Annotated in this window: 32 protein-coding genes and 2 pseudogenes; 19 read left to right on the forward strand and 15 right to left on the reverse strand. The window is 72.6% G+C overall.

Features of this window, described 5'->3' with window-relative positions; translation table 11 throughout:
- Positions 1–50: 50 nt before the first annotated feature.
- Positions 51–1,172, reverse strand: a complete 1,122-nt coding sequence (locus AC559T_RS28085; RefSeq protein ID WP_498870625.1) for a sensor histidine kinase — start codon at positions 1,170–1,172, stop codon at positions 51–53.
- Complete coding sequence (locus AC559T_RS28090; protein WP_498870626.1) at positions 1,169–1,831, reverse strand: response regulator transcription factor; 663 nt, start codon at positions 1,829–1,831, stop codon at positions 1,169–1,171. Before AC559T_RS28090 ends, AC559T_RS28085 begins: the two co-directional genes overlap by 4 nt.
- Before the next feature lie 88 nt (positions 1,832–1,919).
- On the opposite strand from AC559T_RS28090, the gene AC559T_RS28095 reads away from it, so the two are divergent.
- From AC559T_RS28095 to AC559T_RS28110, 4 genes are read left to right on the forward strand one after another with little or no spacing between them, the layout of a single operon-like run.
- Complete coding sequence (locus tag AC559T_RS28095; RefSeq protein ID WP_498870627.1) at positions 1,920–2,669, forward strand: ABC transporter ATP-binding protein; 750 nt, start codon at positions 1,920–1,922, stop codon at positions 2,667–2,669.
- Entirely contained in the window at positions 2,666–3,571 is a 906-nt protein-coding gene (locus AC559T_RS28100; protein WP_498870628.1) for a DUF1349 domain-containing protein, read from the forward strand. Before AC559T_RS28095 ends, AC559T_RS28100 begins: the two co-directional genes overlap by 4 nt.
- Positions 3,505–4,293 carry a hypothetical protein gene (locus tag AC559T_RS28105; RefSeq protein ID WP_498870629.1) on the forward strand — a complete coding sequence of 263 codons (789 nt, stop codon included), beginning with the start codon at positions 3,505–3,507 and terminating at the stop codon, positions 4,291–4,293. Before AC559T_RS28100 ends, AC559T_RS28105 begins: the two co-directional genes overlap by 67 nt.
- Positions 4,290–5,021: an ABC transporter permease gene (locus AC559T_RS28110; RefSeq protein ID WP_498870630.1), complete on the forward strand. Its 732-nt coding sequence runs from the start codon at positions 4,290–4,292 to the stop codon at positions 5,019–5,021. Before AC559T_RS28105 ends, AC559T_RS28110 begins: the two co-directional genes overlap by 4 nt.
- Positions 5,022–5,103: 82 nt before the next feature.
- Here the strand turns inward: AC559T_RS28110 and AC559T_RS28115 are convergent, their stop codons facing one another.
- From AC559T_RS28115 to AC559T_RS28130, 4 genes and pseudogenes are all read right to left on the reverse strand, one after another.
- Positions 5,104–5,778: a potassium channel family protein gene (locus tag AC559T_RS28115; protein ID WP_498870631.1), complete on the reverse strand. Its 675-nt coding sequence runs from the start codon at positions 5,776–5,778 to the stop codon at positions 5,104–5,106.
- Positions 5,771–7,066 (reverse strand): TrkH family potassium uptake protein, encoded by a 1,296-nt coding sequence (locus AC559T_RS28120; RefSeq protein ID WP_498870632.1) that lies wholly within the window; start codon positions 7,064–7,066, stop codon positions 5,771–5,773. Before AC559T_RS28120 ends, AC559T_RS28115 begins: the two co-directional genes overlap by 8 nt.
- A 134-nt stretch (positions 7,067–7,200) precedes the next feature.
- A pseudogene (locus AC559T_RS28125) lies at positions 7,201–8,189 on the reverse strand (aldo/keto reductase).
- Positions 8,190–8,279: 90 nt separating this feature from the next.
- Positions 8,280–9,428 carry a TerD family protein gene (locus tag AC559T_RS28130; RefSeq protein WP_498870633.1) on the reverse strand — a complete coding sequence of 383 codons (1,149 nt, stop codon included), beginning with the start codon at positions 9,426–9,428 and terminating at the stop codon, positions 8,280–8,282.
- A 272-nt stretch (positions 9,429–9,700) separates the two neighbouring features.
- On the opposite strand from AC559T_RS28130, the gene AC559T_RS28135 reads away from it, so the two are divergent.
- Both AC559T_RS28135 and AC559T_RS28140 read left to right on the forward strand, forming a co-directional pair.
- A complete protein-coding gene (locus AC559T_RS28135) occupies positions 9,701–11,299 on the forward strand; it encodes an MFS transporter (protein WP_498870634.1) in 1,599 nt (532 codons plus the stop codon).
- A gap of 383 nt (positions 11,300–11,682) precedes the next feature.
- Positions 11,683–14,628 (forward strand): toll/interleukin-1 receptor domain-containing protein, encoded by a 2,946-nt coding sequence (locus AC559T_RS28140; protein ID WP_498870635.1) that lies wholly within the window; start codon positions 11,683–11,685, stop codon positions 14,626–14,628.
- A 3-nt stretch (positions 14,629–14,631) separates the two neighbouring features.
- Here the strand turns inward: AC559T_RS28140 and AC559T_RS28145 are convergent, their stop codons facing one another.
- Positions 14,632–15,042 carry a winged helix-turn-helix transcriptional regulator gene (locus tag AC559T_RS28145; protein ID WP_498870636.1) on the reverse strand — a complete coding sequence of 137 codons (411 nt, stop codon included), beginning with the start codon at positions 15,040–15,042 and terminating at the stop codon, positions 14,632–14,634.
- Positions 15,043–15,324: 282 nt separating this feature from the next.
- On the opposite strand from AC559T_RS28145, the gene AC559T_RS28150 reads away from it, so the two are divergent.
- Both AC559T_RS28150 and AC559T_RS28155 read left to right on the forward strand, forming a co-directional pair.
- A complete protein-coding gene (locus tag AC559T_RS28150) occupies positions 15,325–16,419 on the forward strand; it encodes an LLM class flavin-dependent oxidoreductase (RefSeq protein ID WP_020462300.1) in 1,095 nt (364 codons plus the stop codon).
- Between the two features lie 600 nt (positions 16,420–17,019).
- A complete protein-coding gene (locus AC559T_RS28155) occupies positions 17,020–17,718 on the forward strand; it encodes an alpha/beta hydrolase (RefSeq protein ID WP_071065286.1) in 699 nt (232 codons plus the stop codon).
- Positions 17,719–17,738: 20 nt separating this feature from the next.
- Here the strand turns inward: AC559T_RS28155 and AC559T_RS28160 are convergent, their stop codons facing one another.
- The 3 genes from AC559T_RS28160 to AC559T_RS28170 are packed head-to-tail and all read right to left on the reverse strand — an operon-like array spanning position 17,739 to position 23,222.
- A complete protein-coding gene (locus AC559T_RS28160; protein WP_112107679.1) occupies positions 17,739–19,109 on the reverse strand; it encodes an FtsX-like permease family protein in 1,371 nt (456 codons plus the stop codon).
- A gap of 2 nt (positions 19,110–19,111) precedes the next feature.
- Positions 19,112–19,966, reverse strand: coding sequence for an ABC transporter ATP-binding protein (locus AC559T_RS28165; RefSeq protein WP_498870637.1), 855 nt, complete (start codon positions 19,964–19,966; stop codon positions 19,112–19,114).
- A gap of 55 nt (positions 19,967–20,021) precedes the next feature.
- Entirely contained in the window at positions 20,022–23,222 is a 3,201-nt protein-coding gene (locus AC559T_RS28170) for an AfsR/SARP family transcriptional regulator (protein WP_498870638.1), read from the reverse strand.
- Between the two features lie 294 nt (positions 23,223–23,516).
- Here AC559T_RS28170 and AC559T_RS28175 point away from each other — a divergent pair, with 294 nt between their 5' ends.
- From AC559T_RS28175 to AC559T_RS28190, 4 genes are all read left to right on the forward strand, one after another.
- A complete protein-coding gene (locus AC559T_RS28175) occupies positions 23,517–24,029 on the forward strand; it encodes a flavin reductase family protein (RefSeq protein WP_112105212.1) in 513 nt (170 codons plus the stop codon).
- Complete coding sequence (locus AC559T_RS28180) at positions 24,016–24,927, forward strand: MBL fold metallo-hydrolase (protein WP_498870639.1); 912 nt, start codon at positions 24,016–24,018, stop codon at positions 24,925–24,927. Before AC559T_RS28175 ends, AC559T_RS28180 begins: the two co-directional genes overlap by 14 nt.
- 63 nt (positions 24,928–24,990) lie before the next feature.
- Positions 24,991–25,194, forward strand: coding sequence for a hypothetical protein (locus AC559T_RS28185; protein ID WP_498870640.1), 204 nt, complete (start codon positions 24,991–24,993; stop codon positions 25,192–25,194).
- A 164-nt stretch (positions 25,195–25,358) separates the two neighbouring features.
- Positions 25,359–26,945: an MFS transporter gene (locus tag AC559T_RS28190; protein ID WP_112105213.1), complete on the forward strand. Its 1,587-nt coding sequence runs from the start codon at positions 25,359–25,361 to the stop codon at positions 26,943–26,945.
- Here AC559T_RS28190 and AC559T_RS28195 read toward each other — a convergent pair.
- A pseudogene (locus AC559T_RS28195) lies at positions 26,919–27,671 on the reverse strand (ABC transporter permease); the annotation flags it as partial. The gene AC559T_RS28190 and the pseudogene AC559T_RS28195 sit on opposite strands and share 27 nt — an antisense overlap.
- Positions 27,672–27,824: 153 nt before the next feature.
- Here AC559T_RS28195 and AC559T_RS28200 point away from each other — a divergent pair.
- Positions 27,825–28,868: a 3-oxoacyl-[acyl-carrier-protein] synthase III C-terminal domain-containing protein gene (locus AC559T_RS28200; RefSeq protein ID WP_498870641.1), complete on the forward strand. Its 1,044-nt coding sequence runs from the start codon at positions 27,825–27,827 to the stop codon at positions 28,866–28,868.
- A 72-nt stretch (positions 28,869–28,940) separates the two neighbouring features.
- Here AC559T_RS28200 and AC559T_RS28205 read toward each other — a convergent pair whose 3' ends face one another.
- Entirely contained in the window at positions 28,941–30,518 is a 1,578-nt protein-coding gene (locus AC559T_RS28205) for an ABC transporter substrate-binding protein (RefSeq protein ID WP_498870642.1), read from the reverse strand.
- Positions 30,519–31,113: 595 nt separating this feature from the next.
- Here AC559T_RS28205 and AC559T_RS28210 point away from each other — a divergent pair.
- The 4 genes from AC559T_RS28210 to AC559T_RS28225 all read left to right on the forward strand — a co-directional run bounded on the left by AC559T_RS28210 (position 31,114) and on the right by AC559T_RS28225 (position 36,915).
- Entirely contained in the window at positions 31,114–32,379 is a 1,266-nt protein-coding gene (locus tag AC559T_RS28210; RefSeq protein WP_498870643.1) for a hypothetical protein, read from the forward strand.
- 71 nt (positions 32,380–32,450) lie between these two features.
- A complete protein-coding gene (hypF, locus tag AC559T_RS28215; protein ID WP_498870644.1) occupies positions 32,451–34,838 on the forward strand; it encodes a carbamoyltransferase HypF in 2,388 nt (795 codons plus the stop codon).
- Between the two features lie 414 nt (positions 34,839–35,252).
- Entirely contained in the window at positions 35,253–36,464 is a 1,212-nt protein-coding gene (locus tag AC559T_RS28220) for a metal-dependent hydrolase family protein (protein ID WP_112105219.1), read from the forward strand.
- A 19-nt stretch (positions 36,465–36,483) separates the two neighbouring features.
- Positions 36,484–36,915 carry a nuclear transport factor 2 family protein gene (locus AC559T_RS28225; protein ID WP_071063508.1) on the forward strand — a complete coding sequence of 144 codons (432 nt, stop codon included), beginning with the start codon at positions 36,484–36,486 and terminating at the stop codon, positions 36,913–36,915.
- Between the two features lie 142 nt (positions 36,916–37,057).
- Here the strand turns inward: AC559T_RS28225 and AC559T_RS28230 are convergent, their stop codons facing one another.
- Together AC559T_RS28230 and AC559T_RS28235 are read right to left on the reverse strand one after the other, a co-directional pair.
- Complete coding sequence (locus tag AC559T_RS28230) at positions 37,058–37,849, reverse strand: VOC family protein (protein WP_112105220.1); 792 nt, start codon at positions 37,847–37,849, stop codon at positions 37,058–37,060.
- 195 nt (positions 37,850–38,044) lie between these two features.
- Entirely contained in the window at positions 38,045–38,560 is a 516-nt protein-coding gene (locus tag AC559T_RS28235) for a hypothetical protein (protein ID WP_498870645.1), read from the reverse strand.
- Between the two features lie 281 nt (positions 38,561–38,841).
- Here AC559T_RS28235 and AC559T_RS28240 point away from each other — a divergent pair, with 281 nt between their 5' ends.
- Positions 38,842–39,687 carry a class I SAM-dependent methyltransferase gene (locus AC559T_RS28240; protein WP_498870646.1) on the forward strand — a complete coding sequence of 282 codons (846 nt, stop codon included), beginning with the start codon at positions 38,842–38,844 and terminating at the stop codon, positions 39,685–39,687.
- A gap of 34 nt (positions 39,688–39,721) precedes the next feature.
- Here AC559T_RS28240 and AC559T_RS28245 read toward each other — a convergent pair whose 3' ends face one another.
- Positions 39,722–40,231, reverse strand: a complete 510-nt coding sequence (locus tag AC559T_RS28245) for a GNAT family N-acetyltransferase (RefSeq protein ID WP_498870647.1) — start codon at positions 40,229–40,231, stop codon at positions 39,722–39,724.
- A 144-nt stretch (positions 40,232–40,375) separates the two neighbouring features.
- On the opposite strand from AC559T_RS28245, the gene AC559T_RS28250 reads away from it, so the two are divergent.
- Positions 40,376–40,750 (forward strand): tyrosine-type recombinase/integrase, encoded by a 375-nt coding sequence (locus AC559T_RS28250; RefSeq protein ID WP_498870648.1) that lies wholly within the window; start codon positions 40,376–40,378, stop codon positions 40,748–40,750.
- Positions 40,751–40,998: the final 248 nt, after the last annotated feature.

Here is a 40,998-nt window from a genome sequence, read left to right on the forward strand (position 1 = left end):
CGTCGACGACGACCCGGTCGACGACGACAGCGTGGATCTTTAGGCCTGGCTCAGGGGATCCTGACTCCAGGGAAGAGGACCTCGATGTCCAGGCCGCCCTCGGGCCGGGCGCGCGCGGTCAGGGTGGCGCCGTGCGCGCCCGCGACGGCGCGGACGATCGCCAGCCCGAGGCCGTGCCCGGCGGCCCCCCGCCGGACCCGCTGGCCGCCGAGCTGCCGGAACGGCTGGAAGAGCCGCTCGACCTGGTCCGGTGGGACGACCGGTCCGGTGTTGCGGACCGTGAGGTGTGCTCCGTGCCTGGTGGCCGCCGTCACGATCTCGACTCGTCCGCCGGGGACGTTGTGCCGCAGCGCGTTGTCGACCAGGTTCGCCACCAGGCTCTCGACCAGCCGTGGGTCGCCGGCCGTCGGCGCCGCGCCGAACGTGCTGATCACCTCGACGCCCTCGACGCCCTCGTCCCGTCCGGTGCCGTCGACGCCTCCGGTCCGCCGGGTCAGCAGGACGCCGCGGGCGACGACCGTCAGATCGAACGGTTCTCGGTGTTCCACCCCCTGCTCGCCGCCGGCCAGCGTGAGCAGCGCCTCGATGAGGCTCTCCTGTGCTTCGCCGAGAGCGAGGACGTCCTGGCAGGCGGCCCGCAGCGAGTCGACCGTCGCGTCCGGGTCGGCGAGGGCCACCTGCAGCACCGTCCGCGTGGCGGTCAGGGGCGTCCGCAGCTCGTGGGAGGCGTTGGCGACGAAGTGCCGCTGCGACGCGAACGCCGCCTCCAGCCGCTCGAACAGGTCGTCCAGCGTGCCCGCCAGCTCGGTGAACTCGCCGGGCCGCCGGTGGGGCCCGAGCCGGCGGTGCAGGTTGGTGGCGGAGATGTCCCGTGCTGTCGCGGTCATGGTGCGCAGCGGGCGCAGGAAGCGGCCCGCCACCAGCCAGCCGAGGATGATCGAAATCACCACCATGGCGGCGAGGGCGACCGCGGAGACGGTGAGGAGACGGGACGTGTCCGGGCCGGGCGGGGCGCTCGTCCCGAGGCCGGGCGGGACTCCCACGGGGACGGACTGGCGGGTCTGCAGGATCGGCACGGAGAGCAGCAGGACGCCCGACACGAGGAACGGGCCCGCGTAGAGCAGGGTGAGCTGCGTGCGCAGCGTCCACCGGAGCGTCCACCGGAGCGTCACGACTCACCGATCCGGTAGCCGCCCTCGCGGACCGTGTGGATCACCGGGGGATCACCGAGCTTGGCCCGCAGGCGGCGGATCGTCGTCTTCACGGCGGTCGTGAACGGGTCGGCGGTCTCGTCCCACACCCGTTCCAGGAGCTCCTCCGCGGAGAGCAGCCGTCCGGCCGAGGAGAGCAGGCACTGCAGGACCGCGAACTCCTTCGGGCTCAGATCCAGGCGGCGCCCGGCGCGGGACGCGACCCGGCGGGTCGGGTCGAGGGTCAGGTCACCGCTCTCGAGGATCAGCGGCAGCGCCACGGCGGGACGGCGGCCCAGCGCCCGGACCCGGGCCACCAGCTCGGCGAAGTCGAACGGCTTCGGCAGGTAGTCGTCGGCGCCCAGACCGAGTCCGTCGACGCGCTGCCTGACGGTGCTCGTGGCGGTCAGCATCAGTACCCGGCTCGCCGAGTGCGCGGCGGCGATCCGCCGGCACACCTCGTCGCCGTGCACGCCGGGCAGGTCCCGGTCGAGGACCACCACGTCGTACCGCGCCACCGCCAGGTGATCGAGAGCGTCGGCGCCGTCGAGGACCACGTCGACCGCCATGCCCTCACGGCGCAGCCCGGTGCCCAGGGTCCGGGCCAGGATCTCGAAGTCTTCGACCACCAGAACACGCACGCCCCTCACGGTGCCATGCCCCGGGTGTCAGCCCGGTGTCGTCCACCGGCACCGGGATGACACCGGCGCACGCGTAGAACCCGGACCCATGATTACTGTGCACGGGCTGCGCAAACGGTTCCGCGGAACCGTCGCCCTCGACGGGATGACCTTCGCCGTCCGGCCGGGGCAGGTCACCGGGTTCGTCGGCCCGAACGGCGCGGGCAAGTCCACCACCATGCGCGTCATCCTCGGCCTCGACAGGGCCGACGCCGGTGACGCCCTCATCGACGGCCATCCCTACCGCGGCCTGCGCGACCCGCTGCGCCACGTCGGCTCCCTGCTCGACGCCGCGGCGCTGCAGCCCGGCCGGACCGCCCGCAGCCATCTCCTCTGGCTCGCCCACTCGCAGGGCCTCACCGCCCGGCGCGTCGACGAGGTTCTCGATCAGGCCGGCCTGCGGGCGGTCGCCCGGCGCCGGGCCGGCGGCTTCTCGCTCGGCATGCGGCAGCGGCTCGGGATCGCCGCCGCGCTGCTCGGCGACCCACCGGCGCTCCTGCTCGACGAGCCGTTCAACGGCATGGACCCGGAGGGCATCGTGTGGATGCGCCGGCTCCTGCGCACGCTCGCCGCCGAGGGCCGCGCGGTCCTGGTGTCGAGCCATCTGATGAGCGAACTGCAGGAAACCGCCGACCACGTGGTGGTGGTCGGGCGCGGAAAGGTCATCGCCGACGCGCCGGTGGCTCACCTGCTGGCCACCGCGCCGGGGGCGCGGCGGGCGACGCTGGAGGACGTCTATCTGGCGCTCACCCGCGACGAGGTCGAGTTCCGCGCCGTGGACCCGGCGCGGGCCCGATGAACGCCTTCGGCCAGGTGCTGCGCGCCGAGTTCACGAAGTTCCGCACCGTCCACGGCTGGGTCGTGGCGGCCGTCACGGCCGCGGGCGCGACGATCCTGTTGGGCCTGCTGCCAGGCATGCAGGGCTCGTGCGGCCGGAACGGGCCCGGGTCCGAGTGTGCGCCGACGCTCGGGCCCGGCGGGGAGGTGGTCGTCGACAGTTTCGCCTTCGCGCACCGCCCGCTCACCGGGGACGGCAGCATCACCGTCCGCGTCACCTCGCTCACCAGCCGCCTGCTGGACCCGGGCCCGGACGGGCCGACACCGGACGACGGGTCTCCCCACGAGGCGTCTGCACGCGAGGCGGCCACGCCAGGGGCGTCTCCGCACGGGTCGCGCCCGGCCGTCGTGCCGTGGTCCAAGGCCGGGCTCATCCTCAAGGCGGGCACGGCGCAGGGCTCGTCCTACGCCGCGGTCCTGGTCACCGGCGGCCACGGCGTTCGGATGCAGTACGACTACACCCACGACCGTGCCGGGACGCCCGGCACCGTCAGCACCGTCTCCCCGCGCTGGCTGCGGCTCACCCGTACCGGCGACACCGTGACCGGAGCCGAGTCGCCGGACGGCACCACCTGGACCACGGTCGGCTCCGTGCGGCTGGCCGGCCTGCCGCCGACGGTCGAGGCGGGGCTGTTCACGACGTCCCCGCAGCACGCGGAGCGGGTCGGCGGATCGCTCGGCGCCGGCACCACGGGCGGCCCGACCGAGGCGACCGGGACCTTCGACCACCTCCTCGTGCGGGACGAGGCGCGCCCGGCCAGGTGGCGCGGCCGGCATGGGAGGGCGAGAACGTCGGCATGCCGGGGCCTGCGCCGCAGGTTCCCGGCGGCGATCTCGAACGCGCCGGCGGCGTGTTCACGGTGACCGGCTCCGGCGACATCGCCCCGGCCGTCGCCGGCGCGGCCGGTATCGGCGTGTCCCTCGCCCGGGCCCTCGTCGGAACCTTCGTGATGTTGCTCGTCGTGACCGTCGTCAGCACCGGGTTCATCACCGCGGAGTACCGCTGCGGCCTCATCCGGACCACCCTGACCGCCAGCCCCCGCCGCGGCCGGCTGCTCGCCGCGAAGGCCGTCGTGGTCGGCGCCGTCGCGTTCGTGACCGGCCTGGTCGCCGCCGCCGTCGCCGTCGTCCTCGGCCAGCGCGTGCTGCGCGGCAACGGCGTCTACGTCCACCCCGCGACGACGCCGACCGAGCTGCGCGTGATCGTCGGGACCGCCGCGCTGCTCGCCGTCGCCGCGGTTCTGGCGCTCGGGCTGGGGACGTTGCTGCGGCGCGGTGTCACCGCGGTGGCGACCGCCGTCGCCGTGATCGTCCTGCCGTATCTGCTGGCCATGACCGTCCTGCCGTATCTGCTGGCCATGACCGTCCTGCCGGACGGGGCCGCGCGGTGGCTGCTGCGGGTGAGCCCGGCGGCGGCGTTCGCGCTGCAGCAGACGGCGACGCAGTATCCGCAGGTCGCCAACCTCTACACGCCGGCGAACGGGTACTTCCCCCTCGCCCCGTGGGCCGGCTTCGGGGTGCTCGCCGGGTGGACCGCCCTCGCCCTGGGCACGGCCGCCGTCCTCCTCCGGCGGAGGAGCGCGTGAGATCGGCCCTGCACGCCGAGTGGACCAAGCTGCGGACCTCGCCCGGCACGCTCGGGCTGGCGCTCGCCGTGATCGTGAGCACGGTCGGGTCGAGCGCCGCGGTGGCCGCGGCGACCGGGTGCGCGCCGGGAGGTTGTGGGCAGGACCTGACGAGACTGAGCCTCACCGGGGTCCAGGTCGGTCAGGCCGTCGTCGCCGTCCTCGCGGTCCTGGTGATCGGCGACGAGTACAGCACCGGGATGGTCCGGGTCACGCTCACCGCGCTGCCCCGACGGACGACTGTCCTGGCCGCCAAGGCCGTCGTCGTCGCCGGGGTCGTCGCGGTGACGGCCGTGCCCGCCGTCCTCGGGTCCCTGACCGTCGGGTGGTTCATCCTTCCCGGGCACGAGGTCGTCCCCCGGGCGGCCGTCGGTTCCGTGCTGTACCTCGTCCTCATCGGCCTGCTGGGCCTGGGAACGGTCACCGCCGCGCGGAACCCGGCGGCCGCGTCCGGGATCGTCCTGGGACTGCTGTACGTGTTCCCGATCATCGCCCAGGTGGTCACCGACCCGGGCTGGCGGCGGCACCTGCAGCAGGCCGGGCCGATGAGCGCCGGGCTCGCCGTCCAGGCCACCGGCGACGTCGACGCCGTGCCGATCGGACCGTGGCAGGGACTCGGCGTGCTCACGCTGTGGGCGCTGGCCGCGCTCCTCACCGGCGGCCTGCTCCTCGCCCGGCACGACGCCTGACACCGCGACACCTGACCACCGCGACGCCTGACCACCGCGATGCCTCACCACAGCGATGCCTCACCACAGCGGGCGAGCGGTCTCAGGATCCGCCGATCTCGGCGGCGAAGCTCTCGACCCGGTCCGTCCTTCCGGCGATCACCACGAGATCGCCCACGTCGAGGACCGTTCCGGCCTCGGCGTGGGTGAACTCGCCGCCGGGCTTCTTCACGCCGACGATGGTGATCCCGTATTTGGTGCGCAGCGCGGTCCGCTCCAGTGCCCGCCCGCAGATCACCCGCGGAGCACGCAGCTTCGCTATCGCGTAGTTGTCGTCGAGCTCCAGGAAGTCGATGAGCCGGCCGGTGAGCAGGTGGGCCACCCGCTCACCGGCGTCCCGCTCGGGATAGACGACATGGGTGACGCCGATGCGCTCCAGGATGCGGCCGTGCTCGCGGGTGATCGCCTTCGACCACACCTCGGCGACGGACAGGTCGAGGAGCACACCGGTGGCCAGCACGCTGGCCTCGATCCCGGTGCCGATTGCGACGACCGCCTGCCGGAACTCGTGCGCGCCGAGCTGGCGCATCACCTCCTCGCTGGTGGCGTCCGCCTCGACCACGTGGGTGAGCTTCCCGGACCAGCGCTGGACCAGATCGTGGTTGGTGTCGACGGCCACCACGTGATGTCCCAGCTCCTGCAGGGTCTCCGCCAGCGTGCTGCCGAAGCGACCGAGACCGATGACGAGGACGGCGTCCTCGCGATGTCTGCTAGCCAACGATGGGCCTTTCCTCCGGGAGCCGGTACAGCCGCCGCCGTTCGCGCAACGCCAGCGCCGACGCGACGGCGATCGGCCCGGTCCGGCCGATGAACATCAGCATGATGAGCACGCACTGCCCGAACGCGGGCAGCTCGTCGGTGATCCCCGTTGACAGGCCGACGGTGCCGAAGGCGGACGTGACCTCGAACAGGACCTGGTCGAGGGGATGGTCGCTGACCGAGAGCAGGCACAGCGTGCCGACGACCAGCAGCGCGACGCCGAGCAGCGCGACCGCGAGCGCCTGGCGCAGCGCGGCCGGGGAGATCTGGCGATTGAACGCGTCCACCGTCTCGTCGCCGCGGGCCTCGGCCAGGATGGCGTAGAAGAGGATCATGAAGGTTGTGATCTTGATCCCGCCGGCGGTGCTCGCGCTGCCACCCCCGATGAACATCAGCACGTCGGTCACGACGAGCGTGCTCGCGTCCACGTCCGCGTAGTCGATCGAGCTGAAGCCCGCGGTACGCGCGTTGATGCTGGCGAAGGACGCCGCGAGCAGCTTGTCGCCGACACCGTGCGCCCCCAGCGTCGCGGCGTTGCGCCACTCCGTCGCCGCGATGGCGATCAGGCCGCCGACCGCCAGAATCCCGTAGCCCAGCAGCGTGACCCGGGTGTGCAGGGACCAGTACCGGGGAGTCCGCAGCTCGTGGCGCAGTTCGAACAGCACCGGGAAACCCAGCCCGCCCAGGATCACGCCACCGGTCACCGCCAGGATGACGACCGGGTCGGCCACGAAGCCCGTGAGGTTGTCGCTGTAGAGCGAGTGCCCCGCGTTGTTGAACGCGGTGATCGAGTGGAACACGCTCTCGTAGGCGGCGCGGGCCGGTGACCTGTCATAGGTCAGCCACAGCCGCAGGAACAGCACCGCGGCGATCACAGCCTCGACGGTGACGGTCACCAGGGCCACCGCGCGCACCACCCGACGCACGTCGCCGAGACCGAACGACTGGGTCTCGGCGGCGGCCAGCAACCGGATCCGCACACCCAGCCGGCGCGAGACCAGCAGTCCCAGCAGCGACGCCGAGGTCATGAACCCGAGACCGCCCAGCTGGACCGCTCCCACGATCACGACTTCGCCGAAGGTGGTCCAGTGGGCGCCGGTGTCGACGACGGCGAGCGCCCCGCTCGCGGCTCCGGTCGCGGTGAACACGGCGACCAGCGGCGACGTCGTCCGGCCGGACTCGGTCGCGACCGGTGCGAGCAGGAGCAGTGCCGTCGCGGCCACCGTGACCACGAAGCCCAGCACCACGAGCCGGACCGGGTGGGCCAGCAACGCCGCCCAGGGGCCGCGAGGCCGCAGCCGACGGGCCAGCCGACCGCCTTCCGGGCGGAGGATGCTCGCGATCCCGACCTGACCGGGTTCCCTGCGGGCGCCGGCGGACCTCAGCGGCGCCCCTGCGGTACCTGGATCCCGGCGACCGGCCGCGGCCGGTACGGGGCCTCCAGGCGGGCGGCCTCGTCGTCGGTGAGAGTCAGCTCCAGCGAGGCCAGCGCGTCCTCGAGATGCTCGGGCTTCGTGGCGCCGACGATCGGCGCGGTGACGACCGGGTTGCGCGACACCCAGGCCAGCGCCACCTGGGCCCGGCTCACCCCGCGCTCATCGGCGATGCGGGCGACCTCCTCGACGATCAGCCGGTCGTCGTCCTGGTAGAAGGCGCGGGCGAACGGGTCGGACTCGGCCCGGGTCGTGGTGGCGTCCCAGTCGCGGGTGAGCCGGCCGCGGGCCAGCGGGCTCCAGGGGATCACGCCGATGCCCTGGTCCGCGCACAGCGGCAGCATCTCCCGCTCCTCCTCCCGGTAGAGCAGATTGTAATGATCTTGCATGACCGCGAAGCGGGTCCAGCCGGCCGCTCGGCGGTGAACAGCGCCTTGGCGAACTGCCAGGCGAACATCGACGAGGCACCGAGGTAGCGGGCCTTCCCGGCCTTCACGACGTCGTGCAGCGCCTGCAGGGTCTCCTCGATCGGCGTCGTGGCGTCCCAGCGGTGGATTTGGAAGAGGTCCACGTAGTCGGTCCCGAGCCGGCGCAGGCTCTCGTCGATCTCGTGCATGATCACTTTTCGGGAGAGGCCGGCCCCGTTCGGGCCGGACCGCATCCGGGAGTGGACCTTGGTGGCCAGCACGATCTCGTCCCGGCGGGCGAAGTCCTTCAGCGCCCGGCCGGTGATCTCCTCGCTGCGGCCCAGCGAGTAGACGTTCGCGGTGTCGAAGAAGTTGACCCCCGCCTCGATCGCGCGCCGGAAGAACGGCCGCGACGCGTCCTCGTCCAGAGACCACGGCCAGTTCCCCTTCCCCGGCGTCCCGTAGCTCATGCAGCCCAGACAGACCCGGGAGACCTCCAGACCGGTCGACCCCAGCTTGACGTACTCCACGAGATCGGACTCCTCTCCACCACCGCCGCCGTCGGTCACGATCGGCTCGCTTGGCGGGTGCCCCGCAGGTCGCTCGCGTTCGGCACCTGCTCAGTCTGTGGCGTCGACACCGTAGGAACGGGCGAGCGCGACCAGACCGTGGTCGTGGCCCTGCCCCACCGCGCGGAACCGCCAGGCGTCGTTCCGTCGGTACAGCTCGGCCAGAATAAGCGTCTTCTCCGTCGTCGCCGCGTCCAGGGTGGCATGCAGCCAGGACCGTCCGTCGGGAGTCCGGGCCGCCACGCCGAGCGGTCCGACCTCCCCGAAGGTCCGGCCGTCACCGAGGGCGGCGCCGACGACGACCCGGTGCACCGACCTCGGCAGCGCGGCGAGATCGACGACGATGGCCTGCTCGGACGGGCCGTCGACGCTGAGTACGACCGCGCCGTCGTCCGACTGGGGCTGGTTGTAGAACACGAAGTCCTCGTCCCCGCCGACCTGCTCGTCCGTACCCACCAGGAACGCAACCAGGTCGACGGCGACAGTGCTCTCCCAGGCCCACGTCGCGGCGACGGCCCAGCGGTCACCACCAGCCGAAACCGGCAGATCCGTGACGGCACCCCCGGACGAGTGGAAATCCTCCGATGGCACCGCGTCGAGGGCCGCCACCGCGGCAGTGGACCGCGGCGTCGAGGCACTCGGCGGGTCGAGGCGGCGGAGGAACGTCTCAGCGGTGATCACCGGGAGTCCGAGCGCACGGATCCGGGCCATCCGCCGGTCGTCCTCGCCGCCGGGCAGGCACACCACCTCCGTCACCGTCAGGTTCACCGCGGCGAGACCGCCCGCCTGGACGACACGCTCACGTATCGCGGCGGCGTCCGCATGCGGCCCGCCCAGCACCAGCACCCGCCGTACCGCGAACGGCCGCACCGCGGCACCGTCACCGATCACCGCCGGAGCGGCGGGTACCGGCGCCTCGGCGGCTACAGGGCTCGGCTCCGCCGAAGCGGACGGCACCTGCGAAACAGCTGGGACAGGCGGCGCGGACGGCGTATCCGAGCCCACCGTGTCTCGGGCCAGCCCCGGCGCGATGCTCGCCAGCAGGCCGAGGAGCCGCGGCAACACTTCGGCGAGCATCCGGGCATCGACCAGCGCGTCATGCTGACGCTCGAAGGGAATCGACCACAGTCCGGCGACCGTGGCCAGCCGAAAGTCCGGGATCGGAAGGTCGAGCCGCCGGGACAGTACGCACGAACACATGCGCCGGTGTCCACCAGCACCATGTGCCGGGGATCACTTTGCCTCCCATCAACCCAGGAGCAGGGCCTTGACCTGCACTGATACAGAGAATGGCTTGATCCAGAACCGGGCCGGACGGGTGTCGCCGCACTACCGGACGGCCGGAGCCGGGAATGCCCGGGCGCCGGGCGGCCTTCGCTGTGTCCGATAACGTGCTCGCGGTATCCGATCACGCGTTCGAACGGTCCGCGGCTGCGCAGATGCGGTCCGGCGGGCGTCATGGAAGGAGCCGGATGACGAAGCCCCCGGTCACAGAGGCGGAGCTGGCCAGGGTCGACGGCGCGGGTGCCGACGTCCCGGCGGCGGGGGAACCACCGGCGGCGGGCGGTCCGGCAACCAGCGCAGCGCCGAGCACCACGCCGGCCACAGCCGGACCGGTGCTGACCGGGCCCGCGGGCGAGGCAGCCGCCGATCCGCGGCGGTGGCGGGCGCTGCCCGTGATCCTGATCGCCAGTTTCATGAGCCTCTTCGACGTCTTCGTCGTCAACGTCGCGACGCCGAGCATCGGGTCGGACCTGAACGCGTCCAACGCCGGGCTCGAGCTGGTCGTCGGCGGGTACTCGTTCACCTACGCCGCCGCCCTGGTCACCGGCGGGCGGCTGGGTGACCGCTTCGGCCGCCGCCGGATCTACCTGCTCGGGATGGCGGTCTTCACCGCGGCGTCGGCGCTGTGCGGGCTGGCGCCCAACGAGGCGGTGCTGATCGGCGGCCGGCTGCTGCAGGGCGCGGGTGCCGCCGCCATGGTGCCCCAGGTGCTCGCGCTGATCAGCGTGACGTTCCCGCCGGCCGAGCGGCCGCGGGCGTTCGCGTTCTTCGGGGTCACGATCGGGCTCGGCGGGGTCTGCGGGCAGGTGCTCGGTGGGGTGCTGCTCGACCTGGACATCTTCGGTCTCGGCTGGCGGCCGATCTTCCTGGTCAACGTGCCGATCGGCCTGGCCGCGCTCGTCGGGGCGCGGCGGCTGGTCCGCGAGTCGCGCTCGGCCCGCGCCGAGCGGCTCGACCCGGTCGGGCTGGGCACGCTGACGCTCGGCATCGGCCTGGTCCTCGTCCCGCTCACGCTCGGCCGCGACGAGGGGTGGCCGCTGTGGACGTGGCTCGCGCTCGCCGGCGGGGTGCTGGTGCTGGGCGGGTTCACCGCCTGGGAGGCCCGACTGGCGCGCTCCGGCGGGCATCCGATCATCCCGCCGGCCGTGGTGCGCTCCCGGCCGGTCGTCGGCGGGATGGTCATGAGCGCGGGATACTTCTTTTTCTTCGGCAGCTTCCTGCTCGCCCTGACGATCTTCCTTCAGGTGGGGCAGCACCGCTCCCCGCTGAACGCCGGGCTGATGTTCGCACCGCTCGGCGTGACCTTCGCGTTCTCCTCGCTGGCGGCACGGCGGCTGGTCGCCGTGTACGGGCCGCGGGTCCTGGTCGTCGGAACTCTCATCAGCGGCCTCTCGCTGTGCGGGGTCGCGTTGGTGGTGTCGGCCGAGGGCATCGGCCTGACCGCCTACGAACTCACTCCGCTGCTGATGCTCGTCGGCGTCGGCAACGGCCTGGTGATCCCGGCCCTGGCCGCGAGTGTCATGGCCGCCGCTCCGCCCGACATCAGCGGGACGGTGAGCGGCGTGCTCACCACCACCCAGCAGTTCGCCTCGGCGCTGGGGGTCTCCGGCGTGGGGGCGCTGTTCTTCGCGCAGACCGCGCGCAACGGCGCGGACGCCGGGCTCCTCGCGGCCATCGCCTGCGGCCTCGTCTCGGTCAGCGTGGCCTTCCTGGGATCCCTGGTGCTGCTGCGCCCACCCACGGCAGGCACGGCTGCCGTGGCGCCCGCGACAGCGGCCACGGACTGACGCGCAGAATGCCGTGCGCTGCGGAACATCGCGCTCTCGTGGCACCTGCGCCCCGCACGTGATGCGGTAAGGCACCTCCGCAATGTACTGATTCCACTATTGCCGGCACCGACGCCGGTTCCCCCATTCACCCATGCAGAACCGCTGCCTCTTTCCCCGCGCTGAAAGCGCCGCGCGAAGCTCGTTGACGGTCCGGCTAACATGTCGCTCGACGGTGGCGAGCGGGGGTTCCAGTGACGGTCGACAACGAGGATGCGCCGGATCCACCGACGCGCGGGGGTCCGCCAGCCGGAACGACGCCCCCCGACCTGGACGAATCGAACAGGACGCCAGGATCCGATGGTCGTCTTCGCTACGATGCCTTCCTTTCCTATAGTCATGCGTTGGACGGTAGGCTCGCTCCCGCGGTCCAGCTCGGCTTACACCGCCTCGCGAGACGGTGGTACCGGGCACGCGCGCTTCGGGTGTTCCGGGACAAGACCAGCCTCGCGGCAAGCCCCGATCTCTGGGGGGAGATCGAGCGAGCGCTGGAGCAGAGCCGCTACCTGATTCTGCTCGCCTCGCCGACGGCGGCGGCATCACCATGGGTGCGGCGGGAAACGGAGTGGTGGCAGTCCCACCGGAGCTCCGACACGCTGCTGATAGCGCTCACAGACGGCACCCTGATCTGGGGCGATGGTGCGGCCGGTTTCAGCGGTACCGCGGACGACGCTCTCCCACCCGGCCTTCGTGCCTGGTTCGACCGGGAGCCCCTCTGGGTCGATCTGACCTGGGCCCGCGAGCAGAACCTCTCCGTTCGGCACAGCCGGTTCCGGCAGGAGATCGCCACCCTGGCGGCCCCGATTCATGGCATCAGCCGTGACGATCTGGAGAGCGAGGACATACGACAGCATCGCCGACTACTGCTGTCGGCATATTCTGCGGTCACCGTCCTGGTCGTCCTTCTGGCCGCCGTGATCGCTTTCGGGGTACGGACCCAGACTGCCCAGCGCCAGGCCGAGGCCTCCCAGCGGACGGCGATCTCTCGTAGCCTCATGGCGGCGGCCGACGCCGCGCGCGGGGCTGACCCGCAGACCGCCCTACGCCTCGGAATCGCCGCCCATTCCATCGGCGGCTCCGTCGAGACCTCGGCCAGCCTGGTGGAGACCCTGACTACCAGTCACTATCTCGGCACGCTCCCCAGCTCGGCCGGTGACATCCAGCAGGTGATCCACTCGCCCGACGGGCGGTTCCTGGCGACCCTCACCGAGGACAGGGCAGATGACGTGAACGAGGGCGCAACCGTGGTTCTGTGGGATGCGGGCGACCCCGCGTCCCGGCACCCGGTGGGCAGAACCTCGATTACGGGCAGTCAGGCCGCGGTCTGCGGTGCCTTCGCCTCCGACGGCAGTTTCCTGGTGGTCTCGACTGAGCGCTCGATGGCGATCCTGGACCTGGCCGACCCGGCCGCGCCCAGGCCGGTCGGTATGACGTTCCAGGAGCCCCTGAGCGACCTCGGCCCGATCCATTCCGTGGCGATCTCCCCGGTCGCCCCGGTGCTGGCGACGCTGCACCAGTCCGCGGACGGGAATGTCCTACGCCTCTGGGACCTCGAGCACCCGGATCGCCCGATTCGTCTCGCCGAGGTGGCGGGAACGGTCGGTGGCTCTGGCTCGCTCGCCTTTTCCCCCGACGGCCGTGTGCTCGCCGCCGGCGATGGTGACTACTCCCCGGGAAACGGGGATCTGACTCTGTGGAACGTCACAGACCCCGCCTCACCCGCGCCGTTCGGCCCGACCATCACCGACTTTGACGGTGCCGTGCAGGCGGTCGCCTACTCCCCCACCGGTCAACACCTCGCGCTCGGGATCGGAAGTGGCGGAAACACCTTCAGCTATGGCTCCACGCTACTGCTCGATGTGGGTGACCCAGCCGCTCCCCGGGTGACGCAGATGACCGTAGACGCCGGAACGGGGGCCGTCTACGCGGTGGCGTTCTCACCCGACGGCCGCGTCCTCGCAAGCGGCGGAGCCGACTTCACTGTTGCGACCTGGGACCTCAGCGGTGACAGTCCATCCGGTTCACCGAGGCAGCTCACCAGGCCGCTCTCGGGTCATACCGCGGTCATCGAGACGTTGAGTTTCCGCCCGGTCGACCGGGTTGACCCGGTCGACCCCGCAGCGGAAGGACCGGATGCCGGCTTTGTTCTTGCTTCCGGCAGTTTTGACCGGACCGTGATGATGTGGAACGTGCCAGACGTCCTTCGGCCGCGGCCCACCGAACATTCCTCCACCGGCGCCGACATCTCCTATCTCGCCGGAGACAGGAAGAGCGGCCTCGTCGCCGTGGGGAGCTCCGCTACCGACCGGGTGACGTTCTGGGACGTCGCAGGCGCCGACGGACCGCGGGCCGTCGGCGCGCCGCTGACAGACCTCCCCGGCGTCAGCCTGGCCGCCTTCTCCCCGGACGGCTCGCTGTTCGCGGTGGCGACCGACGAGCAGATCGTGTTGTGGGACATGACGACCCCGCAACGCCCCCGGCGTCTGCCGACATCTCTCGCCCCTGCGCGGTCGCGGGTCATGTCCCTGGCTTTCACCTCCGACAACTCCATGCTGATCGCCGGGGGCAGCGACGGGGATGTCACCTCGTGGTCGATCGCACGGCTGGCCGAGGAGGGCTCGTCCACCGGCGGACCACGGCTGCCCAAGATGTCGCACACGGGCCTCGGCAGTGGCGGGGTCACCGTCGCCCCGAACGGAAAGCTGCTCGCGACAGCGGCGGGTGGCACCGCCGAGTCCCTGGTGCTGTGGGATATCTCGAGCGGCCCCCCTCGGCGGCTCGGCGAGGCCACGACACCTTTCGTCGGATCCATCATGACAACGGCCTTCTCCCCGGACAGCCGGATCCTGGTGGGGGGAACTCTCGACGGCCATGCGGTGGTCTGGGACGTGGCGGAACCAGCGACCCCCAGCAGGATCGGGGACCCGCTCACGCTGGGCATCGCGGACCGCGTCGACTCGGTCGCCTTCGACGGGGACGGCAGAACCCTCGTGGTCGGCGCGTTCGGCGGGCGGGTGGGGCTCTGGGACCTCACCGACCAGTCCAGGCCACGCCCACTGGGTGAGCTGGTGTCGGGCGCGCTGGCCCCCCTGACGTTCTCGACCGGCGGGCAGCTCGTGTCCGCCACCGACTCCGGCTCACTCACCCGGTGGGATCTGAGCCCACTCGAAGAGGCTCGCGACGATCCACTGCGGTTCGCCTGTGCTCGCGGCGGTACGGGCGGGCTGTCCCCACGCGCGTGGGCCTTCTACGCCCCGGGAATCCCCTACCGTGATCCCTGCGACGACTGACGCTCAGGAGCTGCGGGCGTCGTAGCGCCGGCGGGCCTCGTCGATGCCGTCGGCGTTGCGCACAGCCCAGTCGAGCAGCGAGGCGACAGTGTCGAGCAGGGTTCGCCCCAGGCCGGTGAGCTCGTAGTCGACGCGCGGGGGCACCTGCGGGTGCACCGTGCGGGTGACGAGCCCGTCCCGCTCGAGGACGTGCAGCGTGCTGGTGAGCATGCGCTGGTTGATACCGGGCAGCGCCCGCTTCAGCTCACTGAACCGGCGCGGGCCGGCGCTGAGCTGGGTGACGACCGCGACCGACCACTTGTCACCCACCCGGTCCATGTTCGTCCGAACACGGCAGTCGGCCTCGTCCTGGGGCTCCCAGGCGGCGACGAGCGAACCGCGCTCCGCCGGCTGCATCGGCACGTTGTGGGTCACCGCGACCTCCGGTCGGTGGTTGACGGCGGCTCTCTCTTGCGCAAATACTACTTTCCGTGTCGATGAAGTTGAGATTGATCCGACGTCTCGTCGTCGACCTCGCGCGCAGCGGCAGCATGCGCTGTTCCTGAGACGCTCCTCGGCCACGCCGGCCGCCAGGACGTCCGACCGCTCCCGCGCCGCCTCGTCACGATCCGGTCGCTCGAGATCCGGTCCCGTCCCACCTGGTGGCCTTGACGTGGCGAATGCCGACGCCACGTCCCCTCCGCCGGGAGCCCACGCATGTCCCTGACCTTCCACTGGTTCCTGCCCACCTCCGGCGACGCGCGCGACGTGGTCGGCGGCGGGCACGGCGCACCAGCCACGGCGAGCACCCGCGGCCGGCCGCCGACACTTGAGTACCTCGGCCAGATCGCCCGCTCGGCCGAGCAGCTCGGCTTCGCCGGCGCCCTGACGCCCACCGGTTCGTGGTGCGAGGACGCCTGGCTGACCACGGCGATGCTGGTCGAGGCGACGAAGCGGCTGAAGTTCCTGGTCGCCGTACGGCCGGGGCTGGTCTCGCCGACGCTGGCCGCACAGATGGCGTCCACGTTCCAACGGCTCTCCGGCGGGCGGCTGCTGCTCAACGTCGTCACCGGCGGCGAGGCGGACGAACAGCGCGGCTACGGCGACTTCCTCGACAAGGACGACCGGTACGCCCGCTGCGACGAGTACCTGTCGGTGCTCTCCGATCTGTGGCGGGGACGGACCGTGGACGTCGACGGCCGCTTCGTGCGGCTGAGCGGGGCGCGGCTGTCGCGGCTCCCCGACCCGCCACCGGAGATCTACTTCGGGGGCTCGTCGCCGGCCGCGGTCGAGGTGGCCGCGCGCCACGCCGACGTCTACCTGACGTGGGGCGAACCGCCGGACGCCGTCGCCGCCAAGTTCGCCGAGGTCCGGTCCAGGGCCGAGGCGGCCGGGCGGGCGCCGCGCTTCGGGCTGCGCGCCCACGTCATCACCCGGGACACCGCCGAGGACGCCTGGGCGGCGGCGCACCGCCTGATCGCCGGCCTGGACGCCCGGACGGTCGCGGCGGTGCAGGAGCAGCTGGCGCGCAGCGAGTCCGAGGGCCAGCGCCGGATGCTCGCGCTGCACAACGGGTCGACCGCGAAGCTGGAGATCTTCCCGAACCTGTGGGCGGGGATCGGGCTGGTCCGCGGCGGCGCCGGGACCGCCTTCGTCGGCAGCCACCACGAGGTGGCGGACCTCATCGAGACCTACCACCAGGTCGGCGTCACCGAGTTCGTGCTCTCCGGGTATCCCCACCTGGAGGAGGCGTACTGGTTCGGGGAGGGTGTGCTCCCGATCCTGCGTGCCCGGGGCCGATGGTCCCCGTGACCTCGACCCCCGTCCTGGACGGAACCGGAAATACCACCGCCCGGCCCCGCGGTACTTTCGTCAGGCAGACCCGGCCGGGCGGATTTCGTAATGGTGTTGACATCCGCGCCGTGACGGCACAGAGTTGGACCATGCTCCGGCCGGGTTCAACGACACCTCGGTTTCCACGGGCGACACCTCGGTTTCCACGGGCGACACAGCAGTCTCTAAGAGCGACCCGGCGGCTCCTGCAGACGACACGCCTCGTAATCCGCGGCCACATCGATTTCCTGCGGGTGGCGTCGGCCGCCTGTACGCGGTCACCCGCCAGCTGACCTCACCGAGGGCGAGCCGAGCCAGGCCACCAGGACGGATTCGTCCGCCCGCTCGGCCCCACGATTCCGGTGTCGGCTCTTCCAGCGACGGCAGGCGTACCTTCAGCGACGTCCACTCCGGCGCTCTTCCGATTTTTTCGGTAACAGCCGTGTTCTCTCTCATCCTGCGTGGCATGTTTTCTTTGGGCTGCCCACCGGGCGGTCTTTCTTACCGCCACTCCCATCCTCGCCTGGGCCGTCTCGCGCGTTCCAACCGCACCGGCCCCCATTTTCCCTGGAGCAGATCATGCATTCTCCGACGGACACCCGGAACCCGATCCGGTCCGGCCGCCAGGTGCGCGGTTTCGTCGGCCGCGCCGCGACCCGGTTCTGGCCCGCCGCCGACGCGGGCCGGCCGCCGCGGGCCTCGATCGTGATGATCCCCGGCCGCGGCGAGAGCGTGGACAGCTACGAACGGACCGCCGTGCGGCTGGCGATCGACGGCTACGACGTGACCTACCTGTCCACCCAGGAGCACGGCGCCGTCGCGCTGGCGGAGGCGCGGGTGCCCGGCGTGCCGTTCATCCTGCTCGGTTCGGACACCGGGGCCCTGCGCTCGCTGTCGCTGGCGGGCTCACCGGCGCTGCGACCCGACGCCCTGATCCTGCTGGGACTTCCCCTGGTGCACCAGCCATTCGCCGGCGAGCTGCCGACCGAGCTCCCACCGCGCGTGCTGCCCGACCTGCCGGTACTGCTGATCCACGGCGAGCAGGACGAGACAAGCCCGCTCCACCTCACCAAGATGATCACGCGGACGGTGAGCACGGCTCGACTGACGACCGTGCCGGGTGGGCACCAGATCATGACCGGGCCCGGAGTGCGCCTGGTAGCGGCGCTCACGGTGCTGTTTGTCGAGACCCTGCGCCAGATCGAGGGCGTGGGAGGCGGGCGGGCCCGCCTCGCGCGCGTCCCACGCCAGCCCGAGCCCGCCGCGAACCGGCTGTGACGATGTCGGTTCCCTCCAGTTCAGGCCGCCACCGCCACCGCCTCGACGGCGGGCGCCCGCAGGGCCCGGCGTGCCGAGCCGAGCAGGGCGGCCAGCGTCGCCGCCACGGCCACCGCCGCGGTACCGAGCCAGATACCCACCTCCGGGTCGGGCAGCCAGCTGTCGGTCTTGGCGTAGCTGAACGGCAGCACGGTGGGCAGCGCGGCGACGGTGCCGATCACCAGCCCGGCGACGGTCAGCACCGCGCCCTCCAGGATGACCATGCCCAGCACCTGGCGGCGGGTCGCCCCGGCGAGGCGCTGCTGGCCGAACTCCCGGCGCCGGTCGGTGGTCGCGGCGACCAGCGTGTTGATCAGCATGATGCAGGCGAACAGCACGATCATCCCGGTGACCACGAAGTTCAGCGTCTCGATGGCATCGTCCTCGGCGTTGGTCACCACACCGGCGGCCGCGTTGGCCTCGTTCTGGATGACCTGCATCCACAGCGTGCCCACCGATATGCCGACGAACAGGATCACCGGGGTCAGCGCGGCCGCCAACTGGGCGGTGCGCTGCCGCAGGTTGAGCACCGCCAGGTAGCCGCTGACGCCGCCGAACCGCTGCACGGGACGGGCCAGCACCGCGGTCGCCCAGCGCACCAGCACCGGCGCGAAGAACGCCATCCCGATGCCGAACAGGATGTCCGCCGAGCCGGCGAACTGCATCGAGTCGAAGCCCTCGGGGCCGGCCGCCGCGGCCATCACGCTCAACTGCAGACCACCGAGAAGGAACAGCACGCCGGTGATGATCCGGCCCCTGCCCATCCGCCCGCCGCCCGCACTCGCGTCGGCCGCGCTGCTCAGCGCCTCCACCACCCGCATCTTCGCGACGCGCCGCGCCGTCAGCACCGCCGCGCCCGCGGCCCCCAGCACGCTGACGCCGAGGCCGGTGCCCAGTGCCACCGGCCCGTAGGCGAAGGCCACATCGTCGGCCACCTGGTCGGTGGACTTCAGCAGCGCCAGCAGCCCGCGCCCGGCCAGCGCCCCTATCGGGACGGCCACCAGTGCCCCGGCCAGCGCCAGGAGTACGGCCTCGCCCAGGATCATCCGCCGCAGCTGGGCGGGGGTGGCGCCGACGCTCTTGAGCAGCGCCATCTCCGTGGCCCGCTGCCGCACGCCGAGGGTGAGCGTGGAGGTGACCGCGAAGGCCACCAGGGCCAGGCCCCAACCGCCCACCACCGTCGACATGGTGACCAGTGTCTCCTGATCGGTGTCCGACACTCCTTCGGCGGCGCCGGTGTCGGACAGCGAGCCGAAGGCCATCACCAGCACAGCACCGAGGAACACCGCCAGGAAGCTTGCGGTGAAGGCGCTCATCCGTCGCCGTAGCGACCGCACAGCCAGGGTGAACATGATCAGATCCCTCCGTTGCCGGCGCCGGTGCCGGCGGCTGCGTAGGCGCCGCTCGTGCCCCTGTTCCGCCCCTGCCGCGCCACCTCGTCACCCAGGTGCGTCAGCCGCTCCGCCACCGCCTGCGCGGTCGGGCTGGACATCTGCCCGGCGAGCCGCCCGTCGGCCAGGAACACCACCGCGTCCGCGTGGGAGGCCGCCACCGGGTCGTGCGTCACCATCACCACGGTCCGCCCGAAGGCGCGCACCGACTCCTGGAGCAGACCCAGCACCTCCCGGGCGCTGTGACTGTCCAGCGCGCCGGTCGGCTCGTCGGCGAAGACCACGCTCGGCTCCGAGACCAGCGCTCGGGCGATGGCGACCCGCTGCTGCTGCCCCCCGGAGAGCTGACTGGGCAGATGGTCGAGCCGCTGCCCCAGGCCGACCCGCTCCAGGACGGCGCGCGACCGCGCCGTGTCGATCCGCCGCCCGGCCAGCTTCAGCGGCAGGGTGGTGTTCTGCATGACCGTGAGCGTCGGCAGCAGGTTGAACTGCTGGAAGACGAAGCCGATCCGCTGCCGGCGGAACTTCGTCAGCGCCGTCTCGCTCTTGCCGCCCAGCTCGATGCCGTCCACGAACACCGTGCCGGCCTCCGGTTCGTCCAGACCGGCCGCGCAGTGCAGCAGGGTGCTCTTGCCCGACCCGGACGGGCCCATCACCGCGGTGAACGTGCCGCGCGGCAGCGCCAGCGAGACCCCGTCCAGCGCGGTCACCCGGGCGCTGTCATCGCCGTAGACCTTACGCACCCCCACCAGCCGCAGGGCCTCGGTGCTCTCCTGGGTCGTGCTCCGTGTGCTCCGTGTGCTCCGTGTGCTCGTCATGTCGGCACCATCGGCGCCGGCGCCTACCGTCGGCTGACCGCCCGCTGACCGCCACCTACCGCCGCCGGGCGGCTCCCGTCCCCAGCTCGGCCAGCGCCGCCTCCACTGTCATCGACGCGCCCCGCCGCCGGGCCTGATCGAACCGCTGGGCACCGATCAGGTTCCGCACCCGGGCCGCCGTCCGCGCCGCCTCCGGCTCCCTCGCTGCCTCCCCGCCGCGCACCGCCTGCCCCAACCCCAGCAGCAACGCGGCCCGTTCACCGTCGCCCGTCAGCAGCACCGCCCCCGCCAGGCCCTCCACCGCGCAGGCCGCCTCGCCACGATCGCTGCCGCGCAGCGCCACGTCCAGCGCCTCCCGGTGCCGGGCCAGCGCGCCCTCCACGTCGCCCTCCGCCTCGGCCACCCGGCCCAGGCCCACCAGCGCCCGCACCCGGGTCACCTCGCCGAACACGAGCTCCGCGGCCGCGTCGCGCAGGGCCAGTTCGTACAGCCGTCGTGCCGCCGCGAGGTCGCCGTCCAGCCGGGCGACCTCACCCAGCCCGCAGCGGGCCGAGCCCAGCTCGTCGGGCAGGCCGTCTCGTCGGGCCGCCGACTCGGCCCAGGTGAAGTCGGCGCGCGCCGCCTCGAGATCCCCGGCACGCAGCAGCCCGTAGCCCCGGCTGCACCGCATGTTCACCGCCGCGGCCACAGCGCCCAGCTCTCCGGCCGCCGCGATGCCCTCCGCCCACAGCTCCAACGACCGCGCGTGGTGCCCCCGCCGTGACGCCAGTGTCGCCGCGGCGTCCAGGGTCTCCGCCGCCCCCAGCCGGTCCCCGATGGCGCGGAAGCCGCGCAGCGCCGCGTCGAACTCCCGCTCCACCCCGTCCTCCGCATCCCCCGCGAACAGGCCCAGATAGCCCCTCCCCATCCGGACCAGCGCCTGCGACCAGGGGTCGGTGCCGACATGCACCTCCGGGCGCTCCCGGCTGGCGTCGGTCGGCCCGGCCGCCGTCGCCCACAGGAAGCTGAGATACGGATACCGCGGCGGCGCGATCCGGCCCGACATGATCGACTCGGCTCGCCGCCACCACTCACGCTGCCCAGGGCGGTCCCGGCCATCGGCCCTCGCGTTCAGCACGCACAGTACGTACTCGTCGTCCAGCCCTTCCGGTATTTCCCGGCCGACCGTACGCAACAGCTCCGCCGCCAGCGGCGCGGCCTCCCCGCGCAGCCCGCGCAGGAACCAGTACCCGCTCAGCACGGCGACGAGCCGCAGTGCCCGCTCCGGCGCCGTGGGAATGGAACGGCGCAGCGCCGCCAGCAGATTGCGGTGCTCCGCGTCCAGCCGCCGCAGCCACTCCAGCTGCTCGGACCGCCGCAGATGCGGCTCCGCCTCGCCCGCCAGCCGCAGAAACCACTCCGCGTGCGCCGCCTGCAGCCGCGCCTCCTCCCCGGACTCCGCGAGCCGCTCGGCGCAGAACTCCCGGACGGTCTCCAGCATCCGGTACCGGCCGGCCGCGTCCACCTCCGCCAGCGACTTGTCCACCAGCCCGACGGCCGCTTCGACCGGGTCGTCCAGCTCGTCGCAGGCGCAGACCTCCTCCACCGCCCCCAGTGGCGCGCCCCCCACGAAAACCGTCAGCCGACGAGCCAGCGCCTGCTCCTTGTTGTCCATCAGGTCCCAGCTCCACTCCACCACCGCACGCAGCGTGCGGTGTCGCGGAGCCGCCGTCCGCTCCCCACGCCCCAGCAGCCGGAACCGGTCGCCGAGGCGGGCCTCCACCTCGGCGAGCGGCAGCGAGCGCAACCGCGCCGCAGCCAGTTCGAGGGCCAGCGGCAGCCCGTCCAGCGTGGCGCAGATCCGCAGCACCGGACCCACCTCCGCGTCCCCCAGCGCGAAACCGGGCCGTACCGCCGTCGCCCGGTCCACGAACAGCCGCACCGCCGCGAAACCGAGCGCCCGCTCGGAGGTGACTCCGTCCGCCTCACCGCCCGCCGGAACCTCCAGCGGAGCCAGTGGCCACAGCGACTCCCCCGTGATCCTCAGCGCCTCCCGGCTGGTGGCCAGCACCCGCACCCGCGGACACGCCCCGAGCAGCCGCCGCACCAGTTCGGCCGTCTCCGCCACCACGTGCTCGCAGTTGTCCAGCACCAGCAGCGCTTCGCGCTCGGCGAGCGCGGCGACCAGCCGGCCGACCGGGTCCGGCCGCATCCCCCCGCCACCCTTCAACGGCCCCGCGTCATGCAGCCCCAGCGCTCCGACCACCGCCTCGGCGACGCCGCCTCCCGACCCGTCGGCACTCACCACCGCCAGGTCGACGAACCGGGCCTCGACGCCGGTCCGCTCCACCGTCCTTTCCGCCGTCCGTCCGGCCACCTCCAGCGCCAGCCGGGTCTTGCCCACCCCACCAGGGCCCACCAAGGTCACCAACCGCCCGGCGGCCAGCAGCCCCCCGACCCGGGCCAGTTCCTCCTCCCGGCCCACGAAGCTGCTCACCCGCGCGGGCAGCCCGGGCCCGACCTCCCCCCGCCCCTGGCCGGGCCGCACCTCCCCCCGCAGCACCGCCAGATGAACCTCCGCCAGCTCCGCGGAGGGATCGGCCCCCAGTTCCTCGACCAACAGCTGTCGTGCGTCCTCGAACACCGCAAGCGCCTCGGCCTGGCGGCCCGCCCCGGCCAGCGCCCGCATCAGCTGTCCCCGCAGCCGCTCTCGTAACGGATGCTCCCCCACCGCCTCCTGCAGCTCGGCCACCAGCGCCGCATGCCGCCCCAGCGCCAGCTCAGCCTCGGCCAGGTCCTCCACCGCGGCGACGCGCTGCTCCGCCAGCCTGATTGTCTGCACGGCGGCGAACGGCGCATCCACCACGTCGGCGAGCGCGGGTCCCTGCCACAGCCCAACCGCCTCGCGCAGCAGCGCCGCCGCATGGGTGTGCTCGTCCGCCTCCAGGGACCGCCGCCCCTCTCGTACGAGGCGCGCGAAGCGGTGCACGTCCACCTGCTCCGGGTCGGCCGCCAGCCGGTACCCGGCCGGGTGCATCTCGATCGGCACCGCCACCCCCGCCGCCCGCAGCCCGCGGCGCAGCCGCGACACCTGCGACTGGAGGGCGTTCACGGCGCCGTCGGGCGGCTCCTGGCCGTACAGGCCGTCGATCAGCTGCTCCGTGCTGACCACCCGGCCGGCGTTCAGCGCCAGCAGGGCGAGGAGCGAGCGCGGCCGCGGCCCGCCGACGTTCACCGTCGCCCCCTCGCCGGACCGCACCTGAAGTGGCCCCAGCACGCTTATCCACATGGTCTGATTCTCGCCTGCGCCGCGCGGACGGCTACTCCTTCGCACTTCCGCGACAACCTGCTCGAGTTCTGACTAGCCGTCAGTCGTGCCACGGCACCCCCACCTCGCCGTCTGTCGGCGCGGGAAATCCCATGCCCGGAACGGGAAGAGAAAGCGGTCGAAGCATGTCCTAGGTGAGCAAGGTGATGCGGGCGCGCGGCGCGGAGGCGAGCCCGCGAGAGGCGTGTCTCCGGCCGGAGACACGAGTGGTCGCGGGAGACTCCCGACGAGAGGAGACCTTGGATGGTCAACGCGCGACTGACCGCCATCAACGCCACTGCGGTCGACCAACGCCTGCTGCGTACGACGTTCGGCTGTTTCCCCAGCGGGGTCACCGCCGTCTGTGGGCTCGCCGGCCGGGAGCCGGTCGGGATGGCGGTGAGCTCGTTCATTTCGGTCTCCCTGGATCCGCCGCTGGTCTCGGTGTGCGTGGCTAACTCGTCCACCACCTGGCCCCGGCTGCGGGCGCTCGGCCGACTGGGCGTCAGCGTCCTCGGGGAGGCCCACGACCTGGCGGCGCGTCAGCTCTCCGCCCGCGACGGTGACCGGTTCGCCGGCATGGAGCTGACCTCGACGTCCGGTGGCGCGCTGTTCGTCGCCGGGTCCGCGGCGACCCTCGAGTGCGAGCTTGTCAGCGAGGTGCCCGCAGGCGACCATCTGATCGCGCTGTTGCGGATCCACGCCCTGGATTCCGACGCGAACGTCACCCCGCTGGTCTTCCACGGCAGCCGGTTCCGGCAGCTTGCCAGCATCTGACAACCAGCCCGTCGCCCGGACCGACCGCTCCGCGGAGGACAGCATCGTGGATCTCGCCACCGGCCTGCCGATCTGCGTCACCTGCGGGGTGCAGTACGCGGCGCCGCGACCGGACTGCCCGGTCTGCGAGGACGAGCGGCAGTACGTCGGCTGGGACGGGCAGCGCTGGACCACCCTCGGCGAGCTCCGCTCGGACGGCTTCCGCGGCCGACTGGAACCCGAGGGCCCGGGCGTGTACGGCATCGGCTCGGCGCCGAAGATCTCCATCGGCCAGCGGGCCCTGCTCGTCACCACGGCGAGCGGCAACATCCTCTGGGACTGCGTGCCCTTCCTCGACGACCACCTGATCGCCCAGGTCACCGAGCTCGGCGGGATCACCGCCATCGCCGTGAGCCACCCGCACTTCTACGGCTCGATGGTCGACTGGAGCCGCGCCTTCGGCGACGTCCCGATCTACGTCCACGCCGCCGACGAGCAGTGGCTCGGCCGCCGCTGCGCCGCCGTCAACCTGTGGACGGGTGACACCCTCACCATCGGCGACGGGCTGACCCTGGTGAACGGCGGTGTGCACTTCGCCGGCGGCACCGTCCTGCATCACGCCGCTGGCGAGGACGGGCGAGGCGCCCTGTTCTCCGGGGACATCCTCCAGGTCGTCCTCGACCGTAGGTACGTGAGCTTCATGTACTCGTACCCGAACTACATCCCGGAACGCCCGGAGACCGTGCGCCGGGCCGTGCGGCTGCTGGAACCCTTCGCCTTCGACGCGATCTACGGCGCGTTCTGGCAGACCATCGTCCGCTCGGACGGCCATGGCGCAATGCACCGCTCCGCCGAGCGCTACCTGCACTTTGTCACCGACCCAGCGCCGGCGGCAGCGGAACAGACGCCGCGGGCCTAATACCGCGACGGAGCCGGCCGGTCGGCACCGGCGCTCCGGTGTTCCGGTGTTCCGCGGAACACCATGATCAACCGTGGCCTGCGGCCGATCGGCCACAGCGGGCCACAGCGGGCCACAGCGGGCGACGGCGCGTCAGTTCGTCATCGCGTCAGCTTCGCCTGGGGCGCGGGCATCCTCGCGGTCGGTGCGATCATCTGCGGGCTCCTGGTGCGCCCCGGCGCCCCGGACACCAGCCAGGCCACCGCGCGGACGGCAGTGCACATGTGAGACCGCAGCTGTGAGATCGACGGGCAGTCCCCGGCCGTGGACCGGGGACTGCCCTGTTGCGGCTGCTTCTGAGGAGCCGATCGGGGCGGATTGGTTGCTTCCAGCACTTCCGCGACAGACGATTGGGCGGCCGGCGCCCCCGCGCCCGCGCGGGGGGAGAGCGGATGCCGACCGAGCCCGGAGAGGGCCGAGCCGGCGGCGACGTGGCCGCGCGACGTCAGGTCCTGCTCACCTGCCTGGCCGCGATGTTCGCGACCACCTTCACCGCGACGCTGCTCACAGTCTCGTTGCGGACAGTGGCCGACGACCTGGGCTCCAGCACCGGGGTGATCTCCTGGGCGGTCACCGGTTCCCTGTTCGCCCTCGCGGTGGCCATGCCCATCCTCGGCCGGATCGGCGACATCCGGGGCCACCGCCGGACGTTCCTGATCGGCACGGCCCTCGCCGTCGTCTTCTCGCTGGCGACCGGGCTCGCGTGGGACGCCGCGTCGCTGATCGGGTTCCGCGTCGTCGCCCAGCTCGCGGGATCGGCGACGATCCCGGCGTCGTTCGCGATGCTGTTCGCGGTCTTCCCGCCGCAGGAGCGGGTGCGTCCGTCGGCGTGGGCGTCGGGGGTGCTGTCCGGGGCGGCGGTCACCGGTCTCGCCGTCGGCGGGCTGATCATCGACGCCGTCGGGTGGCGGGCGGTGTTCTTCATCCAGGCCGGCATCGCGGTCGTCCCGCTGGTCGCGGCGCTCCGCGTGCTGCCGCCGGACCGGGACGGGCTGCGCCGTCCACTGGACCGCACCGGCGCGGTGGTGCTCGCGGCCGCCGTCTTCGCGCTCACCTTCGGGGTGAACCGCGCGGCGGCGTGGGGGCCACGGCCGATCGTGATCGCGCTGCTCGTCGCGGTGGTCCCACTGTTCTGGCTGCTCACCGTGGTCGAGCGGCGCAGCACCGACCCGGTCGTCCCGATGGAGCTGCTGACGAAACGGGACGTCCGCACCGCCGGGCTGGCGTCGTTCATGATCTCCGCCGCGCACCTCGGGAACTTCCTGGTGACCCCGCTGCTGCTGGAAGGGCTCTTCGGCCTGTCGGTGGCCCTGACCTCGGCGGTGACGATGTGCCGCACGCTGTCGATCGCGCTGGCCGCGCCGTCGGCGAGCTGGGTGGGGACGAGGATCGGGCCGCGCGCGCTCGCCTCGGGCGCGGGCGCGGCCTACGTGGTCGCGCTGGCCGTGATGGCGTTCGGCACCCGGTCGGACATGCTGTGGCTGGTCATCGTCGGCCTGATCGGCAGCGGCCTGGCCTTCGGGCACGCGCAGCCGCCACTGATCGTGATCGCGAGCGGCTCCGTCCCGGAGGACAGCTTCGGGCTGGTCGCCTCCCTGCAGCAGACGGCGGGCCAGATCGGCGGCGTCGTCGGCACGAGCCTGCTCTCCGCGGTCGTCGCCGACACGCTCCATCCGGGGCCGTTCGCCGCCGCGTATCTGATCGCCGCGGGATTCGCCCTGCTGGGCGGGGTGACGATCATGCTGAGCTCACGGCACGCCGCCACGGCCACGGACTCGGCTGCGGCTGCGGCCGAAGCGGCCGACGTCCCGGCGGGCCGCCGCAGGCACGGCGTCCGGTCGGTCCTCGGCGTCCGCCGCGACCCCGGGCAGGCGGCTCGGCGCGCCCAGCATGTGAGCGAGCGTGACCCCGGCGATGCTCTCCGCCGCGAGCAGGCCGACCAGCACGATCAGCTGGAAGCGCGCCGCCTGCCCGGGTGAGGCCCCGCCGAACAGCGCCCCGACGAACGCGCCGGGGAGGGTGACCAGCCCGACGGTGCGGGTCTGGTCGAGCGCGGGCACCAGCGCCTCGGAGACGCTGGCGCGGGCGATGTCCAGGCACGCCCGCCGCGATGTCGCGCCGAGAGCGAGCCAGGCCTCGACCTCGTCCCACCGCAGCCGGAGCCCCGCGGCGAGCCGCCGCCCGGTGAGCGTGCAGGACGTCATCGTGCCGCCGACGAGGCTCCCGGTGAGCGCGATCAGGTTCCGGGTGGACGGCTCGAGCGCCCCGACCGCGAAGACCGCCCCCATCGGGAGACCGGCCCCGATCACGCAGGAGACGAGCACCGCCCGGCCGGCGGGCGCGAGCTCGGTGAGCCGGCGGGTCGCAGTCCCCACCGCCGCGGTGAGCATGAGCACGACGACGATCACCGTGGTCGGCGGGGCGGCGAAGACCCCGCGCAGGGCCAGACCGATGACCGTGAGCTGGACGGCGGCACGCAGCGAGGCGGTGAGAACGTCCCTGCGCCGGGCGACCCGGGCCCAGGTGAGGGCCCCCACCGCGAGCGCCAGCAGGAGCAGGAGCCCCGCGCCGAGGCGCAGATCCGCGTGACTACCCACCGGCGGGCGACCGCGGTCCACCGGCGGTCGGGTGCGGTCGGGCCATCCTGGCAGTTTCCCGCGTCCTGGCCCGCGGCGTGCGGCCTGATAACCCTGTGTGCTCGCCACCGCCGGTTCGCGGGGACGTCACCAGGCCGACCGGGCGCCGTTTCCAGGACTTTGCGACACCGCTGACGGTGCCGCCTATCCTTGACAGGTCGATGGTGGTTCCCGTTGTGCCCTGCCGCCCTGCCCGCCACCCGCTGGGGAGATCGCGACCGCATGAGGACTGACACCATCCACGTCAACTCTGCCGCCACCTGGCTTCCCCCGCGCCGGCAGCCGCCCTCCGAGGTGGGCGGAACACTCGAGGACACGGGCTACACCATGCTGGCCGTGTCGGACGGGCCGTCCGCGCCGGAGATGGCGGTGCTCGCCGCCAACGCGGCGCTGGCCCGGGCCGGCTGGCGCGGCGCCGAGCTGGATCTGCTTCTGCACGCCTGGAGCTACTACCAGGGGCACGACTTCTGGTCACCCGCGCACTACATCGCCGACCAGCTCGGCGCCCACGACGCGATGCCCGTCGGGATCCAGCAGATGTGCAACGGCGGTGCCGCCGCACTGCAGTCCGCGGCTGCCCACCTGCTGGGCGATCCCACGATGACCCGCGTCCTGGTCACGACCGCGGACCGCTTCTGCCCCCCGGGATTCGACCGCTGGAACAGCGACCTCGGCGTCGCCTATGGTGACGGCGCGAGCGCGGTGCTGGTAAGCCGGACGAACCCCGCGGAGCTCGCGGAGCCTGCGGCTCCCGTGCCGGCGGGGCTGCGGCTGGTGTCGGTGACCTCGGTGTCGGCGCCGAACCTCGAGGCCATGCACCGCGGCGACGACTCGTTCGGCGCCGCCGCGCGCGCGGCGGCGGAGTCGGTCGACGTCCGCCGCACGAAACGCGCCTACCTGCGCCGCAACGGCAGCTCCGGCTACCGGACGGCCGAGCGGGAGCGTCTCGAGACCCTGCTGGGGCTGGCCATGAAGGAGGCCGGCGCCGACGTGGGCAGCCCGAGGCTGCGGTGCGTGGTGCTGCCGCGGGTGCACCGGAGCCCGTTGCTGTCTGTCTTCGGCCCGATCGTCGAACGGCTGACCGGCGCCGAGGCGGTCGATTTCGGCCGCTCGACCGGGCATCTGGGCGCGGGCGACCTGACCGCCGGCATCGCCGACCTGCTCGACCGCGAGATGCTCGCGCCCGGCGAGACGGCCCTGGTCATGAGCACCGGCGCCGGCTTCACCTGGTCCTGCGCGGCGCTGACCGCACCTGAACCCGCCTGACCCGCGGCACGAGCCGGCAGCCGTGGCGGCTGCCGGCTCCCCGCCCTGGATCAGGGGGCTACCGCTCAGGCCCTACTTCTTGATCCACAGTTCCTCGGGCAGCAGCGAGCCGAGCCCGTACTGCGCGAGACCGCCCACGTTCTTGCCGGAGACGGCGCTGAGCGCGACCCGCTGGAGGAAGATCCCGGGGGTCAGTGCGGTCAACCGCTGCTGGACCGTGTCGTAGGCGGCCTTGCGGTCCGCCTCCGCCGACGCGGTCCGGCCGGTGCCGAGGGCCTCGTTGAGCTGGGGGTCGTCGACCCCGGGCACATTGGTGGCCCTGCCGCCACGGAAGGCCGTGTACAACTTCGGTTCCGGGTCCTGGAAGAACGCGGACGTGATGAACGTGTCGAAGTCGTGCGTCGCGTTCATCTTGCCGTACTCGGCGAGCTGGACGACCTTGACCTGCACCTTGACGTTCTTGAAGCTGCTGAGCTGGGCCTGGACGTTCTCGGCGATCGCCCGGCTCTCGGAGCTGGGGAAGCTGGTGAACGTGAAGGACACCGGCTTGCCCTCGGCGGCGAGCTCGTCGAACAGCCGCTGCGCGGTCGCCCGGTCCGCGCGCCTCAGGGGCGTCTGGGAGTAGAAGGGTGAGGCGTCGTTGAACAGCGTCTCGGCGGGCTGCCCGTCGCCCTCGTAGACCGCGAGGTTCAGCGCCTCCAGGTCGAGCGCCGCGGCCACCGCCTGGCGGGCGCGGATGTCGTCGAACGGCGCCCGGCGCATGTTGAGCGCCATGAAGATGCCGCCGTTGACCGGCCTGCTGATGCTCGGCTGGCCGCTCTCCGCGGCTTTGTGGAGGTTGATCCAGTCCGACTCGATGGCGACGTCCGCGCCTCCGGTGAGCAGGGTGTTGTAACGCTGCCTGGACTCGACGGCCGCGCGGATCGTGAGGGCGTCGAGGTAGGGCCGGGGCGCGTCCCAGTAGCGCGGGTTCTTCACCAGGTCGATGTCGGCCTGCCGGGTCCAGCGCGCGAGCTTGAACGGACCGGCGCCGACGGGGTTCTGCTCGAACGCCTGCGGGCCGCGCTGCAGGGCCGCGGGCGAGGCGATCCAGTTCATCCCCGTGGTGAGGACGACGTCGGCGAAGTTCGGCACCGGGTCGGCCATCGAGACCTTCAGGGTGCGGTCGTCCACCACCTCGGTGGAGGCGATCATCATGGCGTCCCCGCGGTAGCTCGACGCGTTCGCGGGGTCCTTGAGGCGCTCCCAGTTGAACTTCACGGCGGCGGCGTCGAGCGGGCTGCCGTCGGAGAAGACCAGCCCCGGCCGCAGCCGGAGCTCGAAGGTGGAGCCGTTGTCGCTGCTCGTGAACGACTCGGCCATCTTGTAGACGACCTGGCCCTTGTCGTCGTCGATCATCAGCGTCCCGTACAGGGCGTTGCCCAGGACAGCCGTCGCCGCGTAGGCGTTGCCGAGCTTGGCCGGGTCCATGGAGCTGGTGTCGGCCAGCATGAGGATCCGTCCCTTGCCGCCCGCCACCGGTTCCCCGGTGGCACCCGTGGCGGCGGCGCCCGTGGCGCCGTCGCCATCGCTGCCACCACCGCACGCCCCCAGGAACATCGCCACAGCGCACACGGCGGCGGTGGCGAGTAATCGCCTCGTACGGATCATCGTCGTCCTCTCTCCAGTGCCAGATGTCCGGCCCGCGGAAGCGGGGGTCGCTGCCGGAGCGGTGTGAGGGCAGCCACCGCCGAATCGATTGGCCGCGCACGTCACAAGGGCCGTTGGGGAGTGAACTGTGTCACGCGGTTTTAGCGAAGTCAACGTCTACTCAAGCGTGCGGCTACGTACTTTCATTAGCGAGAACTACGTTCTACATGACGAGTCCACCACGGTGTCTGACGAGCCGCCGTGACGACCGCCCACCGGGCCGCTCCGGAGCCCGGGTCGCTCCGGAGCCCGGGCAGCGGCGTCCCAAACGGCCGGGCGCGTTGGTGGCAGCGTCCGCGCACTGTCGATCGGCGTCCGGGCCCTTGGCACATAGCGTTTCCCTGCCGAAGGCGTCCACGCGCCGACGCGTCGCGAGCGGGCCGCGAGGTGCGGGCACCCGACGAGCGGGACGGCGCCGCGGGCCCACCAGCCCGGGAGCGCCCACCCGACGAGGGGGTACCGATGTCATCCGCGCCGCGATCCCAGGAGGGGGCGTCCGGCGACCCGCCGGTGACGCGGCCGAGGCACACGACTCGAACCACGACGGGTGACACAGATGGCTGCAGACGACAACGCCCCCACGGGCACCGACACGTATGCCGGCTGCGCGCGCCCGCAGCCTGTCGGGGTGTTCCCGCTGCCCGCGGGATTCCTGCTGGTCCCCGGCAGCGAGACGACGTCCGGCCTGCGCCGCACGCTGGCGGATGGACGGCTGCCCTCGGCGTGGCCGCCGGAGCTGGCCGCGCTCGAGCTCGCCTACCGCGGCAACGTGATCGCGGCGGTCGAGCTGCTACGCGGCGACGACCCGGTCACCCGCTACAACCGGTTCGTGCTCCGCCCCGCGGGCCGGCCGCCGGAGGACCCGGCCGCGCTGCGCGAGGCGCTCGGCGCCGAGCTGGGCATCCTGGTGGACGTCGTCCGCTTCGCCCTCGGTGAGCTGGACGAGCCGCCGCCGCTGACCAGCGAGACCGGCGAGATCGCGGCCCTGGCGTGGTCCGCGCACGCCGCGCACGCGATGGCCGCCGGCCGGCTCGACGACGCCGCGCGGATGCTGGGCGAGGGCATCGCCGCCGCCGCCGATCCCTCCCCCGGGCTGGCCGCCCAGCTCATGGCGACGGCCGCGGGCCTGCGCCGCGACGCCGAGGGACCGAGCCCCGCGGTCGCCACCGACCTGACCGCCGCGCTGGCGGCACTGGAGCACACCGACCTGGCCACCGGGCGGGCCGAGCTGCATCTGACGCTCGGCTCGGTCCACCACGAGCTGGCCGGAGACGACCTGGCCGGCCTGCGCACCGCCGCCGAGCACTACCTGGCCGCGCTGCGCCTGATCACCGTCGACACCGCCCCGGAGCTGTTCGCGTCCGCGCAGGTCAACCTGGCCGCCGCCTACCTGGCCATGCCGATGAACTCCGCGTCCGACCAGCTGCGGATCGGGGTCGCCATGCAGGGCCTGCGCACCGCGTTGACCGTGTACACCCGCCAGTCCTATCCCGAGCAGTGGGCGAGCACCCAGCTGAGCCTGGCGAACGCGCTCGTCTACGCGCCGTCCGCGCACCGGCGGGACAATCTGGTCGAGGCGGTCGGCCGCTACCAGGAGGTCATCACGACCCGGGAAGGCCTGGCCGACCCGCTCAGCTACGCCCGCGCGCTGGCCAACCAGGGCAACGCGCTGGCACACCTGGGAGCCTTCCCGCAGGCGACGGCGGTGCTGCACGAGGCCCGTTCGATCTTCGAGCAGAACGGCGAGACCGCCGCCGCCGCCGCGGTACGGGAGGTGCTCGACGAGATCACCCGCCACGTCGCGATGAGCCGGGCCACGTGACAGGCCCGCCCGGGACGTCGCCACGGAACCCGGCGGCGGCCCCCGGGCCGGCACCGACGGCGTCAGCGTCAGTGCCGGCGGCATCGCCGGCCGCGGATGACCGGTCGGCCGGCCGGATCCGGCGGCGGGTGACGGTCGAGGGGGTCGTCCAGGGGGTCGGCTTCCGGCCGCATGTCCACCGGCTCGCCACCGCGCTGGGGCTGGCCGGTCTCGTCGGCAACGAAGCCGGCTGCGTCGTCGCCGAGGTGGAGGGCGACGGGCCGGCGGTCGCCGAGTTCCTGCGCCGGCTGGTCGCGCCGGCCCCGCCGCTGGCCCGTGTCGACCGCGTCGCCGTCACCCACCTGAACCGCCGTGGAGACGACGGATTCCGGATCGTGGCCAGCACCTCGGCGGCCGGTGCCCGGACCATGGTGGCGCCCGACGTCGCCGTGTGCGCCGACTGCCTGCGGGAACTGTTCGACCCGGCGGACCGGCGGTACCGCCACCCCTTCGTCACCTGCACGAACTGCGGGCCACGCTTCACCATCATCGAGGCGCTGCCCTACGACCGCGCCACCACGACGATGGCCCGGTTCCCGATGTGCGCACGGTGCGCCGCCGAGTACACCGACCCCCGCGACCGGCGGTTCCACGCCGAGCCCGTCTGTTGCCCGGCCTGCGGGCCGCGGCTGTGGTTCCGCGTGGCGGTCGCGGCCCAGACCGGCCGGGAGGGACCCGAGACGCACGGCACGGACGCCGCGCTGGCCGCGGCCCAGCGCGCCCTCGCCGCGGGACGGATCGTGGCGGTCAAGGGGATCGGCGGCTTCCACCTGGCCTGCGGCGCGGACGACGACCGCGCCGTCGAGCTCCTGCGCGCGCGCAAGGGACGGCCCGACAGGCCCTTCGCGGTGATGGTGCGCGACCTGGCGACGGCGGCCGAGATGGCCGATCTCTCGACCGCCGAGGCCGAACTGCTCACCTCCACGGCCGCTCCGATAGTGCTCGCCAGGCGCCGGCCCGGTGCCCCCCTGTCGGACCGGGTCGCGCCCGGGAGCCCCCTGGTGGGCCTGCTGCTGCCGTACACGCCGGCGCACCACCTGCTGTTCGCGCCGGTGCCCGGCGGCGGCCCGCCCCCGCCCCGGGCGCTGGTGATGACCAGCGGCAACCGCTCGGGCGACCCGATCTGCTTCGCCGACGCCGACGCCGACACCGACACCGGGCGGCTGGCCGGGCTGGCCGACGCGTACCTGCTGCACGACCGGCCGATCCTGCAGCCGTGCGACGACTCGGTCGTGCGGTGGGACGGCGAGCAGGTGCTGCCGCTGCGCCGCTCCCGCGGCTACGTGCCGCTGCCGGTGGACCTCGGCCGTCCGGTGGAGTCCGTGCTCGCCGTGGGCGGCGACGGCAAGTCCGCGTTCTGCCTGACCGCCGGTCGCCGGGCGATCGTCTCGCAGCACCTGGGCGACATGGGCGGACTCGACGCGCTGCTGGCGCTGGAGCGTGCGAGCGCCCGGCTGACCGACCTGTACGCCGCCGAGCCGGCGACCGTCGCCGCGGACCTGCACCCCGGCTACGTCACCCGGGCCTGGGCGGGCCGGCGGGCGGCCGGCCAGGGCGGCCGGACCCACCTGGTGCAGCACCACCACGCCCACGTGGCCGCGCTGCTCGCCGAACACGGCCGCCTCGGCGACACCATCCTCGGGATGGCCTTCGACGGCACGGGCTACGGGCTCGACGGCACGATCTGGGGCGGCGAGGCACTGCTGGTCGGCCCGGACGTCACCCACGCCGACCGGGTCGCGCACCTGCGTCCCGTCGCGCTGCCCGGCGGCGACGCGGCGGCGCGCGGCCCCTACCGCTGCGCGCTGGCCCACCTGGCCGCCGCCGGCGTCGAATGGACGGCCGACCTGGCCCCGGTGCGGGCCTGCTCCCCCACCGAACTGCGGGCGCTGCGGGCGATGGTGGACCGCGGCGTGTCCTGCGTGCCCAGCAGCAGCATGGGCCGCCTGTTCGACGCGGTCGCCTCCCTGCTCGGCGTGCGCCAGCGGAGCACCTTCGAGGCCCAGGCCGCCCTCGAGCTGGAGGCGCTCGCCGCCGCCAGCCGCCGGCCCGGTCCCGCGGTCGCCTTCGGGTTCGACGGCCGCGTGCTCGATCCGGCGCCGGTGATCGCGGAGATCGTCGACGGGTTGCACGCGGGCCTCGCCCCGGACGCGCTCGCCGCGGCGTTCCACCTGGCGGTCGCCGAGGCGGTGACCCGGGTCGCGCAGACGGCCCGGCGCCGCCGCGGTGTCGGCCTGGTTGGGCTGACCGGGGGGGTGTTCGCCAATGTCGTCCTCGTGCGGGCCTGCCGGGCCCAGCTTGCCGCCGCGGGATTCGAGGTGCTCGTCCACCGTGTGGTCCCGCCGGGTGACGGCGGGCTGGCCCTCGGCCAGGCCGCGATCGCCACGGCCGCCGCCCGGGCCCTTGTCGACCCTTGTTAGGCGAACGCCACTTCTGTACGGTTGTTCAGCACAAGTCCGCCCGCGGATGCCGCGATGCCGCGGATGCGGCTTGCGGGCGAGAACGCGGGCCGCGCGCTCCTGTGGATGGCCCGGCGGCGGCGACAGAGGGGTACTCCGACATCGGCCACTGGCTGCGGGCACTGTTCGCGGGCCGGGAACCATGACGGCGACGACTCCCGCGCCGGGCCCGGCCACGGAGACCCGGCGGCCACGACCACGGCCGTGTGAGGCCGCAAGTGAGGCGACCGACGAGGCCCCGGGACGGATCCGCCAGGCGGCGACGTCTGCACCCAGCTCGTGAGAATTTGATACTTAACTGTGAGAGCGGGATTTCTGCTGGTTGTGGCACCAAACCGCGATCAGTCACGTCACCGCGGACAAGGAGGACACAGGGTGCTGACACTCAAGGCCGCCGGCTTGCTCGATGTCGATACCGGGGAGATCACCCGACCCGGGATCCTGAAGATCGAGAACGATCGGATCGTCGGTCTCGGCGGCCAGCCCGAGGGCGAGGTCATGGACCTCGGTGACCTGATCCTGCTGCCCGGCCTGATGGACATGGAGCTCAACCTCCTGATGGGCGGCCCCGGCGAGCACCCGCTCACCGGGCAGATGCGCGACGACCCGCCGCTGCGGATGATGCGCGCCACCCAGAACGCCCGCCGGACCCTGCGGGCCGGGTTCACCACGGTGCGCAACCTCGGCCTGTTCTGCAAGACCGGCGGCTACCTGCTCGACGTGGCGCTGATGAAGGCGATCGACGCCGGCTGGGTCGACGGCCCGCGGATCGTCCCCGCCGGCCACGCCATCACCCCGACCGGCGGCCACCTCGACCCGACGATGTTCGGCGCGTTCGCCCCGCACGTCCTGAAACTCACCGTCGAGGAGGGCCTGGCCAACGGCGTCGACGAGATCCGCCGGGCCGTCCGGCACAACATCAAGCACGGCGCCCAGGTCATCAAGATGTGCGGCTCGGGCGGGGCCATGTCCCACAGTGGGCCCTCGGGCGCGCGGCACTACTCCGACCAGGAGGTGCTGGCCCTCACCGACGAGGCACACCGACGCGGCCTACGCGTGGCCGCGCACACCCACGGCTCGGAAGCCGTCCGGCAGATGGTCGAGTGCGGCGTCGACTGCATCGAACACGCGTTCATGATCGACGACGACACCATCAACCTGCTGATCAAGCGCGGCACCTGGGTGGTCGCCACCCAGGCCCTGATCGACAACATGCCGGTGCTGAACGACGCCGAGCCGGAGATCCAGGCGAAGGCCGCCCTCATCTTCCCCCGCGCGAAGGCCTCGATCCGCAACGCCATCGAGGCCGGCGTGAAGATCGCGGTGGGCAGCGACGCGCCGGCGATCCCGCACGGCAAGAACGCCCTCGAACTGGTCGCCCTGGTCGACCGGGGCATGACCCCGCTGCAGGCGATCCAGGCCGCGACCATCGTGGGCGCGGACCTCATCAACGTCACCGACCGGGGCCGGCTCGCCGAGGGCCTGCTCGCCGACGTCATCGGCGTGCGCGGCAACCCCCTCGAGGACATCCGCGTCCTGCAGCGGGTCCCGTTCGTCATGAAGGGCGGTAAGCAGTTTGTCTACTGAGCCTGCCACCGGACCCGCAGTGACCGGGCCGAGCCGGACCGAGGACCTGGTCGAGATCCAGCAGCTACTCGCCCGCTACGCGGTGACGATCACGCAGGGCGACGTCGAGGGACTACTCAAGGTCTTCACCCCGGACGGCACCTACACCGCCTTCGGGGACACCTTCGCCCTCAAGGACTTCCCGACGCTGGTCGCCGCCGCGCCCAAGGGCCTGTTCCTCACCGGCACCTCGTTGGTCGAGCTCGCCGACGACGGCCTCAACGCCACCGGAACCCAGCCGCTGTGCTTCATCGAGCACGCCAATCACGACATGCGCATCGGCTACTACAAGGACACCTACCTGCGCACCGCCGAGGGGTGGCGGCTGCGCACCAGAGCGATGACCTTCATCCGCCGCAGCGGTGTGCACGACTCGGGTATCCCGCACGTCATCGAGCGCCTGTCGTCATGACGGTGACCGGCCTGGTCCCAGCCGGTTCATGATCCAGCGGGAGGTCGTCGCCGACGGGCAGGCCGGGCTCACCGCCGCGGTGCGTCGGCTTCCCGCCTGCTCGAGGCCGACGCCCGCGGATCCGCACGGTGCGGGGACGGCCTCAGTCCTTCGCCGGCTCCTCGATGTTCTTCCCCACCAGCTTGAAGGTCGCCCCCGTCGGGTCGGTCGCGATCGCGAGACGGCCATACGGGGTGTCCATTGCCGGCTGGACGACCGCGCCCCCCAGCTTGACGGTGAGGGCGAGCGTCGCGTCGGTGTCCTCGACGGCGAAGTAGACGCCCCAGTGCGCCGGAACGCCCTCGGGGAGGAAGCCTGACGCGTCCATGATCCCGGCGTGCTGCTCGCCGGCGTCATCGACGAGCACGGTGTAGCGAAGCTCGTCCGTGTCGCTGACGACGTTCGTCTTCCAGCCGAACACCTCCTGGTAGAAGGTGACCGCGGCGGCGTAGTCCCGCGTGAGCAGCTCGAACCAGCCCGGCGCGCCCGGCTCGGCCAGCACTCCGAACCCGCGGTGCAGGCCCTGCTGCCACATGCCGACCACGGCGCCGCCCGGGTCGGTGAGGACGGCCATGACGCCCAGGTCGGCGACCGGCATCGGCGAGATCATCATCGTTCCGCCGTGCGCGGGTACGGCCGCGGCGGTCTTCTCCGCGTCGGGGGTCAGCAGGTAGACCGACCAGACGTCGGGCAGCTCCGGCTGCTGCTTCGTCATCCCCCCGGCGACCACCTTGCCGTCCTTGGAGAAGTTGAAGTAGCCGCCGAACGCCTCGTTCGGCTCCTCGGAGGTCCAGCCGAACAGCTCCGCGTAGAACTCGCGGGCCTTCGCCGCATCCGAGGTCATGAGGTCGACCCAGCAGGGCGCGCCGGGCAGGGTGGTGTCGTGAGCGGGCATCGTGGGCTCCTTCGCCGCCGGGCACGTGGTGGGCGGCGCGGGGTTCGCGGCCGCTGCTCGCGTGCAGTCGACAGAGTGGACCTACCCACCGACAGAAACTCATCGCCGCCGCGCGGCCTGTCTCGAACTTCCTCCGCGGCGGGTGGACGGGCGGTGCCGCGGGCCGACGTGAGGTCCCCCGCGGCACCCGTCAGGTCAGGCGGAGCAGGCCCAGACGATCGAGCCCGCGAGCGTGCGCCCGCCGGACGTGCTCGCGCTGAACGACACGGAGCCGCCGGCCGAGGTGATCTCGACGGTGGCGGGAACCGCGTCGATCGCGTAGCGGCCGGAGTCGGGCGCGACGACCGAGACCGTGATGACGGCCGGGTAACTGCCCGGCCCGTCGTAGCCGGCGACCCGCACCCCCTGCGACACCGTCCTGCCCTCGATGGTGGCCGTCGAGGACTCGACGTAGCGCCGCGCGGTGGACTGGCAGCTCACGGCCGTCGACACATGCCCTGCGACGTCGACCGGCGAGGTGATGTCGACGGTCAGCGAACCGGGACCGCCGGCACCCGCGCCGCCCGCCGGCGCCGCCGGCTCTGGCGACTGCGACGCGGTTGTCGCGTCAGCCGTCTCGGCGCCGGTACCAGCGCTGGCAGCGGGGGTGGGCGCGGAGCCCGCAGTCGAGACGGAACCGGCCCGGCAGGCGGTTAGCCCGAGCCCGATCACGACCGCCAGCGCGAGGAGCAGCAGGGATCTGGCAGGCAGCGGTCGCGGCCCCCCGCTGGTTCGTCCCTCGTGACCCGCTCGCGCGCCGCGGCGGCCGCCGCCAGCCCGCCGATCCGTGCGGTTCCCCCGGTCTGCCATGTTCGTCCGGTCCATCCTGTCGCTCCAGTGATGATGTCGCCGTCCGCCGAACCGGCCGACGTGCCGGCCCGGCAGGACCGACGACATCAGCCGGCCGTGTGAGCCGGATGTGAGCGAAGCCGAGACAGACACAGGAGCCGATCATGAATGTCACCGGGGATGGCGGCCAGGCAGCGCGGTGGAACGGACCGGCCGGGCAGGCCTGGGCCGAGGCGCAGACCCTGACGGACCGGATGTTCAAGCCGTTCGAGGACCTGCTCGTCGACGCGGTCTCGGCCACCGGTGCCGGGTATGTGCTCGACGTCGGCTGCGGCACGGGCGCCACGACGGTCGCCCTCGCCCGGCGGCTCGGGGCGCAGGGGCGCTGCGTCGGCGTGGACATCTCCGACCCGATGCTCGCCGCCGCCAGGGCGCGGGCCGAGCGGGACGAGGAGGGGGCGCGGGCGGTCTTCATCCGCGCCGACGCGCAGGATCACGCGTTCGAGCCCGCCGCCTTCGACGCGATCGTCTCCCGTTTCGGGGTCATGTTCTTCGGTGACTCCGTCGCCGCCTTCGCGAACCTGCGACGGGCCGCGAAGGACAGCGGCGAACTCCGCTTCCTCGCCTGGCGCGCGACCGCGGAAAACCCGTTCATGACGACGGCCGAACGCGCTGCGGCCCCGCTTCTGCCATGCCTTCCCGCCCGCCAGCCGGACGAGCCTGGGCAGTTCGCCTTCGCCGACCCGGACCGGGTCGAGCGCATTCTGACGGAGAGCGGATGGGCCGGGATCGACATCCGGCCGGTCGATGCGTCCTGTGTGTTTCCCGAACACGAGCTGGTCCCCTACTTCACCCGGTTCGGCCCGGTCGGTCAGGCCCTGCGGGACGTGGACGAGCGGACTCGCGGGCAGGTCGTCGAAACGGCCCGCGCCGCGTTCGATCCCTATGTGCACGGCGCCGAGGTCCGTTTCACCGCGGCCTGCTGGGTGGTCGGCGCCCAGGCCAGGTGAGCCGGACCTTGGTGTGGCTGCCCTGGCGAAGTTGCTATGACGCGACCGAGCGAACGAGCTGCACGATCGCTGTTCCACCTTCCGTCCGGGATATCCGTCCGCTGGGAACGAAGCCGACCCGACGGTAGAGGCGCAGCGCGCGGTCGTTGTCAGCTCCGGTCCACAGCTGCAGCCGTACGTACCCGTGGCTGCCAACCTGGTCCGCGAGGTACCCGATCAGCTGCTCTCCCACTCGTCGCCCCCAGCGGTCGGGGTGGACGAAGACCATCGAGATGTGACACAGCCCGTCCAGCCTCGCTCCCTGCCCGTTCTGACCGCGGCCCGGTTCGGCCAGCAGCATGCCGAGAACCCTCGTTCCTGCGCAGGCGATAAACAGGAGAGCATCGGGGGCGGCGAGCTTCGTCTGCACCCTGGCGATCCGCTGAGCGTCGGGAGGTCGTCCACGGGCACTGTTGGCCTCACGCCAGACGTCCAGGGCGGCGGGAAGATCATCGCCATGCGCGAGACGAACCGTCACCGGGTCTGGTTCCAGCACAGGTTCCACGGGCTCAGGATCGCCGCTCCGCCGGACGGTGCGGACCAGATTCAGTGAGACAGCCAGATCTGCGGATCGGGCCAAGTTCGTCGAGGCGGGACAATCAGGCACCGCACGGGGAGCAAGACGTCGGTGTCGGCTGGACTTTAGAACGTGGCCAAGCGCGCCCCGCGCACCGTGAACAACGCCCTCGCCCTCACCCCGTTCTACGCCGGCACCCGCATCGCCGAAACCGTCGGCCTCGGCATCGACGACGTCGCCCTGTCCGCCCGCAGAGGCAGTCTGCGTGTCCACGGCAAAGGCGACCAGACCCGCCAGGTCCCCATCCACCCGCCGCTGCGCGCCGCGTTCACCGGTTGGCTCAGCGAACGCGCGGACTGGCCCGGCGCCGAGGGGCCCGCACTGTTCCTCAACCAGCAGGGCAGCCGGCTGTCCACCGCCGGCGCCCACACCACCACCATCGCCGCCGCAGCCGGCCTCGTCACCGTCGCCGAACTCCTCGGCCACACCCGCCGAAGATCGCTATAGCGGCTTCCGGTCGTATTTCGGTCGCCCCGAGGCCACGATCGACTGGCACCGCGACAACGAGACATGATGGCGTTCCCCTGCTCGACCGCTCCCTCGTCTTGGAGACCGCCCGGCAGAGCCCCTCCCGCAGGGGACGCCGGTCGGCACGGGCGCCGCAGTGTTCTGGGGGGCTCTGCGGGGTCCGCGGGGTTCTACGAGGTCCGCGGAGGTCCGTGCGGTGCCGTGCGGTTCCGCGGAACACCATGATC

Origin of the sequence: Frankia sp. Hr75.2, from assembly GCF_949319125.1 — a bacterium.
GTDB lineage: Bacteria > Actinomycetota > Actinomycetes > Frankiales > Frankiaceae > Parafrankia > Parafrankia soli.

Bases quoted from the DNA above. Each gene is read 5' to 3' on its own strand.
- AC559T_RS28240 (WP_498870646.1), top strand. From the start codon at position 38,842: ATGAATGTCACCGGGGATGGCGGCCAGGCAGCGCGGTGGAACGGACCG.
- AC559T_RS28130 (WP_498870633.1), bottom strand. From the start codon at position 9,428: ATGTGTTCGTGCGTACTGTCCCGGCGGCTCGACCTTCCGATCCCGGAC.
- AC559T_RS28185 (WP_498870640.1), top strand. From the start codon at position 24,991: ATGATCAACCGTGGCCTGCGGCCGATCGGCCACAGCGGGCCACAGCGG.
- AC559T_RS28095 (WP_498870627.1), top strand. From the start codon at position 1,920: ATGATTACTGTGCACGGGCTGCGCAAACGGTTCCGCGGAACCGTCGCC.
- AC559T_RS28210 (WP_498870643.1), top strand. From the start codon at position 31,114: ATGGCTGCAGACGACAACGCCCCCACGGGCACCGACACGTATGCCGGC.
- AC559T_RS28175 (WP_112105212.1), top strand. From the start codon at position 23,517: ATGGTCAACGCGCGACTGACCGCCATCAACGCCACTGCGGTCGACCAA.
- AC559T_RS28100 (WP_498870628.1), top strand. From the start codon at position 2,666: ATGAACGCCTTCGGCCAGGTGCTGCGCGCCGAGTTCACGAAGTTCCGC.
- AC559T_RS28190 (WP_112105213.1), top strand. From the start codon at position 25,359: ATGCCGACCGAGCCCGGAGAGGGCCGAGCCGGCGGCGACGTGGCCGCG.
- AC559T_RS28165 (WP_498870637.1), bottom strand. From the start codon at position 19,966: ATGACGAGCACACGGAGCACACGGAGCACACGGAGCACGACCCAGGAG.
- AC559T_RS28205 (WP_498870642.1), bottom strand. From the start codon at position 30,518: ATGATCCGTACGAGGCGATTACTCGCCACCGCCGCCGTGTGCGCTGTG.
- AC559T_RS28230 (WP_112105220.1), bottom strand. From the start codon at position 37,849: ATGCCCGCTCACGACACCACCCTGCCCGGCGCGCCCTGCTGGGTCGAC.
- AC559T_RS28160 (WP_112107679.1), bottom strand. From the start codon at position 19,109: ATGTTCACCCTGGCTGTGCGGTCGCTACGGCGACGGATGAGCGCCTTC.
- AC559T_RS28135 (WP_498870634.1), top strand. From the start codon at position 9,701: ATGACGAAGCCCCCGGTCACAGAGGCGGAGCTGGCCAGGGTCGACGGC.
- AC559T_RS28150 (WP_020462300.1), top strand. From the start codon at position 15,325: ATGTCCCTGACCTTCCACTGGTTCCTGCCCACCTCCGGCGACGCGCGC.
- AC559T_RS28155 (WP_071065286.1), top strand. From the start codon at position 17,020: ATGCATTCTCCGACGGACACCCGGAACCCGATCCGGTCCGGCCGCCAG.
- AC559T_RS28200 (WP_498870641.1), top strand. From the start codon at position 27,825: ATGAGGACTGACACCATCCACGTCAACTCTGCCGCCACCTGGCTTCCC.
- AC559T_RS28105 (WP_498870629.1), top strand. From the start codon at position 3,505: ATGCCGGGGCCTGCGCCGCAGGTTCCCGGCGGCGATCTCGAACGCGCC.